The following is a 42,586-nucleotide window of genomic DNA, read 5'->3' as shown; positions in this document are numbered from 1 at the left end:
TCCAGTTTGTGGTGCGGTACTTGCGCCGACCCCAGTTCGTCTCACTCATCATCCGAGCCTACTACCGCTGCGGCCCGGATTTGTGCAACAAAGCCGCTCCAGGTAGCAATTTCTCAACGCCGATGCAAAACTGGGCTCGCAAGCCAATCGCGTAGCGGGTCGCTTCCGTCAAAAAAGAACTGGGTGCCGACAGAGGGGCTAAAAGTTGAGAACGATGTCGTCGCATGGACACCGCCCGTTCCTCCGCTCCTTAGTCATGCAATCAAATCGTTGAACAATCTTTCATAACACACTCAACAAAAGAAAAAACAAGACCTACAAACTTTCGATATTGTTGAAATCCCTGATGGAAGTTTATTGGTAGAACTGTTACTTTTAGCAAGCAATTTGCAGGTACATTGCAAGCGGCGCGTAGCGGAGGGCTGCAGCGCTGTGCGTTCACCGTTTTCATCCTGGCCAGCGACCGCTGAGCCGCTTTCTTTTGAGGAGCCACTATGAAGCGTCGTTTTTTCTGTGCTACCGCCACCCTGGTAGCCAGCTTCGGTTTTGCCACGGCGGCTGCCGCCCAGACCAAGTGGGATTTCGCCACTGCCTACGGGCCCGGCAACTTCCACTCCAAGAACAACGAGTTGTTTGTGAAGGATGTGGACGCAGCCACGGGCGGCAAGCTCAAGATCACGCCCCACTTCGGCGCCTCGCTGTTCAAGATGCCCGAGATCAAGCGTGCCGTGCAGACCGGCAATGCGCAGATGGGCGAGTTCTTTCTGGTGAGTTTCCAGAACGAATCGCAGATTTTTGGTGTGGACGGCCTGCCTTTCCTGGTGGGCAGCTATGACGACGCCTTCAAGCTGTACCAGGCCCAGAAGCCTGCACTGCAAAAGCTGCTCGACAAGCAGGGCCAGGTGCTGCTGTATTCAGTGGCGTGGCCGCCGCAAGGCATCTACACCAAGAAGCCGGTCAATTCGGTGGCCGATCTGAAGGGCATGAAGTGGCGCGTGTACTCGCCCACCACGGCGCGCATTGGCGAGCTGATCGGCGCGCAGCCGGTGACGGTGCAAGAGGCCGAGCTGGCGCAGGCGCTGGCCACGGGCGTGGTCGATGGCCTGATCACGTCAAGCGCGACTGGCGCCGACAACAAGCTGTTCGAGAACCTGAAGTATTACTACAACGTGCAGGCCTGGATTCCAAAGAATGCCGTGACCGTGAGCAAGAAGGCTTTTGCCGCATTGGGCAAGGCCGAGCAGGATGCCTTGCTGAAGGCCGCAGCCGCAGCCGAGGAGCGCGGCTGGAAGGAATCGAAGGAAGTGGATGCCAAATCGATCGCAGCACTCAAGCAAGGCGGCATGAGCATCGAGACGGGCTCTGCCCAGCTCAAGACAGACCTGGCCAAGGTAGGGGAAACCGTGGTGAAGGAGTGGACCGAGAAGGCCGGCGCCGATGGCAAGGCCATTCTGGACGCGTACAAGGCTGCCAAGTAAGGATCAGCACCGGATCACGATGGCATGCGCCCATCTGCCTTCTGGGCCGATGGGCGCCTTTGTCAGTGACCACAGCCTTGGAACACAAACATGCGTAAATTTCTAGATGGCTTGTACTCTGCCGCCGCCTGGCTGGCAGGGCTGTCCATGATCGGCATTCTGGTGATGGTGCTGCTCACCGTCCTCAGCCGCGTCATCGGCTTCAACGCACCCGGTACCGACGCCTACGCGGGCTACGCGATGGCAGGCGCCGGTTTTCTGGCGCTGGCCAGCACTTTCAAGAAGGGCGAGCATATCCGCGTGACCCTGCTGCTGGGCGCGCTCAAGGGCAAGGCACTCAAGGTGATGGAAGTTGCCGCGCTGCTGATTGCCACCATATTGGCGGGTTTTCTGGCCTTCTATTCTGCACGGCTGACCTGGCAGTCATGGGACATCGAAGATATTTCGGTGGGCATTGATGCCACGCCCATGTGGATTCCGCAGATTTTCATGGCTCTGGGCACCCTCATCTTCTTTATCGCCCTGTGCGATGAGCTGGTGCTGGAGCTGATGGGCAAACGCCAGACCGCCGTGAACGAGGACGCACACCATGAGTGAAATTACCGCAAGCATTGCACTCATCGTGGTGCTCCTGCTGCTGCTGGGCGGCGGCGTGTGGGTGGGCCTGACGCTCGCCGGCGTGGCCTGGTTCGGCATGCAGTTCTTCACCGCCCGCGCCGCAGGCGACGCCATGGCGATCACCATCTGGGGTTCGGCCAGCAGCTGGACGTTGACGGCCCTGCCCCTGTTCGTGTGGATGGGCGAGATTCTCTACCGCACCAATCTGTCGGAGAGCATGTTCCGGGGCCTGGCACCGTGGGTCAACGCACTGCCCGGCCGCCTGCTGCACACCAATGTGATCGGCTGCACGATCTTTGCAGCGGTCTCCGGCTCGTCTGCCGCCACCTGCGCCACCGTGGGCAAGATGAATGTGCCTGAGCTGATGAAGCGCGGTTACCCACAAGACCAGGTGATTGGCTCGCTGGGCGGCCCCGCCACGCTGGGCCTGTTGATTCCGCCCTCCATCATCCTGATCGTGTATGGCGTCTCGGCGGAGCTGTCGATATCGAAGCTTTTCATGGCCGGTGTGCTGCCGGGCATCATGCTGGCGGTGATGTTCAGCGGCTGGATCATGGTGTGGGCGCTGATGAATCCCTCCAAGGTGCCCAAGGCCGATGCCACGATAGGCTTCAAGGAGAAGATTTACGAATCGCGCCACCTGATTCCGGTGGTGCTGCTGATCGCCTCGGTGATTGCCAGCATCTACACCGGCATTGCCACCGCGACCGAAGCAGCCGCCATTGGCGTGGTGGGCTCGCTCATTCTGTCTGCGGTACAAGGCGCACTCACCTGGAAAAACTTCAAGGATTCGCTGTTTGGCGCCACGCGCCTGTACTGCATGATTGCCCTGATTCTGGCTGGCGCCGCCTTCATGACGCTGTCGATGGGCTACATGGGCCTGCCACGCCAGCTGGCCGAATACGTGGGCAGCCTGAACCTGTCGCCCGCCATGCTGATTGTGGTGCTCGGCATTTTCTACATCGTGATCGGCTGCTTTCTGGATGGCATCTCCACCATCGTGCTGACCATGAGTGTGGTGCTGCCGATCATCCAGGCTGCAGGGATCGACCCGCTGTGGTTCGGCATTTTCCTGGTGATTACCGTGGAGACCGCCCAGATCACGCCGCCCGTGGGCTTCAACCTGTTTGTGCTGCAGGGCATGACGGGCAAGCAGATCACCTATATCGCCCGGGTCTGCGCGCCGTATTTCTTCCTGATGGTGATTGCGCTGGTGATTCTGTGGTTCTTCCCGCAGATCGTGACGGTGCTGCCCAACAATATGTAGGCCCCTCCCGCTTGCGAAAAACCGGCTCCTGCAGCCGGTTTTTTTTGCGCCCGTGGGTTTGCAACTGCCACCCAGCCAAGGCACCAGCGTTCGCAATGACAATGGCCGGTGGTGTATGTCTTCTCTCAAGAGCTTCTTGCGCTGACCATACCCTTTCGGAGCATCCCCCTTGGGCTGGCGCCATGGCGGCAGCGTTTGACACCCTGGCGCCTTATCGTCAGTACTCGGCTCTTTACAGACTGACTGAAAACCGGAGACACCCATGCACATCCACGGCTCCTGCCACTGCGGCGCCATCCGCTTCACCGCCGATATCGACCCTGAACGCGTCACGCTCTGCCATTGCAGTGATTGCCAGACGCTGTCGGGCGCGCCGATGCGGGCCATCGTCCGGGCGCCCATCGATCAGTTTCAACTGCAGGGCAACCCGAAGGCCTATGTCAAGACCGCGCAAAGCGGCCAACGGCGCGCGCAAGTCTTCTGCCCCGAATGCGGCACGCCTCTGTATGGCAGCGAGGCCGTGAACCCGCAGTATGTGGTGATTCGCCTGGGCTGCGTGGCCGAGCGCGCCGGGCTGCCGCCGCGCAAACAGATCTGGACGCGTTCTGCCATGCCGTGGATTCATGACCTGGAAAACGTGCCCGCCTTTGCCGAAGGCAGCTGATTTCATAAGAAAATAGCCTCTAGGGAGCCTCTGCAAAACTCCCTGCCGTGGTCTGAACGCGGCCTCGGGCGATCCGCTGCGTTGTCTTTTTCGTCAATAGCTACAGCTATTGCCTTCAAAAGACGCCTTGCGGCTCATCCCGACCCACGCCCATCCCATCTGGCGAGGGTTTTGCAGAGGCTCCCTAGCGCGCACCCCGCAAGCGCGATTCGCTTTGTTTTTTATAGCACCACTCCTGCGTGTGCGCTATCCCTCTGCCGCATGACCCGCCTTTTTGAGTTTGCCGATTCCGAAATCAGCCGCATCGAAACCTTGCCTGCCGGGTTGGTGATTCGTTTTGCAGCGGCCATGCTGTGCGTGCCTGAGGCCAACGAAGCGCTCTCTTCCCGCCGCAGCCTCCGGCAAGGCTATACCAATGGCCTGAGCCTGGTATTGACGGGTGCCCTGGTCACCGGCGACATGGCAGCTTGCACGGGCCGGCTGGCGGAAGGCCAGTTGGTGCTGGTGCAAGAACGCCTGCGCGCCCTGCCCGTGCCCAGCCTGTATGCAGCGGATGGCGCCCATGGAGCGGGTGGAGCAGCCCTGCGGCTGGAGCTGCAGAGCGCCCAAGGAGCCTGGCTGCGGATCGATGCCACAGGCCTGCGCTGCGAAGAGGCAGCGGATGCGCGGTTTCATGAGGCCTTTCAATGCTGAACCAGCCAACCACCGATAAGGGCTTGCCCAAGATACTGGTCAGCGCCTGCCTGCTGGGCCAACCCGTTCGTTATGACGGAGGCCACCAATTGGCGCAACACCCGGTGTTGGCGCACTGGCTGGCGCAGGGCCGGGTGGTTGCCATCTGCCCGGAGGTGGCAGGCGGCCTGCCAACACCCCGCCCGCCGGCAGAAATCACCACGGGCGGCAGCGGTGCCAGCGTGCTGTCTGGCCGCGCTCAGGTGCGCGACAGCGCAGGTGACGATGTTACGGATGCCTTTGCACGCGGCGCCCGGCTTGCGCTGCAGTTGGCGCAGAAGCACGGCATACGGGTTGCAGTGCTCAAGGATTTCAGCCCTTCCTGCGGATCCAGCCATATTTACGACGGCCAGTTTGCGGGCCGCAAGGTGGCTGGCGACGGCGTGACCAGCGCCTTGCTGCGCGATGCGGGCATTACGGTGTTTGGCGAACACCAATGGGATGCTGCAGCGCAAGCCCTGCAGGCCATGGACGGCGCCCGCAGCAAGGATTGATCGACATGCGTTTTGAAGGCACTTTGCAGTCGTGGAATGACGAGCGCGGCTTTGGCTTCATTGCCACCGACCAAGGGGGCGACCCTGTTTTTGTACACATCAAGGCATTTGGCCCGGGCGCTGCGCGGCCCCAGGCACAGCAGCGGCTGAGCTTTGAGGTGGAGCCGGGCCCGGGAGGCAAGAAGCGTGCCCGCAAGGTGCAACTGGTTCGCCCGCGTGCTGGCACTGCCGGCCCTACCACTCCTGCTGGCAGGCCCGCTCGCGGCGGGCAGCAGCGCAGCCCCGCATCCGCCCGCTCTGCCCATGGCAGTGCCCGCTGGGGAACCGCCAGCCTGTTTGCCTTGCCCGCCTTTGTGTTGCTGGGTGTGGGGCTGGGCGTGCTGTGGCGCCCGCCATCCTGGCTGCTATGGTGGTATGCAGGCCTGAGCGCATTGACCTTTGTCATCTACGCCATGGACAAAGCCGCAGCCCAAAGCGGCCAGTGGCGCACCAAAGAGAGTACCTTGCACCTGCTCGCACTGGGCGGCGGATGGCCTGGAGCGCTGGTGGCGCAACAGGTGCTGCGCCACAAATCGGCCAAGACGGAGTTTCGCGCGGTTTTCTGGCTGACCGTGCTGCTCAACGTGGCCGCCCTGGTGTATGTATGTTCGCCCGCCGGGCGCCATTTGCTGCCTTAGTTTGTCGTTCTTTACCGCCGCACGGCTCAATCTCAATGGGTGTGGGCGGTAATGCCGAGTGCCAGGCGCTCAATGCCTGCATCGCTCAGATCATCGGTCGCATAGCTCTGGCGTGCTGGCCACTGGGCAAAGTTGCGTGATTGCGAGCGTTCGTAGTGCGGGTCGTAGTGCTGCGCCATCAGCTCGGCAAACAGGGGCGACAGCGCGCCTTGCTGCGCCCAGGCCTGCCAGCGTGCCACCGCCTCCTTGCCCTGCAATTCCTTGAGGTAGCCCAGTTTTTCTTCCAGCAGGGCCGCATCGTCGCCCAGGTAGGCATAGTCGCGCAGCAGGTAGGCCAGGCGCGCCTCTGGCGTTGCCTGGATTTCGACCACCGGCGCAGCGCGCAGGTGCGCCACCAGCGGCAGGGGCAGTGCAATGCGGCCGATCTTGGCGCTTTCTCCTTCGATGAATACCGGGCGCTCCAGATCGAGCGTGCCGATCTGCTCGGCCAGCAAGGTCTCGAAATGCTTCTGGCTGGGCTGGGCAACGCCCGGCAGGCTGCCCAAAAGAGAGCCCTTGTGGCTGGCGTAGCCTTCCAGATCGATGATCTGCGCGCCCTGCTCCGCCATGGCGTGCAGCACACGGGTCTTGGCGCTGCCGGTTGCGCCGCACAGCACGCGCAGCTGCAGCCGGGGCACCAGGGTGTCCAGCTGTTCGATCACATGCGAGCGAAAACCTTTGTAACCGCCAGCGAGCTGCTGCGCATCCCACCCCACCAGGCGCAGCCAGGTCACCATCGAGCCGCTGCGCAGCCCGCCTCGCCAGCAGTACACCAAGGGCTTCCAGTTGGCAGGCTTGTCATGGAAGGTCTCGCGCAGATGCCGCGCCAGGTTGGCGCTGACCATGGCTGCGCCCAGGCGCTTGGCTTCAAAGGGGCTGACCTGCTTGTAGATGGTGCCGATCTGCGCGCGCTCTTCGTTGCTGAGCACGGGGCAGTTGATGGCGCCGGGAATGCGGTCCTGCTCGAATTCGGCGGGCGAACGGGCGTCGACGATGGTGTCGAACTGGTCAATGTCGCTGATGCGGACAGGCTGGCGGTGAGACATGGCAGAAGGCTCGGCACTCCCACATGGGAGTCAATCAAAAACGGGGCGCTGCTGTCATGGCAACAGCGGCTTCGCAGTGTTTGATCGAGCCTCGATACATCCGTTTGTGCGCCCCTTTCTTGGAATGGGCGCACGCTGCGCGCGAAAGCTGGCATTATCCCACCACGCGCAAGCCAGTGGCAGCTGTTCAGCCGTCCACGGGTTGCGCGGGCGTCTCCAGGGTCAGCTGGTACAGCGCCAGATCCAGCCAGCGCCCGAACTTGAAGCCCACTTGCGGCATCAGGCCCACGCTCTTGAAACCGAGCTTTTCGTGTAGCGCAATCGAGCCCGTGTTGGCAGCGTCGATGGCGCCCACCAGCGCATGCACATCGTGCGCCCGGGCCTCGGCAATCACCGCCTGCAAAAGCCGCTTGCCCAGCCCCCGGCCGCGCTGGTCGTTGCGCACGTAGACCGAGTGCTCCATGGTGTACTTGTAGGCCGGGTAGGCGCGAAAGCTGCCGTAGCTGGCAAAGCCCAGCAGCGCACCGGCCTCGTCTTCCAGGCCGATCACCGGCCAGCCGCCCTTTTGCTTGGCGGCAAACCAGGCCACCATGCTCTCTGCCGTGCGGGGTTGGTAGTCATACAGCGCCGTGCTGTTGACGATGGCATCGTTGAAGATGGCCAGGATTGCAGCGGCATGGCGCTCATGGGTGCATGGCACCAGTTTCGGTTCACTCATCACTTGCTCCGGGAAAATTCGGGGTTCACCAAGGCCAATGCATAGCGTGCGGGCGTATTGCCGGTGTTGGAAAACACCAGCGTCTGGTTCAGTTCCATCGCCAGGCAATCGCCCGCCTGCAGCTCCCAATGCTGATCGCCCAGGGTCAGTTGCATGGTGCCTTCCAGCATCCACAACTGCTGGTGCAGCGGCTGGCTGCGCAGAGCATGGTCAAAAGCCACGCTCTGGCCAGGAGGAAAGCGCACCTCCACCAGCTCCAGCGGCGCTGGATAGCTGGCTGGCGAGAGCTGGCGGCGCACGTAGCCCGTGGCCGGGTCCTGCCAGCGCGGCTGGCTGGCAGCGCGTGCCAGGGGCTGCGCCACTTCGCCGCTGCGCTCCTCTTCAAACAACGATGCCAGTGACACCTGCAGCGCCTGCGCCAATTTACCCAGGACTGCGGCAGTGGCGCTGGTCTCGCCCCGCTCGATCAGCGAGATGGTCGAACGGCTCACGCCACTGATCTGCGCCAGAGCATCGAGCGTGTGCCCGCGCGCCTTGCGCAGGCCATGCACGCGGACGGAGAGAAGCTGGTCGATGGACATGAATCCATCATAAAGGAAAAATTTCCAATTTATCAGAATAAATGCATTCAAAATGCATTCAGCAGCGGCGGGAGGAGAGCGTAAACAGGTTCTTAAACGACCGGCTTGCGCAGCAATGCCATGGTGTGCATATCAAAGTACACCCCATCCACACAGAAGCCATCGCGCAGCAGCCCTTCGCGCACAAAGCCCTGGCGCTCGTAGAGCGCTATGGCCCGCGCATTGTCTGCACGCACGGCAAGCTCCACCCGTGTAAAGCCATAGGATTGCGCGGCTTTCAGCGCGGCCTGCATCAGCCGCTCTCCAATGCCCTGGCCGCGCATTGCGGGCAGCAAGCCCATGCCGAGCATGCCCACATGGGCACGCGCCTGCCCGTGCACGGGTTGCACGCCGCACCACCCGCACACCTGGCCGTCTGCCAGCGCCACGAAGTACGGCTGGCCCTTGTCGATATAGGCTTGCAGATACTCGCGCATCTGCGCAGGCGCTGGCGCGCATTGCGATGCGAGGTAGTGCTTTTCGCGCGCCACCGTATCAAACACCTGCCAGATGGCGTCGAACTGCGCAGGCTGCAGGGCTTCAATGGATATCTGCATCGCAATTACAGCCTTCTGCGCAGCGCTTCAAAAAACAGGGTCGATTGCAGGCGTTCGCCGTTGGCCTGCTCGGCCACCCGTGCGGCCAGCGCCGGATCACAGGGCGCCAGTGGCACTCCGGTCGATTGCGCCAGTACCTGGGCCTGGCAGGCGCGCTCCAGGTAGTACAGGTCGTCAAAGGCGTAGTCCATGCGCTCGCCGCAAACGATGATGCCGTGGTTGCCCAGAAAGCTGATGTCCGCGCCCTGCATGGCATGGGCAATGCGTTCGCCTTCGCGCCCATCCAGTGCAAAGCCGTTGTACTGGCTGTCCACCGCCACGCGGCCATGAAAGCGCATTGCGTTCTGGCTCAAGGTGGTGTCGAGCGCGCGTTGCTGCGTCAGGGTGAGTGCGGTGGCGTAAGGCATGTGCGTATGCAGCACACAGGTCTTGCGGGCGATGCGGTGCACCGCCGTGTGGATGAACATGGCCGTAGGCTCCACAGCGTGGCCACCTGCGACCACGCAGCCCTGGTCATCGACGATCACCACATCATCGGCCTGCACCTCGCTCCACATCAGTCCGCGCGGGTTGAGCAGAAAGTGCCTGCCATCGGGCAGCGCCATGCTGAAATGGTTGCATACGCCCTCGCCCAGGCCGAAATGCGCCGCCGCACGCAGGGCCAGCGCCATGTCCTCGCGCATCTGGACGACATCGGGATCGGTGAACAAGGGGTGCGCTGTGCTGCCTGGGGTATGGGGTGCATTCATGGGGCGACCACTCTGTAGAGGATGACGGAAGAAGTTCCACCAGTATGGAAGGCGCCCGTGCCGCAGGCAAGCGCCTGGGGCACAAACCGGCTGTTACTGTCTCCTGCATGCGCTCCGTATTTCTGCCAATTGTGTCCGCAATCCATCGCTATCCTCGGTTTCAGGATATGTCATCAAAACTGCCTCTGGCGCTCACCAGTCAAACGCTAAATGCTATGAAAAACATAGAAATCATCGACGGCAACCTCCTGGACCAGCCAGTGGATGTGATTGTCAACGCCTGGAATCGCAACATCATTCCCTGGTGGCTGCTGCTGCCGCGAGGCGTATCGAGCGCCATCAAGAAGCGGGCGGGCTACCGGCCCTTCTGGCAATTGGGCATGCTGGGCGCCATTCCGCTGGGTGGCGCCGTGACTACCTGCGCAGGCAGGTTGCCGTTCAAGGCAATCGTGCACGTGGCCGGTATCGATATGTGGTGGCGTGCGTCGCAGGCTTCCATCCAGGCCAGCGTGCATTCGGCCATGCAGATCGTCAATACGCGCGGCTACCGCTCCGTGGCTTTTCCTGCCCTGGGGGCAGGCACCGGCGGGCTGTGCGAGGAGCAGGCCCTGCACTGGATGCAGGAGAGCCTGAACACCATCGACAGCAAGGCGCATGTGCGGCTGGTGCGCTTTCGCGGTGCAAGCGGGGCAGGCCATGCCTTGGCAAATTACAGCGAAGCGTAGACCGCATCCCGCACTTCGTTGACCAGCCGACCTGCCATGCCTTCGAACGCCGTGTTGGTGAGCAGGATCACGCTCAGCCTGCGCTCGGGATCGACAAACCAGTTGTGTCCATACGCCCCGCCCCATTGCAGGCTGCCCTTGCCCTGCGGTGTTCCGGCCAGGGCCGGGTCAACCAGAACCGCCCAGCCCAGGCCAAAACCCCAACCCGGGCCCTGCGTCTGGGCTTGCGGGCCGACCTGGTCACGCACCATCTCCTGCGCAGCTCCAGGCTGCAGCAGGCCGGGCTGCCCGGCGGCGCTGCGCCTAACCGATTCCAGCAGCTGGAGGTAGTCGTCTGCATTGCCCACCATGCCTGCGCCGCCGGATGCAAAGGCATGGCGGTCAAACGCCCGCTTGGGAGAAAAGCGCACTCCCCCATCCTGCCCGGCAGCGAGGGGAACCACCATGTTCTCGCGCATGCGTACCGGCTGGGGCTTGCCGTCGGCATAGGGGACCGCCAGCGGCGACCCCGAACGCACCGCAAAACGGGTGTGCTGCATCTGCAAGGGCTGGGTCACAGACTGCGCCACCACCTGCTGCAGCGAAGCACCCCCTGCCTTGGCGACGACGGCGCCCAGCACGTCGATGCCCAGCGAATAGCGCCACTGGCTGCCCGGGGCAAAGTACAGCGGCGCCTTGCCCAGCCTGCGCAGGTTTTCATCCAGGCTGATGCCGCTGCTGTCGAGCCCGTCGGAGACGCCCAGCCGGGCATAGGCACCATCGGCCCCTTCCGCAAATCCATAGCCCAGGCCCGAGGTGTGGGTGATGAGCTGGCGCACCGATAGCGTGGGTACGGTCTTCTCGCCATGGGCCGTTACCAGGGGCGGCCGGAAATCCGGCAGGTACCGGGTGACGGGCGCATCCAGCTGCAGCTTGCCCTCTTCCACCAACCGCATGGCGGCCAGCGTGACGATCGGCTTGGTCATGGAGGCGAGGCGAAAGCCGGTCGATGTCTGCATGGGCCGCTGTGCTTCACGGTCTGCATAGCCAACGGCCTGGCGGTAGAGCACGGCTCCATCCTGCGCCACCAACACCACGGCGCCCACGATTCGCTTTTGCGCAACGGCCGTATCCAGCACCGTGTTGAGGTTGGCGGCGAGCCGGGCGCGTTGCTCCAGCGCAGCCTCGCTGGCTGCGTGGGCGATGGAGGCCAGTGAAAGCAGACCGGCGGCAAGCGGCCGTGCCATGGTGGCAAACACATGGTTCATGGAGAACTCCTTGGCGGAAAACCGCAGTGTCCGTCACTTCACACTCAAGAAAAAGCGTGCAACACTTCACCCATCGTGAAGAAAAACTTATCTATCCAGCGCGATTCACTGAATGCGCTGAGCACCTTTGTACTGGTGGCGCGCGTGCGCAGCTTTACCCAGGCGGGCAACCAGCTGGGCATCAGCGCATCTGCCGTTTCGCAGCAGATGCGCAAGCTCGAAGCACAGCTGGATGTGCGCCTGCTGCAGCGCAACAGCCGCCAGGTCTCCGTCACCGAAGCGGGTGAACAGCTGCTGGCAGAGGTGACGCCGTCGCTGGAGCAGCTCGACCTTGCCATGCAGAGGGTGCGCGCCGCGCACGATGAACCCACCGGCTTGCTGCGCATCAATACTTCGCGGCTGGCGGCGGGGCTGCTCATCACGCCCCGGCTCGATGCCTTTCTGGCGCGCTACCCGCGCATTCAGCTGGAGCTGTTCACCGACGATGCTTTTTCCGACATCGTGCAGGATGGCTTTGATGCAGGCATTCGCCTCGGCGCCTTTCTGGCACGCGACATGGTGTCGCTGCCGCTTGACCAGGGCCAGTGGGAAGCCGTGGTCGCCAGCCCGGCGTACTGGCAGGCACACGGCATGCCGCAGACTCCGGCCGATCTGGCCCTGTACGATTGCATCCGTTTTCGGCTTCCCGGCTCCAAGCGTTTTGTGCCCTGGATTTTTGTGGTGGGTGGCAAGGAACAGTCCATCGAGCCCACCGGGCGCCTGATCTTTTCGGACGACGCCTACGTCACCCGCGCTGCCTGCCAGGGCTATGGTGTAGCGCACAAGTTTGTGGGCAGCATTCAGGAGGAGCTGGCCACCGGCTTGCTGGTGCCCGCCTTGCAGTCGTTCGAGAGGCCCTGGTCGGGCTTTCACATCTACTACCCTGCGCGCAAGCAGATGCCTCCCAAGCTGAGGGCGTTCATCGATTTTCTGCGCGAGGCGCCACCAGTCTGAGGTGCTGAATATTCCGGCACCAGGCCACAAAAAACGCAGCCCGGGGGCTGCGTTCCTGCTTTCAACGCATGCAGCGCTTACTTGATGAGCGTCACACCCGTCTTGGATTGCGCGTCGTCAAAGCTCACCTCGGGGGCCAGCTCGATCACTTTCAGGCCCTGCTCGGTCACATCGAACACGCCCAGGTCGGTAATGATGCGATCGACCACGCCCACGCCGGTCAGCGGCAAGGTGCAGTTCTTGAGGATCTTCAGGTCGGTGGTGCCGTCCTTCTTCTTGGCCACGTGTTCCATCAGCACGATCACACGCTTGACGCCAGCGACCAGATCCATCGCGCCGCCCATGCCCTTGACCATCTTGCCCGGAATCATCCAGTTGGCCAGGTCACCCTTCTCGGACACCTGCATGGCGCCCAGAATGGACAGGTTGATCTTTCCGCCACGGATCATCGCAAACGACTGGTCCGAGCTGAAGATGGAGGAGCCGGCGATGGTCGTCACCGTCTGCTTGCCAGCATTGATCAGGTCGGCGTCAATGGCGTCTTCGGTGGGGAATGGGCCGATGCCCAGCATGCCGTTTTCCGACTGCAGCCACACTTCCTTGTCGCCGGTGTGGTTGGCCACCAGGGTAGGAATGCCGATGCCGAGATTGACGTAGAAGCCGTCTTCCAGCTCTTGCGCCGCGCGTGCGGCCATTTGGTCTTGGGTCCAAGGCATGTCAGGCTCCTTACTTCTTCTCGGTGATGGTGCGCTTTTCGATGCGCTTCTCGGGCGTGGCGTTCAGCACCAGGCGGTGCACATAGATGCCAGGCAGGTGGATTTCGTCGGGCTTCAAGGCGCCGGTCTCGACGATCTCTTCCACTTCCACGATGCAGACCTTGCCGCAGGTGGCGGCTGCTGGATTGAAGTTGCGCGCCGTCAGGCGGAACTGCAGGTTGCCGCTCTTGTCGGCACGCCAGGCCTTGACCAGCGACACATCGGCAACGATGGAGCGCTCCATCACATAGGTCTCGCCATCGAACTCGCGCAGTTCCTTGCCTTCTGCCACCTGCGTGCCCACACCGGTCTTGGTGAAAAAGGCGGGAATGCCGGCGCCGCCAGCACGCATCTTTTCGGCCAGGGTGCCCTGGGGCGTGAATTCCAGTTCCAGCTCGCCTGCCAGGTACTGGCGCTCGAACTCCTTGTTCTCGCCCACGTACGATGCGATCATCTTCTTGATCTGGCGGGTCTCCAAAAGCTTGCCCAGGCCAAAACCGTCGACGCCGGCATTGTTCGATGCCACGGTCAGATTCTTGGCACCGCTGTCGCGCAGCGCTTCGATCAGCGCCTCGGGGATGCCACACAGGCCAAAACCGCCCACGGCCAGCAACTGGTTGTCTGCGACCACGCCTTGGAGTGCAGCTGCCGCATTCGGATAAATTTTGTTCACACGTGTCTCCTAATTAAGAAGGGCTTGTTCCGCGAATGAAGCATACTACGTATTAGCATACGTAGTATTTCGTAAAGGGGACAATTTTTGCCATGCGAGTGACACCGCTTGATTATCGACAGGCCTTCGAGATGGCGCCCGTGGGCCTGGTGGTTTCGCACCGCCGCATCATGATCGACTGCAACGAACAGGTCTGTTCCATGTTCCGCACTTCGCGAGAGTTGATGATCAACCAGTCCTTCCAGATCCTCTACCCCAGCGCCGACGAGTTCGAGCGCCTGGGACGGCGTATTGCCCCCATCATGGGCGCGCAAGGCCTGTATTCGGACAACCGCATCATGAAGCGCGCCAACGGCGAGATGTTCTGGTGCCATGTGATGGGCCGGGCCTTCAACCGCGACGATCCGCATGAAGGCGGCGTGTGGAGCTTTGAAGACCTGAGCGCGCTGCGCCCGGTGCGCGCCGAACTGACAGCGCGCGAGCGCGAGGTGGCCGCCCGCCTGCTCGAAGGCATGACCAGCAAGGAGATCGGCCGCTGCCTCGATATCAGCCACCGCACCGTCGAGATCTACCGCACCCGCCTGATGCGCAAGTACGGCGCGGAATCATCTGCCGCACTGGTGCAGAAACTGCTGGCCGGTGGCAGCTCGCTCGATATCGTGCTGGGGCCGGACGAGGCCTGATCCAACGCCACCAGGGACCCTCTGCAAAACGCCCTGCCGTGGTCTGAACACGGCTTCGGGCGATCCGCTGCGTTGTCTTTTTTTGATCAATGCAGCTTCATGCGGCCAGACACCCGCTGCTGCAGCAGGCGCGCCAGGGCCAGTACTGCCGTCTTGACCGTGCCCAGAATGGCTCGGTGGTGCATCAGGTGCAGCGACATGTACATCCACTTGGCAAGCAGCCCCTGCACGAAGAAGTTCTTGCCGGACAGGCCGCCCATCAGGTTGCCCACGCCCTTGTTGTCACCCAGCGAGACCAGCGAGCCAAAATCCTTGTAGACGAAGGGCTCGTTGAAGTGCCCTTCCTTCAGCGCGGCATACAGCACCTGGGTCAGATAGGTTCCTTGCTGATGCGCGGCCTGCGCACGGGCGGGTACCGTCTTTCCATCTACCCATGGCGTTGCTGCGCAGTCGCCCAGCGCATAGACCTGATGCGCACTGGTACGCAGATGGTCATTCACCACCAGCTGGTTGATGCGGTTCACCTCCAGGCCCAGCAGCGCATTGCGGTCGGCTGCCTTGATGCCGGCAGCCCAGACGATCAGATCTGCCGAGACAGGGCCATCGGGCGTGATGACCTCGCCCGGCTCCAGCGCCTGCACGCGGGTGCCCGTCATCACGCGCACACCCTTGCGCTCAAGCGCAGTGGTGGCCTGCTCCGATATGCGCGGTGGCAGCCCGCCCAGAATGCGGTCGCCTCCTTCGATCAGGTTGATGTCCAGCCGAAAGCGTTGGTTGCTGCCCTGGCTCTCCTGCAGCATGCTGTGGGCCTCCAGCAGTTCGGCCGACAGCTCCACGCCGGTGGCGCCCGCCCCCACGATGGCCACCGACAGCGAGCGTGGCTCGGCATACGAGGCGTGGGCACAGGCACTGAGCCAGTCGGCATGGAAGCGCTGCGCGTCGCGCACGCTTTCGAGTAGATAGGCGTTCTCGATACCCGGTGTGCCAAACGAATTGGAGCCGCTGCCCAGCGCAAGCACCAGGTGCCGGTAGCCAATGCTGCGCTCGGGCACCACTTCCTTGCCCGCCTCATTGGTGATCGCCGCAAGGCGAATGCTTTGCTGCGCGGTGTTCAGCGCCATGAATTCGCCCATCACAAAGCTGAAATGGTTGCGCCGGGCCAGCACGGTGTAAGACAGCCCTTCCTGGTGCGCGTCGAGCGTGCCTGCCGCTACTTCGTGCAAGGTGGGCTTCCAGATGTGGAAGGGCATCTTGTCCACCAGGAGCACGCGCTCGCGCCCTTCTCGCGCCCCCAGCTTGCGTCCCAGCTGTGCGGCCAGCTCCAGGCCCCCGGCGCCCCCACCCACAATTACCACGTCATAGTGCATCTGCCACTCCTTTGCACGGTCTCCGGTACGGTCTTTCTGTCTCAGGTTGAACCGTAGCTTAACTTAAGTCAAATTTAACATACATTCTTGAATGTATATACAAAAAGACGACGTTTCTGCCTATACGATCTGGCGTATACAAAGCAGCAAATGCAGCCCAGATAACCCGCGCCCTTAGAACAGGTTCTTAGTCTGTACTTGTCGCGTTGAGGGGACTTCAGCCAAGCTGGCATATGCAGTTCTGCCCCTACACTGGGCCGGTTCCCATGCCACCCTGCCTCAATGTTCCGCGGCCCTCCTGCATCTATCCACTGCCCTCCATGTCGTCCCATTCGTCGTCTCATGATTCCCTGCCGTTGACCCCGTTGGCGCCCGATCTATGGAGCGCGCAGCAGCGCATCAGTGTGCAAGGCCTGCCACTGCGCACGCGCATGACTGTGGCCCGGCTGGCCGGCCACCAGCTATGGCTGCACTCGCCCGTCGCACCCACACCGCAGTTGCGCGCCGCGCTCGATGCCCTGGGCAGCGTGGCCTGGGTGGTGGCCCCCAACCGCATGCACCATTTGTATGCTGGCGACTGGCTGCCGTTCTATCCACAAGCACAGTTGTGGGGAGCGCCAGGCCTCACGGCCAAAAGGCGCGATTTGCTGCAGTTGCAGACCCTGCCAAAACAGCCGGGCCCACTGGGCCAGCTGGACGATTCCGCCACGCCCTCCGCCTGGCGCAACCATCTGCAGATGCAATGCGTGGGCGGCATTCCGCTGCTGAATGAATGCGTGTGGCTGCACCAGCCCAGCGGCAGCCTGATCGTGACGGATGTGCTGCAGTACTACCCGCAGGATCTGTCGCTGTCGGCGCGCCTGTTCAACAGCCTGAACGGCACACGCAGCCGCCTGGCCATGCCACGGGCCGTGCGCTTTGCCATCCGTGACAAGGCGGCCGCACGCGCAGCCGCACAGGTGATCTGCAGTTGGCCCGTACAGCGCATCGTGCTGGCGCACGACACGGTGATCGAACAGCACGCTGCCAGGCAGTTGCGCGCCGCGCTGGGCTTTCTGCTGGATTGATGGATAACCAAATCGCTATCCAATCAATAGCTAGAGTCGCTTATCTGCAATGCGCTAGTGGCAATTTTTCTTGAAGAATAGAGAATCTTTCAAGAAACGCGAAAGCTCTCCAGATGGATGCTGGTTTCGCTGTTGCTGATGCCTTTGATGAGCCGGATGCGCTCCAGCACGCGCGAAAGCTCTTCCAGGCTCGCCACCTGCAACTCGGCCAGCAGATCCCAGCGGCCATTGGTGCTGTGCAGCGCCGCCACGCCTGGCTCGCCCAACAGGGACGCCATCACCCGGCGCGTGTCGTTGCCCACGATCTCAATGCTCATCCAGGCTCGCAACACCTCGGGCTGCACATCGGGGCGCAGGCGCACGCTGTAGCCCACGATCAGACCTTCGCGCTCCAGTCGCTCCATGCGGTTGGTGACGGTGCCGCGTGATACGCCGAGCTTGCCGGCCAGCGTAGCCACGCTTTCGCGTGCGTTTTGCCGCAGCATGCTGATCAGAGCCTGGTCGGTTTTGTCAATTTGCACAATAACAGCCTACATTTTGCTTCAAAGGCTGACATTTTCTACCATTTTTTGCACTTTGCTTTGTTTTCGCCCTGCGCCACACTGGTGGCAGCTGCCAGTGCCCATGCATTGGGCACCAAAAGCTATAAAACAAGGAGCAAACCATGACCAGCACAAGCAATAACTACACCGCAACCGTTGACTTCCTCAGCACCGATGCCGCCGCCGAACTAGTGCACCGCGTGGGCCTTACGCCGCTGCTGGCGGGCCTCGTCACCGCCCTGGAAGAAGACTTTGCCCGCTGGCAGGATTTCGACAAGACCGCGCGCCTTGCCCAGCACACCCGCGACGGCGTGATGGAGCTGATGCCCGTGGCCGATGCCGACCACTTTGCCTTCAAGTACGTCAACGGCCACCCCAAGAATCCGCAGCGCGGAATCCCCTCCATCATGGCGTTTGGCGCCCTGATGCGGGCCGATACCGGAGCGCCGGTGCTGCTGTCGGAGCTGACGCTGACCACCGCCCTGCGTACCGCCGCCACCAGCGTGATGGCCGCCAAGCGCCTGGCGCGTGCCAACAGCCGCACCATGGCCCTGATCGGCAACGGCTCGCAGAGCGAATTTCAAGCGCTGGCATTCATCGGTCTGCTGGGCATCGAAGCCCTGCGCCTGTTCGACATCGACCGCGCCGCCACCGACAAGCTGGTGCGCCACCTGCAGGCCCATGCACCGCAAGTGCAGGTGACGGTATGCGACAGTGCAGCCCATGCCGCAGATGGCGCCGATATCGTGACCACAGTGACTGCCGACAAGACCAATGCAACCATCCTGACCCGCGCCATGGTGCAGCCCGGCATGCATCTGAACGCCGTGGGCGGCGACTGCCCAGGCAAGACCGAACTCGACGCCGCCATCCTGCCGGAAGCCAGCGTATTTGTGGAATTTGCGCCGCAAAGCCGCATCGAAGGCGAAATCCAGCACATGGCCCCCGACTTTGCCGTGACCGAACTGTGGCAGGTATTGCATGGCAAGGCACCGGGCCGGCAGCGTGATGACGAGATCACCGTGTTCGATTCCGTCGGCTTTGCGCTGGAGGATTACTCCGCCATGCGCTACCTCCACGCCCTGGCTCAAAAGCATGGCGTGCTGCAGCCTCTGCTGCTGCTGCCACAATTGGCCAACCCCAAGGATCTGTTTGGCGTGCTGCACGCCGATAGCCCTGCCCGCAACCCATTGAAAACGACTGCCGCAACCGCCTGATATGCACAACTCTACCGCCATCAGCTTGATAGGAGCTCCTACCGACATCGGCGCCGGACGCCTGGGCGCCGCCATGGGGCCGGACGCGCTGCGCGTGGCGCAGCTGGGCCCTGCCCTGGCCGAGCTGGGCTGCGAAGTACGCGATGTAGGCAACCTGGCCGGGCCCGCCAACCACCGCCACCCGCGCGATGCGGCCCACGGCAACCTGCGCAACTTTGAAGAAGCCGTGGCCTGGAACCAGACCGTGCACGACGCCGTGCACGCTGAGCTGGCCGCAGGCCGCATGCCGCTGATGCTGGGCGGCGACCACAGCCTGGCGGTGGGCTCCATCAGTGCGGTGGCGCGCCACTGCAAGGCTACAGGCAAGCGCCTGTATGTGCTGTGGCTCGATGCCCACGCCGATTTCAACACGCCCGAGACATCGCCTTCCGGCAACATCCACGGCATTCCTGTGGCGTGCCTGAGCGGCCTGGGCCCGCGCGAGCTCACCCACCTGGCGGGTTTTGCACCCGCCCTGGGAGAGCAATCGCTCTGCCAGATCGGCCTGCGCAGTGTGGACGACCAGGAAAAGCACCTCATCAAGACCCACAACATCGACGTGTTCGACATGCGCGCCATCGACGAGCTGGGCATGCGCGAAACCATGCTGCGGGCGCTGGCGCCGCTGCGCAATGCCGACCCGGCCACCACCCATCTGCACCTGAGCTTCGACGTCGACTTTCTCGACCCCGAGATCGCCCCAGGCACCGGCACCACGGTACGCGGCGGCCCCAACTACCGCGAAGCACAGCTGTGCATGGAGATGATTGCCGACACCGGCCTGCTGGGCTCGATCGATATCGTCGAACTCAATCCGGCGCTCGACCTGCGCAACCAGACCGCCGAGCTGGTGGTCGATCTGGTGCAGAGCCTCTTTGGCAAGAGCACCCTCGTCAAGGACGTGCGCAGATAGGTTCCCAGGCTTTCCACAAACACTTTTGATCGGCCGCAATGCGGCCGTTTCCATTGGGCTCTAAGCGAATCCATGGCGCCTATTTGCACAACCCAACCGCTTGATTTTCTTAATGGTGCACTTGGGTATATTCAATCAGCAAAGCGCACACCAAAAGCAGCTGCAATCGCATAATCAACAGCAACCAATGGCACGGAACACCTGCCCGCCATTGCCACGTTGCTGTCGCCGCAAGGCCGTCAGCGTCCTGCAAGTTTGAACCGGAGAACTCCCCATGACGACTGAATCCAAGTGCCCCTTCCATACCGCCCAGCAAACCCAGAGCGGCACAACCAATAGAGACTGGTGGCCCACTGCGCTGCGTGTGGATCTGCTCAGCCAGCACAACAGCAAAAGCAACCCCATGGGCGCCGATTTCGACTACGCCAAGGAATTTGGCAAGCTCGACTATGAAGGCCTCAAGCGCGACCTGCGGGCACTGATGACCGACTCCCAGGACTGGTGGCCCGCTGACTTCGGCCACTATGGCCCACAGTTCATCCGCATGGCCTGGCACTCCGCCGGCACCTACCGTGTGCAGGACGGCCGTGGCGGCGGAGGCCGCGGACAGCAGCGCTTTGCACCACTCAACAGCTGGCCCGACAACGTCAACATCGACAAATCGCGCCGCCTGCTGTGGCCCATCAAACAGAAATACGGCAACCGCATCTCCTGGGCCGATCTGATGATCCTGTGCGGCAACGTGGCGCTGGAAAGCATGGGTTTCCGTACCTTTGGCTTTGCTGGCGGCCGGGTCGATACCTGGGAACCAGACCACGACGTGTACTGGGGCGCCGAGAAAGAATGGCTCGCTCCCACCAACAACCCCAACAGCCGCTACAGCGGCGAGCGCGATCTGGAAAACCCGCTGGCTGCCGTGCAGATGGGATTGATCTACGTGAACCCTGAAGGTCCGGACGGCAATGGCGACCCCATTTCCGCAGCCCGCGACATCCGCGACACCTTTGCCCGCATGGCCATGGACGACGAGGAAACCGTGGCCCTGATCGCTGGCGGCCATACTTTCGGCAAGACCCACGGCGCGGGCCCTGCCAGCCACGTCGGCAAGGAACCCGAAGGCTGCGACCTCGAAGCACAGGGCCTGGGCTGGCAAAGCAGCTTTGGCACCGGCTCCGGGCGCGATGCCATCACCTCGGGCCTGGAAGTAACCTGGACGCAGACCCCTGCACAATGGAGCAACTTCTTCTTCGAAAACCTGTTCAAGTACGAGTGGGTGCAGGAAAAGAGCCCTGCGGGCGCCATTCAGTGGGTGGCCAAGGATGCGGACGATGTCATCCCCGACGCCCATGGTGGCCCCAACAAGAAACCCACCATGCTGACGACCGACCTGTCGCTGCGCATGGACCCGGCCTACGAAAAGATTTCGCGCCGCTTCCTGGAAAATCCCCAGGCCTTTGCCGAAGCCTTTGCCCGCGCCTGGTTCAAGCTGACCCACCGCGACATGGGCCCGGTCAGCCGCTACCTCGGCCCCGAAGTGCCGAAGGAAACCCTGATCTGGCAAGACGTGATTCCCGCCGTCAAGCACCCGCTGGTCAACAGCGATGATGTGACCGCCCTCAAGGCCCAGGTGCTCGCATCGGGCCTGACCGTGCAGGAACTGGTGGGCACCGCTTGGGCCTCGGCGTCTACCTACCGCGGCTCCGACATGCGCGGCGGTGCCAATGGCGCGCGCATCCGCCTTGCGCCGCAGAAGGACTGGCAGGTCAACCAGCCAGAACAACTGGCCAAGGTACTGTCCGTGCTGGAAGGCATTCAGCGCGAATTCAACAAGACGGCAGACGGCGACAAGCGTGTCTCCATGGCCGACCTGATCGTGCTCGCCGGTAATGCAGGGGTCGAAAAGGCGGCTGCCGATGCGGGCATCAAGGTGACGGTACCGTTCAGCCCCGGCCGAGGTGACGCCACCGCCGAGGAAACCGATGCCGACTCCTTCAAATACCTGGAGCCCAAGGCAGATGGCTTCCGCAACCACCTGCAAGGCCCACTTCCTGCTTCCGCTGAATCTCTGCTGATCGACAAATCCCAGCTGCTGAACCTGACGGCCCCTGAAATGACCGTGCTCGTCGGTGGCCTGCGCGCCATCAACATCAACACCGGTGGCAGCCAGCATGGCGTGCTGACCCACACCCCCGGCAAGCTGACGAACGACTTCTTCGTCAACCTGCTGGACATGGGCACCCAATGGAAGGCGCTGGAAGACGGCACCTACGAAGGCGTAGACCGCAAGAGCGGTGCCAAGAAGTGGACTGGCACCCGTGTGGATCTGGTCTTTGGCAGCAATGCCATCCTGCGTGCCGTTGCCGAAGTCTATGCTGAAGCTGGCAACCAGCAGAAGTTCGTTGGCGACTTCGTGTCAGCCTGGACCAAGGTGATGGAACTGGACCGTTTCGACCTGAAGAAATGATTCCGCTGCCCCGGCCGAAGCCTTGCGTTTCGGCCAGCCTTCAAAAAACGCCCGATCGGGCGTTTTTTTATTGTTTCGCGCAAGCTCACCAGGTACCGGGCTCGCGCACCATATGGATGATGTTGGCCGGGCTGGTGATCCAGCCTCCCTTGAATCCCTCCGGCAGCGGCTCGATTGCATCGCAGCGGGTCACTCCGGCCCGTGCCAGATGCGCAGCCGCACCCTCAAAACTCTCGGTGAACAGCTCCAGCCAGATTTCCGCCTGGCTCATCTGCGGCGCCTCATCGATCCACAGCCTGTTGGGGCCGAGCGCAAAGCCTATGGCCGGAGCTTTTTCGCTGATCGGTGCAAGCCCCACCACGTCGCGGTAAAACGCGATCGTCGCCTCGTACTGGTGCGATGGCACTTTCATCGCAATATCGATACCGCCGTAGAGATTGGCAGTCATGGCTTTCTCCTTTGTCTGTGCATCCCCCCACCCGTGGAATACAGGCAGCCCGGCCTTGCGGGTTTTCGGTCACTTCTATAATCCAGCCTTCACCATACACCGCCAGAGGTATCCGTCCCATGCGCCATTGATGCAGCCGTTCACACAACGGCAAACCTCCACTGCCCTCACAGCGCGGGGAGTTCTTTGCATCTCTGGAATTGGCATGGCGATTTCTCACCTCTCCCTGGAGGGCGTTTCGTACGTCCTCCCCAACGGTCAAGCGCTTTTCTCCGACCTGACCGACATCTTTGACACACGGCACACCGGCCTCGTTGGTCGCAATGGCTGCGGCAAGACCATTCTGGCGCGCGTGCTTGCAGGCCAGTTGCAGCCCTCCAGCGGTCGCTGCGTGCGATCGGGTAGCGTCTACTACCTGGAACAACAGGTTCGCCCGGACGCGGCCACCACGGTGGCCGACCTTGCCGGTGCGCGGAAGGTGCTGGATGCCTTGCAGCGCATTGAGGCGGGCAGCTTCGCGCAGGCGGATTTCGACGCGGTGGGCAACCAATGGGACATGGCCCTGCAGTTTCGCCAGGCGCTTGCACTGCAAGGCCTCTCGCACCTGCGAGCCGATACGCCGGCCCTTGCGCTCAGTGGCGGAGAAGCAATGCGTGCGGCATTGGTGGGCGCCCAGCTCTCTGGTGCGGACTTTCTGATCCTGGACGAGCCCAGCAACCATCTGGACCAAGGCAGCCGCACGGCATTGGCCGGGTGGCTCGCGCATTGGCCACGCGGCCTGCTCGTCATCAGCCATGACCGGCAGCTGCTGGAATCCATGGATCGGATTGTCGAGCTGTCTGCGCTGGGCTTGCGCAGCTACGGCGGAAACTACCCGTTCTATGCCCAGGCCAAGGCGCAGGAACAGCAGAGTGCAAACGCAGAACTCGAGCGCACCAAGCTGGAGCGCAAGCGCACGGAGCAATCCATGCGGGAACAACGCGAGCGCCAGGAAAAGAGGCTGCAGCGCGGAGCCCGAAGCGGCAAACAGGCCAACCAGGCCAAGATCCTGCTGGACCGCCAGAAAGAGCGCAGCGACCACTCAACCGGCAAGCTCCACAGGCAGCACGCGGCCACGCAACGCGAGCTTGCGCAGCGTGTGCGCGATGCCGCTGCCCAGGTTGATGGCGACCTGCACATTCACCTGCAAACACCCCCGCATACCGGCGTTTCCCAACGCCACGTGGCTGCGCTGGAGGGCGTAGCGCTGCCATTGGTGGCCCCGGCCACCCGGCACATCGATCTGCTGGTAACCGGGCAGCAGCGCATCGGCCTGCAGGGGCCCAATGGCTGCGGCAAGTCCACCCTGCTCCAGGTTCTTGCAGGCCGGATTCAGCACCAAGCCGGGGTTTGCACGGTGACAGAAAGCCTGGCGTATCTCGACCAGCGGCTGGGTACGCTGGATGTGCACCGCCCGGTGCTGGAGCAGTTGCAGCAGGTGAGCCACCGCCTGAGCGAAAGCGAGTTGCGGATGCGGCTGGCGCAACTGGGCCTGGGCGCCGACCGGGTAACGGTGCCCAGCGGCGTCCTCAGCGGTGGCGAACGCCTCAAGGCGGCACTCGCCTGCATTCTCTATGCCGATACACCACCACAATTGCTGCTGCTGGACGAGCCCAGCAACCACCTCGACCTGCCCGCATTGCAGGCGCTGGAGACCATGCTGTCTGGCTACCAGGGCGCGATGATTGTGGCATCGCACGACCAGATTTTCCTGAACAATCTCCAATTGACCGACCTACTGGAAGCAACCAGTAAGGGTTGGCGGCTCAGCAGTGCCGATACGCAGCAGGATCGGGATCTGTGAATGCTTCTTTCGTGTGGAAGGTTGGGCCTCACTGGGTGCATTGAGGCCTGGTTGGTCGCCGCCGGGCTTGGAGAGGCTCCCGCTGATCTCAGTTGGGTAGTTGGTCCGCATCCATCGCCACCTGCAGATGCAGGATGGTGAAGTACAAGGTCACATCCCCTTGCCTGTCGATGAAGGTACCGACGGCGCGCTGCAGGCGGGCTGCGATGCACAGGCATTCGGTGGCTTCGGGGCGGCCGCCGGGGATGCGCGCCGTGGTCAGCAAGGCCAGATGGTGTTCGCGGCCAAAATCGTGCACCCCTTCCAGGGCCTCGCCGTGTTGGCGCGGAATGGCCTCGTTGGCCCAGCTCCAGACAAAGCCGCCTTCGCTGTCGCTGGTGGTGCCCACGAGGCAGACCGTGGCGACCACCTCGTGCAGGGGCCCCTGCAGCACCAGGGTGGCGCTGTCCAGATCCCAGCGGAAGCTGGGGGTTGCCTGCAGGCCGAACTGCTTGGGCCATTCAGCATTGCGCGCCACCATCATCTCGACGGCCTCACGGCTCCATGCGGCCCAGTCGGTGTCTTTTTCTGCTTCACTCATATGCTGTCTGTTGCTGTCCATCGCGCTTCAATGGGTGCTATTGTCGTCCAGTCAGAGGTCGCCGCACGCCAACGGACAGCCAGCAATCCGCGGTGCATCAGTTCAAACCGAGCATGCCGCGCAGCTTGGAGAGGTCTTCGGCCAGCGTGTTGACCTTGCCAGCCAGCACCTTGCGGTCGCGCTCACTCAGCTTGGTGTAGAGCTCGAAGCTGCCATCGGGCTTGCGGTATTTGGCCAGCACATCGAAAACGGTCTTGAAGTTGGCGGCCGTCTTGTCGGCGAAAGCCTTGTCCTTTTTCTCGACCAGCGGGCGCAGCAGCTCGAATATTTTGTCCGCGCCTTCGAAGTTGGCCTGGAAGTCGTCCAGATCGGTGTGGCTGTAACGCTCTTCCTCACCCGATATTTTGGTGGCAGCCACCTCCTCGATCAGCACCGCAGCACCTCCCACCACTTTTTCTGGCGGGAAAGTGAGTGTGGTCACACGTTTTTGCAGCTCCTTGCAATCGGCCAGCAACCTGTCGGCCACGGGCGCGAGGCCCTTGGTGGATTTTTCCACCCACAGGCCGTATTCGATGCGGTGAAAACCGATGAAATCTGGGCTTTTTTCGCCCTGCTCGTGGTCGTCAGCCCGTGCGTCGATGCTCTTGTCCAGGTCGGCAAACAGTTCGGCAATGGGTTCGATGCGCTCATAGGGGCGGCGCACCTGGGCGTAGAGCTTCTTGGCTTCTTCGATCTTGCCTGCCTTGACGGCGTCAGTGAATGCCTGCACGCCTTTGACGAGCTCGCGCAGATTGGTGTTGACGTACAGCTTGTACTCGGCCAGCGGCTTGACCAGCTCGAGGGCCGAGACACCGTCGGCCGCCCACGCGGGAATGGCCGCGGCCGATACGCTGCCAAAGAGCGCCAGGCTTTGCAGGAAGTGACGACGTGCGAGCATGTTTTCTTGTCCTTTAAAACTATCAATTCAATAGCATCTTGCGCTTTATTGGTGTACGCAAAACGCTGATTTAGTCCTCAAATCAGCCAATACAGCGAAAGCTATGCCTTCGCAGCAGCCAGGAGGCTGCGGCCGAGCCAGTCCTGCGCATCGCGCACGCCCGGCAGCACATAGAAGAAGCCACCACCCACGGGCTTGATGTATTCCTCCAGCGGCTCCCCATCGAGCCGCTTCTGGACGGTGACAAAGCCCTTGTCCAGGTCGGCCTGGTAACAGATGAAGAGCAGGCCCATCTCCAGCTGGCCTGATTTGGTGACCCCATTGGAGTAGTTGAATGGCCTGCGCAGGATGAGGTTGGCCTCGCTGCCGTGGTCGCGGGGATTGGCGAGACGGATGTGCGCATCCAGGCGGGTCTTGTTGCCGTCTGGGTCGGCGGCGTAATCGGGCACATCATGCTCGGTCTTGCTGCGCGCGTCGAGCGGCGCGCCGCTGTCCTTGTCGCGGCCCATGATGGCTTCCTGCTCCTGCAGCGGCGTGCGGTCCCAGCGCTCGACGAAATTGCGGATGATACGCACCACCTGGTAGCTGCCGCCTTCGGCCCAGGCTGGCTCGTCGCTGCTGGCCTGCACCCAGACAATGCGGCGCATCAGCGCATCGCTGTCCGAATCCGGGTTGGCCGAGCCGTCTCGAAAACCGAGGAAATTGCGTGCGCTCTCCGGTGCCTTGCCGGCGGCAGCAGGTATGGGTGGCACTGTTCCTTCCTGCTTCCACCGCATCACCAGCAGATCCGGCAGGTTCTTGATGATGTCGCGCAACGCATGAATATTGGTGTCTGGCGTGTTGGCGCAGAACTGGATGGACAGATCGCCATGGCACAGCGCAGGCACCAGCGCATCGTTGGGGTGTTGGCGCATGGGCGTCAACCGCCTGGGTGCGAGGCCTTGAAGACCATAGCGCTCCTCAAAGAGGCTGTGGCCCACGGCAACGGTCACGGTCAGCGCATCGGGCTGCACCACGGGCCCGAGAATTCCCGAACCCGCTGGCGGCAACCTGGGATCGGCCACAGGCTGCGCCCCCCCTTCGGTGAGAAAGCGGATGCGCTCGGTCAGGGTCTTGAAGAGCCGCTCCAGATCGGCCTTGTTATCGGCCAGCACATCAAAACTGGCCACCATGCCCGCCAGTGGGCGCGGCGTGACGATACCAGCCTGGTGCGTGCCGTGGAAAGGCACGCGCTGCTGCGAGGTGGTGGTGTGCGGCGCATCGGCCACCTGCGGATGCGCAGGCGCATTCGCCGCTGGCTGGGCTGCTGCCTGCCGCGCTGGCACGCCCGCGAGGACCCCTGCGCCGACGACGCCCGCAGCCTCGCCCAGCCAGCGGCGGCGGCTGGGGACCGCAGGCGCCGCCTCGGCAGCGCTGGCCGAGGTGTCCGATGTGGCACGCTCGGCATTGGATTGAGAATCGTTTCTACTCTTGAAGAAAGACATGGCGGCTCTTTATTTTTTCGTGTGTTATCGGTAAAAGTTTAAGGCTGCAGGCCCAAGGCCATATTGATCTTGCCCATGCTCTGTGACGCCTGGTACAGCGCCTGCGCCAGATTCTGGCATTGCACGGGGTTCAGCAGCACTCCGGGCACGCCAGCGGCCTCCGCATCGTCGGCGGAGACGCCCTGGTCCGCCAGCAACTGGCGCACCTTGTCCAGGCTGGTCTGCAACTGCTGCAGCAGTGCCGGGTTGGCATTGGACAGCACGGGCGCCAGCAATTGCTGGGTCTTGTCCGCCGCAGCCAGGCTGCCGCGCACAAACTGCAGGGCCCAACGGCCCTGCGCGGGCGTGGTCGCCTCACCCGGAATCAAGGTGGATGCACGCTCCAGCGCCTTGGCGCTGTTGGTGGCGAGGTTTTGCGGTTGCAGGGAGGCATCGCCCAGGCGTTGGGCCAGTTGGTCAACATCCTGTTGCAGGCTGGTGACGAGTGGCAGCAGTTGCTCGGCACCTTCACCCGCCTTCAGGCCGGTTGCAATGCGGTGCAGGCCGACAAAGGCGGGGTCCTTGTCACGCAGTGCAAAATCAGCGGCGCGTGCGTCAATGCGGGCATTGAGGTCGCCAAATTGTGCAGCCAGCGGCACCAGCTTCTGGTACTGGCCGCGTGCCAGAGCCACCAGTTGCAGGGCATCGGCAGGATAGCCGTCCGCGGGCGCCTGCGACGCAGCATCCGCATCGCCAGCTGGCTGCAGGCGCTGCGGCAGGGCCTGCAACATGTCCTGCAGGCTGGCCACCTCGGTCAGCAGGTACACCTGGTACTCGGCCAGCGCGCCGATGAAGGCCGTCACCGGCGGCTTGGCGGCTTCGGCCTTGAAGGCCTCCGACGGCGTGACGGTCAAGGTGCCGCGCGGTGCATTGAGCAAGCCGCAGGTCATCTCGTACTGGCCAGGCGCAAGGCGTGCCGTCAGGGTCTGCGACAGGCCGGGCAGGATGTTCTCGCGCTCTTCGAGCACCATCACACCGTCCAGAATCTCCCACTCCAGCGCACGCTCGCCCTTGTTGACGATGCGAAACTGCACCTTGCCCGCAGGCACGCTCACGGCATTGGGCGTACACGTACCCTGGCTGATCTCAATGGTGATCTGGGGCACATCGGTAGCACCTCCTGCAGCCGCCGCGTTGTCGGCGCCCGGCCTGGCTGCAGATTGTGAGGAGCCCGCCGCCTGCCAGAAAGCCGCCGCGCCCAACACCAGCACGAGCACACTGCCCAGTACCACGCCGCCCAGAGGTGCAGGCTGCATGGCGCTTGTGCCGGGCTCGCTTTGCATTGCCACATCCGCCGCTGGCGTGCGAGGGGTGCGCACAGGCGTTTCTGTTTTTGTAGCGGGTGCGACTGGCACCGGCCAGAAGAACACCACCAACGTGACCGCCAGATACGCTGCCCACGCCAGCACCTCGCCCAGTACCGGGGCATGCATGTACCCCAGCAAGCCTCCCAGAACCACGCCCAGCGCGCTGTCTTCCGGCAGAGTCGCGCTGCTGTCAAACACCACCTGCTGCAGATGGTTCCACACCCCTGCCTCATGCAGGCGGCGCACGGCGCCAGCCAGCAGGCCTGCGGCCACCAGCAGGATGAACACGCCGGTGTAACGGAAGAACTGGCGCATGTTGATGCGCACCCCACCCTTGTACAGGCCCACGCCCAACAGGATGGACAGCACGATACCGGCGAGCGCGCCCACCGCCGCGCCCCAGCCCGTGCTCTGCTGGAAGATGGCCAGCAGGAAGAAGACGGATTCCAGCCCTTCGCGCGCCACGGCGAGGAACACCATGCCGATCAGTGCCCAACTGGCGCTGCCTGTCGTAGAAAGCGCCTTGTCGACCGAGGCCTGCAACTCGCTCTTGATGGAGCGTGCGGCCTTGCGCATCCAGAACACCATGCCCGTCAGCATGCCGACGGCGATGAAGCCCACCACGGCCTCGAACAGCTCCTGCTGCTTCTGCGGGAATTCTGCCGCCATCCACTGCAGGCCGGCGCCTGCAAACAGCGACAGGCCCAGCGCAAAGAAAACCCCGGCCCAGACGGCAGGCATCAATGCGGCGCGGCCTGTATGGCGAAGGAAACTGGCAATGATGCCAACGATCAGCGCGGCTTCGATGCCCTCGCGCAGCATGATCAAAAACGGAACCAGCATGAATGTTATGGCGGATCGGCCCCGCGCCCGGCATACCCGTGGCGCGGCGGCGGTCCATGTCTTTCTAGGGTCTATGGTGCAGTGCAGCCGGCTTCCTGTTCGCTATGGGACTGCTGACACAGCCTTGCCCATCCGGAGATGGCCTGCGCCTGCAGCTCCAAATCGGGATGATTCTCAGCCACTGCAATTGGCGCACATATTACGACCAAAACACCGCGCGCCCTGCAACCGCCTCTGCCATACAGGAAGCCAGCAGGGTTGTTACATGCAAATCATACCTCTAGCGCATGCCGCAAAAGCGCAGTCAGCTATCAAAAATGGAGCACTTATTACATATCGCCACCCGCATTACCGGGACAGCCCGGCAGCTTGCTGCAGCTTATGATGCGGTTCAGTACAACAGGAACACGTTCTAAGGAGATTTGCCATGGCGTCCAAACCCCGCTACCCCCTGCCCGATCTCAACACCCTGCCACAGGACATCCAGGATCGCATCCTGCAGGTGCAGGAAAAGGCAGGCTTCATCCCCAACGTGTTTCTGGCCTTTGCCCGCCGCCCTGCGGAGTGGCGTGCGTTTTTTGCGTACCACGACGCCTTGATGGAGCGCGAGGACAGCAGCCTGTCCAAGGCCGAGCGCGAGATGATCGTGACGGTGACCAGTGCGCACAACGAATGCCTGTACTGCGTGGTGGCCCATGGCGCGCTCGTCCGCATCTATGAAAAGGCGCCCCTCCTGGCCGACCAGCTGGCCGTCAACTACCGCAAGGCCGATATCAGCCCCCGCCAGCGCGCCATGCTGGATTTTGCGATGAAGGTCTGCACCCGTTCGCAGGAAATCAACGACGCCGATTTCGAAGCGTTGCACCCGCACGGCTTTGATGACGAGGATATCTGGGACATTGCGGCGATCACGGCGTTTTTCGGCCTCTCGAACCGCATGGCCAGTTTTGCGGGCATGCAACCCAATGAGGAGTTCTACCTGATGGGGCGTGTGCCAAGAGCAAAGGGCTGAGGCGAAAAGCGGGGGCAAAGGGCTGAACAGGCCTGCAAACGCAGCCTGCCGCCATCACGACCATCATCACCTTGCCCGACTCAGACCTCGGCCAGCTTCACACCACCGCGCAGGCGCTCCTCCACGGCCTCGCGCATGCCAGGCGGTGCATCGGCGAGCAAGGCTGGCCAGTCGTCATGTGCCCGGCGCACCACGTCCTTGAGCAGTGCCACATGGCGCGATGCGCGCAACAGGCCGGCGGCTTTGACCAGCGCCTCCACATCGTCCCAGCTCAGGGCGCGCATGGCGGCATCAATCGCCTTGTTGACCGCATACTGCTGCGGTGGCGAGCCCGGAAAGAAGGCGGCGACGCACACGCAGTCATAGACGGGTGCGAGGCGCGGCTGGTGACCATTGGGGTAGATGAGCGCCCAGTTCTTCAGGTGCGCGTCGGTGTTGCCCATCAGGATGGCTGCAATGGTGCGCGCCAGAAACTCGCGCGTGTCTGTCACGGGCTCGGGGCTCAGGCGGTCGAGCACACGGAGCATGGTGGGCCAGTCCTGCTGCAGGCCCTTGCCATATTTATGGCGCGGCGCGTAGCCCAGTGCCTGGTTGAACTCTTCCATATGCACACGGCTGCCATCGGGCAGGTGGTCAAAGCGCTGCACGGCCAGAATCTCGTCAAACGGCACATGCCCGGGCAGGTCGGCCTGGGCGCGGGTGATGACCTGCGCATCCGCCGTGGTCAAGCCCAGCGCCTGGCACAGGCGGTAGCAGCTGTATTCGTTGGCCACCAGATCAGGATGCGCCGTGCTGGGGAGCTTGAGGATGACGCTGCCCGCCGCGCCCTTGCGGTGCACGGTGTAGCGGCGGCCGTCCTGCACGGCACTGAACTTGGTGACGATGCCGGGCAGCGATGCCGCATCCGCCACCGGAAACTCCACAAAACCAGGCTCCAGCACATCGAGCCCCTGCGTGGTGTGCCAGTGCCGCACCACATCAGGAATGGCTTCGCCCTGCGGGACGGGCTCCACCTCCAGCGCGCCCATCAGATCGTGGCCGGCAGCGGCCAGCAGCTCGAACTCATCATCCGGCGAGCAGCCGCGCTCGGCAGCCAGGCGTTCGCGGTTGTGGCCTTCGGGCAGCAGATTCTGAAAATACACGGGCCAGCGTCCATCCGTGCGCACCAGGCGTGCATCGCGGGCAGACGAGAGGATGGCCCGCGTGTCGGCCTCGTTGCCGCCCAGATAGCTCAGTGACAAGGTGGGGCGCTGCGCATCGGCAATGTAATCGGCTTCGAATGAGACGCGCAGCACATCACCGTACTGCGACAGGTAGCCGATTGCGCGGCGCCCACCACCCATGGCCACAGGCTGGTGCATGTACAGGCGCAGGTAGCGGATGGAGGTGGACATGGCAGTATGCAGACGTCAGTCAGCGCGCCTTTGCCTGGTGGGCCGGGCCTCGTGGCTCGGCGGCGATGCTCTCCACCACCGAAGGCGGCGCATCGGCCCCTGCCGGCTGGCCCAGAAACTTACCGCCGGACTGGATGAAGGCCTGCAGCGCGGGCACCAGATCAGCGGGCACGGCCACCAGTTGCATACCCAGCACGCGTGCCATCTCGGCCACGGTGGAATAGCGCGGGTCCACATCGCCGGTTTCGGTGCGCTGCACGGCCATGCGGGACAGGCCTGCGCGCTCGGCCAACTGGGCCTGGGTGATGTTCTGGGCCTTGCGGCTGGCAGCCAAGGAAGCAATCAATGCATCAGTCATGCTTCATATCATACTCTTTTTCATGAAAATGAGTATAAAAATATTCATTTCAGCCAAACAATGCAAGCAGCACAAGAAAGCAAGGAAAAAAGATACTTATAGCGATCATTTTTCAAAAAAAGATCACCACAGATATCTTTTATGCCATTTGAAGCGCTGCGCCCTCAAGCCACCCAGACACAAGCCGCAAAGCGGCCCGAGCCGCCCTGCACACCGGGCACACCATCGCGCCGGTGCGAAAAGAACCGCTCCGGGTTGCGCACCGTGCACCAGACGGGGCTGCTGTCGTTGCCATAGAGCCGGGTGATTCCCTGGCGCTGCAGACGGTGGCGGGCCAGTGCGCTCAGATCCGCCTGGAACTTGCCCGGCTTGCCAGCCGCAAAGAAGGCCGCAGCGCTGGCATCGTGCTCCACAAAGGCAGCCTGCACTTCCGGGCCCACCTCGAACTCGGGCTGGCTGATGCAGGGGCCGAGCCAGGCGAGTGTCTGCGCGGCAATGTCTGCCAGGCTCATATCCTGGCCCAGTTGCTTGCGCACCAGTTGGGCGTACGCCGCAAAACAGGTTTCCAGCACCCCGACACCGCCCTGGCCGACGAGCCCTCGCCACCCCGCATGCGCCGCGCCCACCACGGGCAGATTGGCGTGCGAGAAGATCACTGGCAGGCAGTCTGCAGCCATCACCGCGCAGCCCATGCCGGGCGTGTCGCTCACGCTGGCATCGGCATCCTGGCCGCTGGTGGCGCACTGGTCGATGTATTTCACATCGGTACCGTGCACCTGGCGCACAAATACCGGCTGGCTGGGCGGTGATGCAGCAGCGACAGTGGAAGAGCTGTCAGCGCCGCCATTCAATGATCTTTTGGCCTCAAGTGCTTGCATGGCCTGTGCAAGCAGCTCTCTATTCTGTAGCACATGCGCAGCCTCATCACCCACATTCAGGCTGAGATTGGTGGTGCCAAAGAGGCCCGTGCTGAACCCGCCCTTGCGGGTGGTGCACAAGGCGTGCACCCGCGCAGGCGCAGGCCAGTCGGGAATGATCCAGTCCTGGGGAAAGGCAGTATCCATCGTGGCGGGCTCCCTCACGCCTGCGCGTCCGGGCAGGCCGAAGGCTGGGCCTTCTGCACGGCGTCCGTTGCCAAGGCGGTCTGGTAAGCCGCCATGGTGAGCGGCAGGCCTTGCAGATCGACATTGAAACGCTGGGCATTGAAGATCTGCGGCACCAGCGCGCAGTCGGCCAGGGTCAGGCTATCGCCCCAGCAAAAGGTGGAAGGCGGCAGGCCCTGCGCCTTGCGCTCGGCAGCCAGCAGCACCAGCTGGCGCTCAAAGGCCTCCAGCCCGGCGCGGCACCAGTGCTGGTACCAGGCGTTTTTCGCCTCTTCGCTCTGGCCCAGCGTGTTCTTCAGGTACCCCAGCACGCGCAGGTTGTTGATGGGGTGGATCTCACAGGCCACCTGCAAGGCCAGCGCACGGATGCGGGCACGCGCCAGCGCGTTACCAGGCAGGAGCGTCGGGGTATCGGGATAGGTTTCCTCCAGCCATTCGATGATGGCAAGCGACTGGTTGAGCCACTGGCCATCTTCGGTTTCCAGTGCGGGCACCAACGCATCGCCCATATGGCTGGCAAAGGCAGGGGCACGGTGTTCGCCCTTGACCAGATGCACCGGCACATAGTCGTAAGACAGGCCTTTGGCATGGAGTGCGATGCGCACGCGGTAGGACGCAGAGGAGCGGAAATAGTTGTGCAGCTTCATGGCTGCACAGCATACCGCAGGCGGGTGGGCGATTGTGCACACAACCAACAGCCAGTCGCGTGCATGACAGTGACTGCAAGGAAGCGCGCGAACCAGGGCGTGGCTTTACACGGCCTTCAACCCTTTTTGCCCGATAATTTTTGCATCGATTCATTGACCCACGCGCCGGTGCTCTGTGCGCCGCCAACCGAGACCAGCATGAGCCACTACGTCATTCCCGCGCCCCAGCAAGCCAGCGTGCCCGTGCACGGCAGCAGCGACCTGTTTCCCGTGCACCGCATCTATTGCGTGGGCCGCAATTACGAAGAGCACGCCAAGGAGATGGGGTTTACCGGCCGTGAAGCGCCTTTCTTCTTCATGAAGCCCGCCGATGCCATCGTGCCGGTGGCCGTAGGCACCACGGGCGAGGTACCCTACCCCACGCTCACCAGCAACCTGCACCACGAGATCGAGCTGGTGGTGGCCATTGGCAAGGGGGGCAAGAACATCTCGGCTGCCGACGCCGCCCAGCACATCTGGGGCTACGCCGTGGGCCTGGACATGACCCGCCGCGATCTGCAGGGCGAGATGAAGAAGCAAGGCCGCCCCTGGGAGATCGGCAAGGCCTTTGAAGCCAGCGCGCCCATCGCCCCGCTGGTGCCCGCAGCCCAGGCGGGTGACGTGAACAATGCCGACATCTGGCTCCAGGTCAACGGCGCCGAGCGCCAGCGCAGCAACGTGAGCAAGCTGATCTGGAACATTGCAGAAACCATCGAAGTGCTGTCGCAGGCATGGGAGCTGCAGGCGGGCGACCTGATCTTCACCGGCACCCCCGAAGGGGTGGCCGCCGTCGTCAAGGGCGATGTGCTCGAAGGCGGCGTCGCCGGCCTGCCATCGCTCAAGATCCAACTGGTGTAATTGCCAGCGCACGCCAAGAACGCCACCCACTGCGGTGGCGTTTTTCATGGCCGCATTGGCGCATGGCTGCATCAGAGTGGAATGGCAAAATGCCCTCTCAGAACGTGTTTACGATCTCTACGCAGCCGCGCGAGGAGATCGTAAACACGTTCTTAAAAGCAACTGCTGCATGCAGCCAACAAGCCGGGGTCGCCATTTTGCAACCACCCGCTGCACAGCCCCACCAATAGCGCACAATAGCGCCCATGACATCTCGCGCCCCCGTTGATTACTGCCGCCAATGCGGCACCAAGGTAGAGCACCGCATTCCCGATGATGGCGACACCAAGATCCGCGCCGTCTGCCCTGCCTGCAGCGTCATCCATTATGAAAACCCGCTCAACGTGGTCGGCACGGTGCCCTACCTGGGCGACCAGGTGTTGCTGTGCAAGCGCAATATCGAGCCGCGCAAGGGCTACTGGACGCTGCCCGCAGGCTTCATGGAGCTGGGTGAAACCACGGGTGCAGGCGCTGCGCGAGAAACCGATGAGGAAGCCGGTGCAGACATCACCCTGGGGCCACTGTTTTCCGTCATCAACGTGCCCCATGTCGGCCAGGTGCATCTCTTTTACCTGGCACAACTCAACAGCAGCGCATTCAACCCTGGCTGGGAGACGATGGAGGCGAGACTGTTCACCGAAGCGGAAATTCCATGGGACGACATTGCCTTCCGCACCGTCAAGGTGACCTTGAAGCGCTACTTTGAAGACCGCAAGCGGGGCGCATTTGGCTTTCACGCCGTGGATCTGGAGCCGCCAAAGGAAATGCGCTAGCAGCACCCGCAGGTCAGCCACCCCGCACCAGACACCGTGCATCAGAATTTCGAAGGAACACCGTCCATGTCTCTCTCTCCATCCCGCCGCCAATTTGTCCGCACTGCTGCCTCGGGCCTTGCACTGGTGGGCCTGTACGCAGGCGTTCTGCCGGCCAGCCATGCCGCCAAGCTGGTCGACATGGCCCAGGCCATGGTCGAAAAATACAAGCTCGGCCACACCCTGCCCCAGGTGGCCTTGCAGTTGGCGGCCAAATCACCCGATTACCAGACGCTGATCGACAAGATGGGCGCGCAACAGGCCCAGCAGCAGCTGATGGCCGCTGCCCGCCAAGTGGTGCCGCAATACCAGAAGCAATGGGATGCGCAGCTGGCCAATGCCTATGCGCAGACCTTCAGCGAGCCGCAGCTCAAATCCTTGCTGGAACTGGGCCCCCAATCCCCGCATGCGCAGCTGATGCAAAGCAAGCAGGCCGAGATCAACCAGCAGATGCAGAAAAGCAGCTCAGGCATGCTGCGCGAAATGCTGGGCAAGCTGTTTGCCGCCGCCCAGCAGCCCGCCGCCAAACCGGCAGACAAGGCGCCGGAAAAGGCCAAGAAGTAAGCTGCTGGCGCCATGATTGCCCGGCTTCGCCCACTGACTTTGTCGCGCTTGCTCAGCGGCGCAACGTTTTCGGTGTCAGCCCGGCAGGCCAGATCCCTCTGCCTGAAAGGTCTTCAGCAATTGAGCACATTCCCCGACCGATGGCACACGCGACCATCGGGCCCGGTCAACATGTTGGGATTGCTGGACTTGCGGAACACACCGCCCTGGCTGTCATAGCAGTAGTTGGCATTGCAGTTCGTGATGGTGGTAGGCGTATTGGGCGCCGCGTTAGGCTGCACGGCCTTTGCAGGCGGCTGCAAACGCTCGGTGCTGGAGCCACAGGCCGCATTGGCCTTGGCAATGGCCGCATTCACCTGATCGCGCTTTTCAGCCTCATTTCTGGCGATGGCGCTGCGCGCAGTGTCCAGATCGCGCTGTGCAAGCCTGCAGTCCTCCATGTCCTGAAGGCCCGGCTGGGAGCCTTGCGCGTAAACCTGTACATGCACGCAGGCTGCGGCGAGCAACCCGCATGCTGCCAAAAGTTGAACCCGTTTCATCTGCGCTCCTTGCGATCTATTGCGGGAAGTTGGCGCACTTTGTGCATCGCTCTGAAGGTGACACAAGCCCCTTCAAGGCTGATCACACCGCTCCATACTGCGCCACGGCATCTGGTAGTCCTGGCACCCTCCTCTTGTGCCATCAAACCTGACCGGTTTTCAGCAACTGCAGCATGCCTGCCTCGTCAAGCACGGGCACGCCCAGTTCTTCGGCCTTGGCCAGCTTGCTGCCGGCCTCTGCGCCCGCCACCACATAGCTGGTTTTCTTGCTGACCGAGCCCGAGACCTTGGCACCAGCGGCTTCGAGCAGGTCCTTGGCCTCGTCGCGGCCCATGGTCGGCAGGGTGCCGGTCAACACCACCGTCATGCCAGCGAGGATCTGCGGCGGCTTCTCGGCGGGCGCGCCCTCTTCCCAGTGCACCCCGGCAGCGCGCAGTTGCTCCACCACCTCGCGGTTGTGCGGTTGCGCAAAAAAGGTGTGGATGCTCTGCGCCACCACCGGGCCCACGTCGTTCACCTGCAGCAGCGCTTCGACCGAGGCGTCCATGATCGCATCGAGCACACCAAAGTGCTTGGCCAGATCCCTGGCGGTGGATTCGCCCACATGGCGTATCCCCAGGCCGAACAGAAAGCGCTGCAGGCTGGTCTTCTTGGATGATTCCAGCGCCGCCAGCACGTTCTGTGCAGATTTCTCGGCCATGCGCTCCAGGCCCGACAAGGTGGCGATCCCCAGTTTGTACAAATCGGGCAAGGTGCGGATCACACCGGCGTCGACAAGCTGATCAACCAGCTTGTCGCCCAGGCCTTCAATGTCCATCGCGCGGCGGGCGGCAAAGTGCAGGATGGCCTCCTTGCGCTGCGCGGGGCAGAACAGGCCGCCGGTGCATCGGTGGTTGGCCTCGCCCTTCTCGCGCACCACGGCGCTGCCGCAGATGGGGCATGCGACAGGCATGTGAAAGTTGGGCACATAAGGGCTACGCGGCCCCGGCTGCAAAGCCGCATCGGTACCCGGCACAGGAGCGACGCGGCCCACCACCTCGGGAATCACATCGCCCGCGCGGCGCACGATCACCTGATCGCCCACGCGCACGCCCTTCTTGCGGATGTCAAACACATTCGACAAGGTGGCATTGGTGACGGTGACACCGCCCACAAACACGGGAGCCAGGCGCGCCACAGGCGTGAGCTTGCCGGTGCGGCCCACCTGGACGTCAATGCCCTCCAGGCGCGTCACCATCTCTTGCGCCGGGTATTTGTGCGCAACGGCCCAGCGCGGCTCGCGGCTGACAAAACCCAGTTCGCGCTGTTGCGCCCGGCTGTTGACCTTGTAGACCACGCCATCGATCTCGTAGCCCAGGCTGCCCCGCTCTGCGCCCATGCGCTGGTGAAAGGCGACGAGTTCGCCCGCTCCGCGTGCCAGGCAGACTTGTGGCGCCACCGGAAAACCCCAGGCCTTGATCTGCATCAGCATGGCGTAGTGGCTCTGCCAGTCCGGCCCACCGCTAGCCGCAGGGGTGACTTCACCCACGCCATAGGCAAAGAATGACAGCGGGCGCTGCGCGGTGATGTTGGAATCGAGCTGGCGCACCGCCCCTGCCGCCGCGTTGCGCGGGTTGACGAAGGTCTTGCCGCCTGCGGCCTCCTGCTTGCGGTTGAGCGCATCGAAGTCATCGCGGCGCATATAGACTTCGCCCCGCACTTCCAGCACCGGGGGCACGCCCGCGTTCTGTGGCAGGCTGAGCGGTATCTGGCGGATGGTGCGGATGTTGTGCGTCACGTCCTCGCCAATCTCGCCGTCCCCGCGTGTGGTGGCCTGCACCAGCAGGCCGTTTTCGTAGCGCAGGTTCATGGCAAGGCCATCGAACTTGGGCTCGGCCACGTATTCCACGGGCGGGGCCGAGGCATCGAGCCCCAGCTCCTTGCGGATGCGCGTATCGAAAGCCTCCGCACCACTGGCCTCGTTGTCTGTTTCGGTGCGGATGCTGAGCATGGGCACCGCGTGGCGCACCGGTGTCAAGCCGTCGAGCACCGCGCCAATCACCCGCTGGGTGGGCGAATCGGGCGTCACCAGTTCGGGGTGCGCCTTCTCCAGTGCTTCCAGCTCCTGGTAGACGCGGTCGTATTCGCCATCAGGCACGCTCGGCGTGTCGAGCACATAGTATTCGTGCGCCCAGCGAACCAGTTGGTCGCGCAGCGCTTTTATTTTGATAGCTGCCTGCGCCTTTGTAGCGTGCGCCGGAGTCGAAAAAAGATCAAAAGTATCAGCCATGAGACTTGCTTCCAAAGCACAAGGCGGGTGGCATTCTTCGCCCACCCGCCTTGTCAAAAGAATAGCTGCTCGCGCTTGCTACAAAAGGATTTCAAACGTAAATCTATCTGAAATGCTTTGAGGACAAGCGCCAACAGCTCATTTTTTTATCAACTGAACAAACGCCGCGCCGCCAGCGAGCCCGCTGCCAGCTCGCGTTCTTCGAGCTGGTCGTACAGGTTCTCCAGGTCCTGCGCGATCGGGTCCACCACCATCACCGGCAGTGGCGTGCCGTTCTGGTCGCAGATCACACCGTCCATCTCGGCGCACAGGGCTTCCGCGGCAGCACGCATCTTGTCGAAAGGCGCTTCGCTGCGGCTGACGTGGGGCACATCCAGGCTCAGCAGCACATCACGCAGCGCGCTTTGCTCCGGGTCATCTGCCAAGGCTGCCTGGGCATCGTAGGTCAGCGCCAGAATGGATGGCATCTGCGCAATGCTGGATGGCATCACCATACGGCCAGGGCCTGCAGGCACAAAGCCGTGCTTGGCGGCGACCTGCGCAACATAACCGGGGCTCCACGAAGCGCGCTTGGCGCGCAGCATGAAGGCCAGCTGGGCATCGTGCTCGCTGGCAAAGGCATCCAGCTCGCGGGCGCGGGCCACTTCCTGCAGCATGTCGGGCAGATCGGGCGAGGCGCCGATGGTGTCGGCAAACTGCTGCACCTTGCCGACAAATTCGGAAAACTCGATCTCGTTCATCGGGCCGTGGCGGTTGGCCAGCTGAATGCCCGCCTGGAAGCCGGTGTAGCGCTCGCCCGCCTTGGGCAGCTCCCAGGTCTGGGTTGCCTGGTTCATGCCTTCGATGTTGAAGGCCTTGTTGCCCGCGCGAAAACTGCTGGGCATGGCAGCAATGGCGGCATTGCCCGAGACGATGCCATCAGTATGGACGGGTGCAATCGCGTCGGTCAGCGCATCCAGTATTTGCTGGCGGTCACCCAGGTAGGTACCCGGGTTGCCGCTGCGCGCCACGGCGCCTGCGGGAAAGGCGTCTGCACTGGCATTGCCGCCCAGGTTGCCACCCAGGCGCGGGCCCTGCCCGCCCAGCTGGGCATCCAGCACCGGGTCGCCCGTGGCACCGCCTACCTTGCCGTCAAAGCCGGGCTCGAAACGCGCGTCGTCCTCGCCCACCGGCAGTGCGCCGCCAACCTCTTCGGGTTTGGGTTTCTTGGGTTCGTTGCGGCGGGCAGACCAGGTGTTGAAGCCGACATACAGCGCCAGAATGACACCAAAGGTGATGACCAGGGCCAGTTGAAAATTACTCATACGATTTCGTTGTAAATATCCCAGGGTCGACGCACACAACGGCGAACAGCGGGCATCGCTTTGCGAAAAGCATGCTCCCACCGGGTGTGCGCAGGCCGCGTATCCGTATCCATCAGACCGATTCGGCCATCGTCAGCGCGGATTCCATATCCACGGCCACGATGCGCGAAACGCCCTGCTCCTGCATTGTTACACCAATGAGCTGCTGCGCAATCTCCATGGCAATCTTGTTGTGACTGATGAAAAGGAACTGGGTTCCCCGGCTCATACTGGCCACCAGCTTGGCGTAGCGCTCGGTATTGGCGTCGTCCAGCGGCGCATCCACCTCATCCAGCAAGCAAAACGGTGCGGGATTGAGCTGGAAGATCGCAAACACCAGCGCAATCGCCGTGAGCGCCTTCTCACCCCCCGACAGCAGGTGAATGGTCTGGTTCTTCTTGCCGGGCGGCTGCGCCATCACCTGGACGCCAGAGTCGAGAATCTCGTCGCCGGTGATGATGAGCTTGGCCTGGCCGCCACCAAACAGTTCGGGGAACATGCGGCCAAAGTGCTGGTTCACCGTATCGAAGGTGCCCGAGAGCAATTGCCGCGTCTCCGCGTCGATCTTCTTGATCGCGTCTTCGAGGGTCGTCATCGCCTCGGTCAAGTCCTTCATCTGCGAGTCGAGGAAGGTCTTGCGCTCGCGGGCGTGGTTCAACTCGTCCAGCGCTGCCAGGTTGACGGCGCCCAGCGCGTCGATTTCGCGGTGCAGGCGGTCAATCTCACTTTGCAGGCCAGTCAGGCGCACATTGCCTTCCTGAATGGATGCGGCCAGCGCCTCCATATCGGCCTGCGCGTCGTTCAGCAAGGTGGTGTACTGCTCCAGGCCCAGTTGCGCGGCCTGTTCCTTGAGCTTGAATTCGGTGATACGGTCGCGCAGCGGCTGCAGATCCCGCTCGAACTGCTGGCGGCGCTCGTCGCTGCCGCGCAGGCGGGCGGTCAAGTCGTCATACTCGCTGCGGCGCGCGGCAAGCTCTTTTTCGCGCTCCATTTTCAGGTTCAGCGCGTCCTGCAGGCCGCCCTGGGCGGCTGCGTCGTTCAGGCGCCCCTGCTCCTCTTGGGCGCGCACCTGCTCATCGGCGAGGGCCTTGGCCTGCTGTATGGCCGTCTCCATGGTGCGGCCAAGCTCGGCGCGGCGTGCATCCATGCTGCGCTGACCGAACACGGCCTCCTGCGCCTGGCGCTCCAGCGCACGCAGCTGCTCGCGGGCACCGGTCAGCTTGCGCTCGAACTCGTAGACCTGCTCGTCCAGCTGCGCGTGGCGCTCCTGGCTATCGGCCAGCTGCATGTCCAGCTCTTCAAAACGGGCCTCGGCGGCAATGCGGCGCTCTTGGATCTCTTCGAGCTGGATCGTCACTTCCGACAGATCCGCATCCAGCTGCGCCGTGCGTGCGCGCGCCTGCTCGGCCAACTGGGTCTGGCGCAGGGTTTCGACCTGCAGCTCGTGGGCGCGGTTGCGGGTTTCGGCCGCATCGTTGCGGGCCGTTACCAGGCGCTGCGATGCATCAGCATAGGCCGATTCGGCGCGCACCAGGGCGTTGCGGGCTTCTTCGCCGATCAGCGACTGCGCACGCAGCTCCTTTTCCAGGTGTTCGATCTCCTGGGCCCGCGCCAGCATGCCCGATTGCTCGGAATCCTGCGCGTAAAAGCTCACGCTATGGCTGCTGACGGCGTGGCCCGTGGGCACAAAAATGGTTTCGCCCGCCTTGAGGCGGGCGCGCTGCGCCAGCGCCTCGTCGAGGGTCGGGGCCGTGTAGCAGCCGCACAGCCAGTCGGACAGCACG

General features: G+C 62.9%; 42 protein-coding genes (1 of these 42 only partly in view). 19 read left to right on the top strand and 23 right to left on the bottom strand.

What is annotated here, in order from left to right; translation table 11 throughout:
- Nucleotides 1-494 precede the first annotated feature (494 nt).
- From ABIE32_RS13735 to ABIE32_RS13705, 7 genes are all read left to right on the top strand, one after another.
- Entirely contained in the window at nt 495-1,478 is a 984-nt protein-coding gene (locus tag ABIE32_RS13735; protein ID WP_429016952.1) for a TRAP transporter substrate-binding protein, read from the top strand.
- 90 nt (nt 1,479-1,568) lie between these two features.
- Nucleotides 1,569-2,075, top strand: coding sequence for a TRAP transporter small permease (locus ABIE32_RS13730; RefSeq protein WP_224152401.1), 507 nt, complete (start codon nt 1,569-1,571; stop codon nt 2,073-2,075).
- On the top strand, nt 2,068-3,363 hold the full coding sequence (locus tag ABIE32_RS13725) for a TRAP transporter large permease (RefSeq protein WP_429016950.1): 1,296 nt from the start codon (nt 2,068-2,070) through the stop codon (nt 3,361-3,363). The genes ABIE32_RS13730 and ABIE32_RS13725 overlap by 8 nt, the downstream gene beginning before the upstream one ends.
- Nucleotides 3,364-3,625: 262 nt before the next feature.
- Nucleotides 3,626-4,027, top strand: coding sequence for a GFA family protein (locus ABIE32_RS13720; RefSeq protein WP_429016948.1), 402 nt, complete (start codon nt 3,626-3,628; stop codon nt 4,025-4,027).
- A 261-nt stretch (nt 4,028-4,288) separates the two neighbouring features.
- The gene (locus tag ABIE32_RS13715; protein ID WP_429016946.1) at nt 4,289-4,720 is read left to right on the top strand and encodes a hypothetical protein; all 432 of its coding nucleotides are present in this window, start codon (nt 4,289-4,291) and stop codon (nt 4,718-4,720) included.
- Complete coding sequence (locus ABIE32_RS13710; RefSeq protein ID WP_429016943.1) at nt 4,714-5,253, top strand: DUF523 domain-containing protein; 540 nt, start codon at nt 4,714-4,716, stop codon at nt 5,251-5,253. Before ABIE32_RS13715 ends, ABIE32_RS13710 begins: the two co-directional genes overlap by 7 nt.
- 5 nt (nt 5,254-5,258) lie before the next feature.
- Nucleotides 5,259-5,930, top strand: a complete 672-nt coding sequence (locus ABIE32_RS13705; protein ID WP_429016940.1) for a DUF1294 domain-containing protein — start codon at nt 5,259-5,261, stop codon at nt 5,928-5,930.
- Nucleotides 5,931-5,962: 32 nt separating this feature from the next.
- Here the strand turns inward: ABIE32_RS13705 and mnmH are convergent, their stop codons facing one another.
- The 5 genes from mnmH to ABIE32_RS13680 all read right to left on the bottom strand — a co-directional run bounded on the left by mnmH (nt 5,963) and on the right by ABIE32_RS13680 (nt 9,659).
- Entirely contained in the window at nt 5,963-7,015 is a 1,053-nt protein-coding gene (gene mnmH / locus ABIE32_RS13700) for a tRNA 2-selenouridine(34) synthase MnmH (protein ID WP_429016938.1), read from the bottom strand.
- A gap of 187 nt (nt 7,016-7,202) precedes the next feature.
- Nucleotides 7,203-7,733 carry an N-acetyltransferase family protein gene (locus ABIE32_RS13695; protein ID WP_429016935.1) on the bottom strand — a complete coding sequence of 177 codons (531 nt, stop codon included), beginning with the start codon at nt 7,731-7,733 and terminating at the stop codon, nt 7,203-7,205.
- A complete protein-coding gene (locus tag ABIE32_RS13690; RefSeq protein WP_429016933.1) occupies nt 7,733-8,314 on the bottom strand; it encodes a helix-turn-helix domain-containing protein in 582 nt (193 codons plus the stop codon). Before ABIE32_RS13690 ends, ABIE32_RS13695 begins: the two co-directional genes overlap by 1 nt.
- A gap of 92 nt (nt 8,315-8,406) precedes the next feature.
- A complete protein-coding gene (locus ABIE32_RS13685; protein WP_429016930.1) occupies nt 8,407-8,910 on the bottom strand; it encodes an N-acetyltransferase family protein in 504 nt (167 codons plus the stop codon).
- A gap of 5 nt (nt 8,911-8,915) precedes the next feature.
- Nucleotides 8,916-9,659, bottom strand: coding sequence for an aldolase (locus ABIE32_RS13680; protein ID WP_429016927.1), 744 nt, complete (start codon nt 9,657-9,659; stop codon nt 8,916-8,918).
- A gap of 215 nt (nt 9,660-9,874) precedes the next feature.
- Here ABIE32_RS13680 and ABIE32_RS13675 point away from each other — a divergent pair, with 215 nt between their 5' ends.
- Entirely contained in the window at nt 9,875-10,384 is a 510-nt protein-coding gene (locus tag ABIE32_RS13675) for a macro domain-containing protein (RefSeq protein ID WP_429016925.1), read from the top strand.
- Here the strand turns inward: ABIE32_RS13675 and ABIE32_RS13670 are convergent.
- Nucleotides 10,369-11,631 carry a serine hydrolase domain-containing protein gene (locus ABIE32_RS13670; RefSeq protein WP_429016922.1) on the bottom strand — a complete coding sequence of 421 codons (1,263 nt, stop codon included), beginning with the start codon at nt 11,629-11,631 and terminating at the stop codon, nt 10,369-10,371. The two genes, ABIE32_RS13675 and ABIE32_RS13670, sit on opposite strands and share 16 nt — an antisense overlap.
- A 75-nt stretch (nt 11,632-11,706) precedes the next feature.
- On the opposite strand from ABIE32_RS13670, the gene ABIE32_RS13665 reads away from it, so the two are divergent.
- Nucleotides 11,707-12,624, top strand: a complete 918-nt coding sequence (locus tag ABIE32_RS13665; protein WP_429016921.1) for a LysR family transcriptional regulator — start codon at nt 11,707-11,709, stop codon at nt 12,622-12,624.
- 77 nt (nt 12,625-12,701) lie between these two features.
- Here ABIE32_RS13665 and ABIE32_RS13660 read toward each other — a convergent pair whose 3' ends face one another.
- Together ABIE32_RS13660 and ABIE32_RS13655 are read right to left on the bottom strand one after the other, a co-directional pair.
- A complete protein-coding gene (locus ABIE32_RS13660; protein ID WP_224152388.1) occupies nt 12,702-13,340 on the bottom strand; it encodes a 3-oxoacid CoA-transferase subunit B in 639 nt (212 codons plus the stop codon).
- Nucleotides 13,341-13,350: 10 nt separating this feature from the next.
- Nucleotides 13,351-14,052: a CoA transferase subunit A gene (locus ABIE32_RS13655; RefSeq protein WP_184711688.1), complete on the bottom strand. Its 702-nt coding sequence runs from the start codon at nt 14,050-14,052 to the stop codon at nt 13,351-13,353.
- 92 nt (nt 14,053-14,144) lie between these two features.
- Here ABIE32_RS13655 and ABIE32_RS13650 point away from each other — a divergent pair, with 92 nt between their 5' ends.
- The gene (locus tag ABIE32_RS13650) at nt 14,145-14,735 is read left to right on the top strand and encodes a PAS and helix-turn-helix domain-containing protein (protein ID WP_224152387.1); all 591 of its coding nucleotides are present in this window, start codon (nt 14,145-14,147) and stop codon (nt 14,733-14,735) included.
- 86 nt (nt 14,736-14,821) lie between these two features.
- Here ABIE32_RS13650 and ABIE32_RS13645 read toward each other — a convergent pair whose 3' ends face one another.
- Nucleotides 14,822-16,102 carry an NAD(P)/FAD-dependent oxidoreductase gene (locus tag ABIE32_RS13645; protein WP_224152386.1) on the bottom strand — a complete coding sequence of 427 codons (1,281 nt, stop codon included), beginning with the start codon at nt 16,100-16,102 and terminating at the stop codon, nt 14,822-14,824.
- A 320-nt stretch (nt 16,103-16,422) separates the two neighbouring features.
- On the opposite strand from ABIE32_RS13645, the gene ABIE32_RS13640 reads away from it, so the two are divergent.
- Nucleotides 16,423-17,169 (top strand): DUF4336 domain-containing protein, encoded by a 747-nt coding sequence (locus ABIE32_RS13640; RefSeq protein ID WP_429016917.1) that lies wholly within the window; start codon nt 16,423-16,425, stop codon nt 17,167-17,169.
- A gap of 89 nt (nt 17,170-17,258) precedes the next feature.
- Here the strand turns inward: ABIE32_RS13640 and ABIE32_RS13635 are convergent, their stop codons facing one another.
- Nucleotides 17,259-17,684, bottom strand: a complete 426-nt coding sequence (locus ABIE32_RS13635; RefSeq protein ID WP_224152627.1) for an Lrp/AsnC family transcriptional regulator — start codon at nt 17,682-17,684, stop codon at nt 17,259-17,261.
- Nucleotides 17,685-17,833: 149 nt separating this feature from the next.
- Between ABIE32_RS13635 and ABIE32_RS13630 the strand changes: the two genes are divergently transcribed.
- From ABIE32_RS13630 to katG, 3 genes are all read left to right on the top strand, one after another.
- On the top strand, nt 17,834-18,928 hold the full coding sequence (locus ABIE32_RS13630) for an ornithine cyclodeaminase (protein WP_429016915.1): 1,095 nt from the start codon (nt 17,834-17,836) through the stop codon (nt 18,926-18,928).
- Between the two features lies 1 nt (nt 18,929).
- Nucleotides 18,930-19,880 (top strand): arginase, encoded by a 951-nt coding sequence (rocF, locus tag ABIE32_RS13625; RefSeq protein WP_429016913.1) that lies wholly within the window; start codon nt 18,930-18,932, stop codon nt 19,878-19,880.
- Between the two features lie 274 nt (nt 19,881-20,154).
- Nucleotides 20,155-22,344, top strand: coding sequence for a catalase/peroxidase HPI (katG, locus tag ABIE32_RS13620; protein WP_429016910.1), 2,190 nt, complete (start codon nt 20,155-20,157; stop codon nt 22,342-22,344).
- A gap of 85 nt (nt 22,345-22,429) precedes the next feature.
- Here katG and ABIE32_RS13615 read toward each other — a convergent pair whose 3' ends face one another.
- On the bottom strand, nt 22,430-22,792 hold the full coding sequence (locus ABIE32_RS13615) for a VOC family protein (protein WP_429016909.1): 363 nt from the start codon (nt 22,790-22,792) through the stop codon (nt 22,430-22,432).
- Between the two features lie 205 nt (nt 22,793-22,997).
- On the opposite strand from ABIE32_RS13615, the gene ABIE32_RS13610 reads away from it, so the two are divergent.
- Nucleotides 22,998-24,635: an ABC-F family ATP-binding cassette domain-containing protein gene (locus ABIE32_RS13610; protein WP_429016907.1), complete on the top strand. Its 1,638-nt coding sequence runs from the start codon at nt 22,998-23,000 to the stop codon at nt 24,633-24,635.
- 88 nt (nt 24,636-24,723) lie between these two features.
- Here the strand turns inward: ABIE32_RS13610 and ABIE32_RS13605 are convergent, their stop codons facing one another.
- The 4 genes from ABIE32_RS13605 to efeU all read right to left on the bottom strand — a co-directional run bounded on the left by ABIE32_RS13605 (nt 24,724) and on the right by efeU (nt 29,825).
- Nucleotides 24,724-25,215, bottom strand: coding sequence for a DUF6882 domain-containing protein (locus ABIE32_RS13605; RefSeq protein WP_429016905.1), 492 nt, complete (start codon nt 25,213-25,215; stop codon nt 24,724-24,726).
- Between the two features lie 97 nt (nt 25,216-25,312).
- Complete coding sequence (gene efeO / locus ABIE32_RS13600) at nt 25,313-26,152, bottom strand: iron uptake system protein EfeO (RefSeq protein WP_224152378.1); 840 nt, start codon at nt 26,150-26,152, stop codon at nt 25,313-25,315.
- Nucleotides 26,153-26,253: 101 nt separating this feature from the next.
- Nucleotides 26,254-27,636, bottom strand: coding sequence for an iron uptake transporter deferrochelatase/peroxidase subunit (gene efeB, locus ABIE32_RS13595; RefSeq protein WP_429016902.1), 1,383 nt, complete (start codon nt 27,634-27,636; stop codon nt 26,254-26,256).
- Between the two features lie 38 nt (nt 27,637-27,674).
- Complete coding sequence (gene efeU / locus ABIE32_RS13590; RefSeq protein WP_429016900.1) at nt 27,675-29,825, bottom strand: iron uptake transporter permease EfeU; 2,151 nt, start codon at nt 29,823-29,825, stop codon at nt 27,675-27,677.
- Between the two features lie 427 nt (nt 29,826-30,252).
- Here efeU and ABIE32_RS13585 point away from each other — a divergent pair, with 427 nt between their 5' ends.
- A complete protein-coding gene (locus ABIE32_RS13585; protein WP_429016899.1) occupies nt 30,253-30,837 on the top strand; it encodes a peroxidase-related enzyme in 585 nt (194 codons plus the stop codon).
- Between the two features lie 80 nt (nt 30,838-30,917).
- Here the strand turns inward: ABIE32_RS13585 and ABIE32_RS13580 are convergent, their stop codons facing one another.
- From ABIE32_RS13580 to maiA, 4 genes are all read right to left on the bottom strand, one after another.
- Complete coding sequence (locus tag ABIE32_RS13580) at nt 30,918-32,231, bottom strand: type II toxin-antitoxin system HipA family toxin (protein ID WP_429016897.1); 1,314 nt, start codon at nt 32,229-32,231, stop codon at nt 30,918-30,920.
- Nucleotides 32,232-32,250: 19 nt separating this feature from the next.
- Nucleotides 32,251-32,589, bottom strand: a complete 339-nt coding sequence (locus ABIE32_RS13575; RefSeq protein WP_224152373.1) for a helix-turn-helix domain-containing protein — start codon at nt 32,587-32,589, stop codon at nt 32,251-32,253.
- Between the two features lie 164 nt (nt 32,590-32,753).
- Nucleotides 32,754-33,653, bottom strand: a complete 900-nt coding sequence (locus tag ABIE32_RS13570) for a polyphenol oxidase family protein (protein WP_429016894.1) — start codon at nt 33,651-33,653, stop codon at nt 32,754-32,756.
- 14 nt (nt 33,654-33,667) lie between these two features.
- The gene (gene maiA / locus ABIE32_RS13565) at nt 33,668-34,339 is read right to left on the bottom strand and encodes a maleylacetoacetate isomerase (protein ID WP_429016892.1); all 672 of its coding nucleotides are present in this window, start codon (nt 34,337-34,339) and stop codon (nt 33,668-33,670) included.
- 198 nt (nt 34,340-34,537) lie between these two features.
- Here maiA and ABIE32_RS13560 point away from each other — a divergent pair, with 198 nt between their 5' ends.
- The 3 genes from ABIE32_RS13560 (at nt 34,538) to ABIE32_RS13550 (ending at nt 36,651) form a co-directional block, all read left to right on the top strand.
- On the top strand, nt 34,538-35,236 hold the full coding sequence (locus ABIE32_RS13560; RefSeq protein ID WP_429016889.1) for a fumarylacetoacetate hydrolase family protein: 699 nt from the start codon (nt 34,538-34,540) through the stop codon (nt 35,234-35,236).
- 245 nt (nt 35,237-35,481) lie between these two features.
- A complete protein-coding gene (locus ABIE32_RS13555) occupies nt 35,482-36,048 on the top strand; it encodes an NUDIX hydrolase (RefSeq protein WP_429016888.1) in 567 nt (188 codons plus the stop codon).
- 66 nt (nt 36,049-36,114) lie between these two features.
- Nucleotides 36,115-36,651, top strand: a complete 537-nt coding sequence (locus tag ABIE32_RS13550) for a hypothetical protein (RefSeq protein ID WP_429016885.1) — start codon at nt 36,115-36,117, stop codon at nt 36,649-36,651.
- 113 nt (nt 36,652-36,764) lie between these two features.
- On the opposite strand, the gene ABIE32_RS13545 is transcribed toward ABIE32_RS13550, so the two are convergent.
- The 4 genes from ABIE32_RS13545 to smc form a co-directional block, all read right to left on the bottom strand.
- Entirely contained in the window at nt 36,765-37,190 is a 426-nt protein-coding gene (locus ABIE32_RS13545; RefSeq protein WP_429016883.1) for a hypothetical protein, read from the bottom strand.
- Nucleotides 37,191-37,332: 142 nt separating this feature from the next.
- On the bottom strand, nt 37,333-39,459 hold the full coding sequence (gene ligA / locus ABIE32_RS13540) for an NAD-dependent DNA ligase LigA (RefSeq protein ID WP_429016881.1): 2,127 nt from the start codon (nt 39,457-39,459) through the stop codon (nt 37,333-37,335).
- A 149-nt stretch (nt 39,460-39,608) separates the two neighbouring features.
- Nucleotides 39,609-40,763: a cell division protein ZipA C-terminal FtsZ-binding domain-containing protein gene (locus tag ABIE32_RS13535; protein WP_429016879.1), complete on the bottom strand. Its 1,155-nt coding sequence runs from the start codon at nt 40,761-40,763 to the stop codon at nt 39,609-39,611.
- A gap of 112 nt (nt 40,764-40,875) precedes the next feature.
- Nucleotides 40,876-42,586, bottom strand: partial view of a chromosome segregation protein SMC gene (smc, locus tag ABIE32_RS13530; RefSeq protein WP_429016877.1) — the 3' portion only. The gene runs 1,817 nt beyond the window's last position; the window shows 1,711 of its 3,528 coding nt (coding positions 1,818-3,528); its start codon lies beyond the right edge, outside the window; it ends in the stop codon at nt 40,876-40,878.

The sequence above is a fragment of the Comamonas sp. 4034 genome, assembly GCF_050434545.1.
GTDB classification, from domain to species: domain Bacteria; phylum Pseudomonadota; class Gammaproteobacteria; order Burkholderiales; family Burkholderiaceae_C; genus Comamonas; species Comamonas odontotermitis.
Note: the sequence above shows the minus strand (reverse complement) of the source record. Positions and strands in the feature narration are given on the sequence as shown.

Bases quoted from the DNA above. Each gene is read 5' to 3' on its own strand.
- ABIE32_RS13735 (WP_429016952.1), top strand. From the start codon at position 495: ATGAAGCGTCGTTTTTTCTGTGCTACCGCCACCCTGGTAGCCAGCTTC.
- ABIE32_RS13730 (WP_224152401.1), top strand. From the start codon at position 1,569: ATGCGTAAATTTCTAGATGGCTTGTACTCTGCCGCCGCCTGGCTGGCA.
- ABIE32_RS13725 (WP_429016950.1), top strand. From the start codon at position 2,068: ATGAGTGAAATTACCGCAAGCATTGCACTCATCGTGGTGCTCCTGCTG.
- ABIE32_RS13720 (WP_429016948.1), top strand. From the start codon at position 3,626: ATGCACATCCACGGCTCCTGCCACTGCGGCGCCATCCGCTTCACCGCC.
- ABIE32_RS13715 (WP_429016946.1), top strand. From the start codon at position 4,289: ATGACCCGCCTTTTTGAGTTTGCCGATTCCGAAATCAGCCGCATCGAA.
- ABIE32_RS13710 (WP_429016943.1), top strand. From the start codon at position 4,714: ATGCTGAACCAGCCAACCACCGATAAGGGCTTGCCCAAGATACTGGTC.
- ABIE32_RS13705 (WP_429016940.1), top strand. From the start codon at position 5,259: ATGCGTTTTGAAGGCACTTTGCAGTCGTGGAATGACGAGCGCGGCTTT.
- mnmH (WP_429016938.1), bottom strand. From the start codon at position 7,015: ATGTCTCACCGCCAGCCTGTCCGCATCAGCGACATTGACCAGTTCGAC.
- ABIE32_RS13695 (WP_429016935.1), bottom strand. From the start codon at position 7,733: ATGAGTGAACCGAAACTGGTGCCATGCACCCATGAGCGCCATGCCGCT.
- ABIE32_RS13690 (WP_429016933.1), bottom strand. From the start codon at position 8,314: ATGTCCATCGACCAGCTTCTCTCCGTCCGCGTGCATGGCCTGCGCAAG.
- ABIE32_RS13685 (WP_429016930.1), bottom strand. From the start codon at position 8,910: ATGCAGATATCCATTGAAGCCCTGCAGCCTGCGCAGTTCGACGCCATC.
- ABIE32_RS13680 (WP_429016927.1), bottom strand. From the start codon at position 9,659: ATGAATGCACCCCATACCCCAGGCAGCACAGCGCACCCCTTGTTCACC.
- ABIE32_RS13675 (WP_429016925.1), top strand. From the start codon at position 9,875: ATGAAAAACATAGAAATCATCGACGGCAACCTCCTGGACCAGCCAGTG.
- ABIE32_RS13670 (WP_429016922.1), bottom strand. From the start codon at position 11,631: ATGAACCATGTGTTTGCCACCATGGCACGGCCGCTTGCCGCCGGTCTG.
- ABIE32_RS13660 (WP_224152388.1), bottom strand. From the start codon at position 13,340: ATGCCTTGGACCCAAGACCAAATGGCCGCACGCGCGGCGCAAGAGCTG.
- ABIE32_RS13650 (WP_224152387.1), top strand. From the start codon at position 14,145: ATGCGAGTGACACCGCTTGATTATCGACAGGCCTTCGAGATGGCGCCC.
- ABIE32_RS13645 (WP_224152386.1), bottom strand. From the start codon at position 16,102: ATGCACTATGACGTGGTAATTGTGGGTGGGGGCGCCGGGGGCCTGGAG.
- ABIE32_RS13640 (WP_429016917.1), top strand. From the start codon at position 16,423: ATGTCGTCCCATTCGTCGTCTCATGATTCCCTGCCGTTGACCCCGTTG.
- ABIE32_RS13630 (WP_429016915.1), top strand. From the start codon at position 17,834: ATGACCAGCACAAGCAATAACTACACCGCAACCGTTGACTTCCTCAGC.
- rocF (WP_429016913.1), top strand. From the start codon at position 18,930: ATGCACAACTCTACCGCCATCAGCTTGATAGGAGCTCCTACCGACATC.
- katG (WP_429016910.1), top strand. From the start codon at position 20,155: ATGACGACTGAATCCAAGTGCCCCTTCCATACCGCCCAGCAAACCCAG.
- ABIE32_RS13615 (WP_429016909.1), bottom strand. From the start codon at position 22,792: ATGACTGCCAATCTCTACGGCGGTATCGATATTGCGATGAAAGTGCCA.
- ABIE32_RS13610 (WP_429016907.1), top strand. From the start codon at position 22,998: ATGGCGATTTCTCACCTCTCCCTGGAGGGCGTTTCGTACGTCCTCCCC.
- ABIE32_RS13605 (WP_429016905.1), bottom strand. From the start codon at position 25,215: ATGAGTGAAGCAGAAAAAGACACCGACTGGGCCGCATGGAGCCGTGAG.
- efeO (WP_224152378.1), bottom strand. From the start codon at position 26,152: ATGCTCGCACGTCGTCACTTCCTGCAAAGCCTGGCGCTCTTTGGCAGC.
- efeB (WP_429016902.1), bottom strand. From the start codon at position 27,636: ATGTCTTTCTTCAAGAGTAGAAACGATTCTCAATCCAATGCCGAGCGT.
- efeU (WP_429016900.1), bottom strand. From the start codon at position 29,825: ATGCTGGTTCCGTTTTTGATCATGCTGCGCGAGGGCATCGAAGCCGCG.
- ABIE32_RS13585 (WP_429016899.1), top strand. From the start codon at position 30,253: ATGGCGTCCAAACCCCGCTACCCCCTGCCCGATCTCAACACCCTGCCA.
- ABIE32_RS13580 (WP_429016897.1), bottom strand. From the start codon at position 32,231: ATGTCCACCTCCATCCGCTACCTGCGCCTGTACATGCACCAGCCTGTG.
- ABIE32_RS13575 (WP_224152373.1), bottom strand. From the start codon at position 32,589: ATGACTGATGCATTGATTGCTTCCTTGGCTGCCAGCCGCAAGGCCCAG.
- ABIE32_RS13570 (WP_429016894.1), bottom strand. From the start codon at position 33,653: ATGGATACTGCCTTTCCCCAGGACTGGATCATTCCCGACTGGCCTGCG.
- maiA (WP_429016892.1), bottom strand. From the start codon at position 34,339: ATGAAGCTGCACAACTATTTCCGCTCCTCTGCGTCCTACCGCGTGCGC.
- ABIE32_RS13560 (WP_429016889.1), top strand. From the start codon at position 34,538: ATGAGCCACTACGTCATTCCCGCGCCCCAGCAAGCCAGCGTGCCCGTG.
- ABIE32_RS13555 (WP_429016888.1), top strand. From the start codon at position 35,482: ATGACATCTCGCGCCCCCGTTGATTACTGCCGCCAATGCGGCACCAAG.
- ABIE32_RS13550 (WP_429016885.1), top strand. From the start codon at position 36,115: ATGTCTCTCTCTCCATCCCGCCGCCAATTTGTCCGCACTGCTGCCTCG.
- ABIE32_RS13545 (WP_429016883.1), bottom strand. From the start codon at position 37,190: ATGAAACGGGTTCAACTTTTGGCAGCATGCGGGTTGCTCGCCGCAGCC.
- ligA (WP_429016881.1), bottom strand. From the start codon at position 39,459: ATGGCTGATACTTTTGATCTTTTTTCGACTCCGGCGCACGCTACAAAG.
- ABIE32_RS13535 (WP_429016879.1), bottom strand. From the start codon at position 40,763: ATGAGTAATTTTCAACTGGCCCTGGTCATCACCTTTGGTGTCATTCTG.